This window comes from Mycoplasmopsis pulmonis (assembly GCF_900660575.1).
GTDB classification, from domain to species: domain Bacteria; phylum Bacillota_I; class Bacilli_A; order Mycoplasmatales; family Metamycoplasmataceae; genus Mycoplasmopsis_B; species Mycoplasmopsis_B pulmonis.
Map to the genome: position 1 here is coordinate 1 of NZ_LR215008.1, position 57,671 is coordinate 57,671.

A 57,671-nucleotide genomic window follows, 5' to 3' on the forward strand; every position below is an offset into this window, starting at 1 on the left:
ATGAGTAAAAAAAACCTTGACAAAATAGATTTACTAGCTTATAACAAGACATTGCAAGATATTTTTGAGTCAAAAATAAACGATTCAATGCTCTATCAAAATATTTTTAAGTTTCTAGAAATTACTAAAGTAACTTTTGACCAAGTCAAAATTGCAGCACCTAATCAAGATGTGATAAATCACTTAAATTCTGATTTCAAAGAAGATATAAAAGATTGTATTTTCCAACTTTTTGGAGAAAATAGAGAAATAACTTTTACAAGTGGAAAAAAAGACTCTTCTGAATCTCCTAAAAAAAGCGAAGAGAATATTCAATTGGTAGAAGAGAGCCAAAATAATGATGAACTTATCAAAAAATTTACTTTTGATAATTTTATTCAATCAAAATTTAATGAAAATGCCTTTTTAATTGGTAAGGAAATAATTGAAAATCCTGGTATTTATAATCCAGTTTTAATAAGTGGGGATTCTGGATTAGGAAAAACTCACCTTTTAAATGCAATTGGTAATGAATTTTTGAAAAAATATCCTAAAAGCATTGTCAAATTTTTGACTCCAAGTGATTTTTATAGAAAAATCATGCCTATTCTTTCATCAAATAACATTAATGAAAATGCTAAAAAATTCAAAGAATTAACTGAAGCTGACTTGGTTATGTTTGATGATTTTCAAATTTTTAGTATTGGAAACAAAAGAGCAACTCTAAATTTTATCTTTGAAATACTAGATAAAAGAATAATGAACAATAAAGTTACCATTTTAACTAGTGATAAAGACTTAAAATTCATGGCTTCTTTGTTTGAACAAAGACTTTATACCCGTCTTTCTTCAGGTTTGAGTGTTGAAATTGAACAACCAAACAAAGAAGACATGCTTAAAATTCTTAAATTCCAGCTAAAAATCAAGAATTTAAGTCCAGAAAAATGAGAAAAAGATGCTCTTGATTTTATGGTTAGAAACTTTTCTAAATCAATAAGGTTTTTAGAAGGAGCTCTTGATAAAGTGCACTTTTTCCAACTAAAAAAACAAATAAATGAATTTAATAAGCTAACTATTAGCAATATTTTTAAAAATGTTGAAATCACCAAGGAAAACACAACTCCTGAACGAATCATTGAACATGTGGCTAATTACTACAAACTTCCAAAGCATGAATTAATCAGTAAATCTAGAAAAAGTAACTTAGTTGTGGCTAGAGATATGGCTATTTATTTAATTCGAGAAGATTTAAATTACTCTTTTTCTAGGATTGGCCTAATTTTTTCGAACAGAGATCATTCAACAATCTTCAATTCTCATCGAAAAATATCACAAAGCATTAATAGCCATGATTCAACTAAGTACACAATTACTACCTTAAGGTCAAAAATCAACAAACTAAGTTAGATTAAAGAGAACTTATCCAAGGTTTACACAATAAAAAAGTCCTATAAAATCAAACTTTTAAATACTTATCCAAATATTAACAACAAATATTAATAATATTTATAATATAAATAAAAACAATAAAGGAATAAAAATGAAATTATTTTTAGAGAAAAGTAGATTCTTAAGGTTTTTGGAAAATACTACAAAAATTATTGAATCTAACAACTCAAATTATGAATTAAGAGGAGCTTATTTTCAAGTTAGGCAAGATAAAATAATTTTAATATCTTCAAATGAGGATATATCAATTAAAAATGAATATCTTTTAGATGGAATAAAAAATAAAACTGAAGGTGAAAGTGACTTTTTAGTACTTAATTCTTTGTTAAAAAACATAATAAAAAAATGTAGTGATTCAATAATTTTAGAAAAAGAAAAAAATACTTTAAAGATTTTTTCAGATCTACAAAGTTACGAAATTAATTTATTAGATCATGAAAGATTTCCTGACATAAAATTTGGTTTAAATAATAGCCAATTACAACTTAAAACAGAACAGTTTAAACAAGCTTTAAAAAATGTTGTTTTTGCAGCTGATTTAAGCAATGCTCAAGAATTGCTTTTAAATTCAGTAAATTTAAGTTTAAAAAATAATATTCTTACTCTTGTTGCAACAAATAGAGCAAGAATAGCAATGCAAAAAATTAAAACAGAGGATTCTCAAGAATTCAATTTAACAATTAATTCTAAAGTTGTAAAAGAGCTTATTTCTTTATCAATGTCAAATACTTTAATTCTTTCTCCTGGAACTTTTGAATTAAAAATTAAAAGCGGAAACTTAGAGATAAAAACTAAAGTTATTGAAATTCCTTATATGAATGTTGAAAATGTTTTTCCTAACAAATTTAATTTTGTAATTCATATTGATAAAAAAGAACTTTTAAGTTTAATTGATAAAGTCTCAATTGTCAATGATGAAAAAAACGGAAACAAAATTTTAATAGAATACAACCCATCAAAAAAAGAGAAGAAATTAAAATTATCTTCGTATTGACCTGATTTAGGTTTTTCTGAAGTTTTTTCTGATAACTTTGAGGTTGAAAGTGAAATATTATTAAAGTTTTTTATTAATGCAAATTATCTAAAAGAATCTATCAATGTTTTTGATGGAATGATTTCAATTTTTATAACCGAAAATAAAGATAGAATGGTTATAAGTTCAGAAACAAATTTAAATAACAAACAATTAATAGCAGCTCTAAGAGGACACTAAAATGACAATACTAATTAAAGGTGAGTTTTTAACAATTGGTCAACTAATTAAAAAAATAAAACTAATAGATTCTGGTGGACAAATTAAACAATTTATGCAAAGCCATCAAGTTAAAATAAATGGTAAATTAATAAACACCAGAAACACTAAAGTAAGAGTTGGAGACACCATTTGAATAGATGATCAACTTTATACAATCAAAGCACAAAATAATGAGGAATAAAATTGAAATATATTAAATCTAAAATACATAAAAAAGTTTTTAGAAAATTAAGTCATGTCAAGCTTTTTTACAAGGGTTTTCATAATAGAACTTATCTTGGTTTTTATAATGGTATAAAAGTTCAAATAAGATTAAAAATAAATGACATTGTAAACCATGAAGATGAATATAAATATTTAAAAAACAATGAAGATTATTTGTTTGTTAATAAATTTGTAGTTATTAAAAAATGATTTGATGGAGAACATTTTAAAGCAAACAAAGAAAGCTTAAAAAACCTATATGATATTTTAGAAAAGTTTTGAAGTCAAAATCTTGATTTGGCTAAGATGAACTGACTTTTTTATAAAACAAAAGATCCTAAATATTTATCTTTAGTCGAAAAATACAAAGATGATTTTAATGATGTAATTCATGGTGATTTAAACTTTAAAAACATTTTAGCAAATGATAAAAATGAAGTAAAGTTAATTGACTTTGAATGAATCAAAAAAGGATCAAAATATTTTGACATTATTTGTATTTACAAAAACTTCAATATAAATAAAAATGAGCTAATAAAAAGATTTGATTTAAATGAAGAAAAATTTGATGATTATTTATATATGTCAGTCAAATTTATTGAAGAGGCTGAAGAGAAAGTTTATTCAAAAATGAGTGATAGTTTTTGATATGAAAAAAAATAAAAAAAACTAAAAAATTATTTTGTTGTATCCATCTTTGTAGTTTCTTTTAAAATGAGATTCTATTTCTTCAATTACTCTAGTTTTTAGGTTTAAAAACTGAATTTCTTTTGTTTTAAAAGTTATGTTTAAAAATCAATTTTTTTCAGTGTTTTCATTAACATTACTTAAAACAAAAAAGCCTTGATGTTTGCTGCTATAAATGCTATAGATAGCTTTATTAATATTAATAGGAAAGAGATTGAATATTTTTTTAAATAGAGAGCTATTTTTTATTTCTTTATTTTTCTTATTAATTTGATAAATAAACAAATTTTTTAAACTTTTAAAACTTTTTATTTTTTTTAATGTTGAAGGAATTAAAATGTTGATTTCAACAAAAGAAACTTCATTGATTCAATTTGATTTATCTAAGACAAATCTAGGTTTTAAGAAATTATAATTTATGCTATTTGAATTATCAATTACATTATTGTAGAACTTCTTTTTTAAATTTCTATATGAGTCAATAGACATAAAAACTTGGAAAATATGTTTTTTTTGATCAATTTTTTCACCTTTGTTTCAAGATAAACTAGTCTCGAAAGCTAAGGAATAAAATAGATTATTTTTTTCACAAATTTGAACAAACTCACTAAAAACATTTCTTTCCATAAAACCCCATTAGTCTTGCAATTGTTAGCAATAATAAAACAATTATATTCTTATTTGCTATTATAATATGGATCGTTATTTATTTTTGATTACTATTTTTGAACAAAAATCTTATTTTTTAAAAAAAAGTATAATTTGTTTTATTATTTTGTTTAAATTCAATTTTTTTAGGAGATTATCATGAAAAAGCCAAGCTTTAAAAATTTTTTTAAATCTAGTAAAGTGGTTGATAAGAAAAAAACCAAAAGAAATTATATTCTTGGTGGATCTATTTTTACTTTAATAGTTTTGGGAGTTGTAGTTCCTATTTTTGCAGTAAATAACTCAACTGCTCAAAGACCAGCACTTCCAGGGGACGCACCCTTATTTAATTTTATAAATGGAAGAAATTCTGACCAAGTAACTAGTACTGTTGATTCTGTTTTGAATCAAGGTGTGTTAAAAGAAGTTAAAAAACAAGAGGAAGTTTTTACAAAATGATCAAATGCTTATAGTGAGTTTTTATACGAGCAAGAGAGAAAAGCTTCTGAAAATTTAGCTAATGTTTTTAAAGTTGAATCAGGTTTTTCTTCAAAACCTAGCGAATTTACAAATCCACTTAAAAAAATTGATGAAATAAGAGCAAGCGAAAGAAAAGAGCTTGATGATGCTAAAAGAAACATTCAACTTCAACAAGGACCTGCTAATTGAGAAGCTGAGTGACTAAAACAATTAAGAGAAAACGATAAATACGGAAAAAAAGGAAACGAAGAAGATGCTCTTGAGTTTTTAGTTCAAAAGAAAATTAAAAATGATGCTTACAGAAGATTTGATCCTCAAATTCTTTCTTCTTTAAATGTTGATGATTTAAAGAAGGTAGCTTCTAGAGATATTATGGACATCCATGACAACACTAAAGTTTTTATTAAAAAAGGACAGCCTCTTTTTCCTTTTGCTTTTGATGGCACAAACCTAAAACAAAATGTTGTTTTTCATAGTAATGACTCAACCAATAAAAGTGCAAGAGTTTATACAACCAGAAGTTTTATTAATGAACACAGAAATGTTGAAAATCTTGCTAAAAGATATTTAGAAAGATTTGGAAAATTATATTCAGTTTCAACTTTAACTCTACCTGGAAAATCAAATGATGCCAAGCCAGAAGAGCGCTATGTTTTATCTAAAGCTGATTTTACAAAATTAATTTCTTATTCAGCTTTTAATCCAGATAGACAATTAGGTGATGCAACAAACAATAACACTGGTGTTGATTTAATTTTAAATAAAGCAAAAAATTACAAAGGAGTTGAAACACTTTTTTCTAACATTAGTGCAGAAACAAGAAGACAAGCAGATATTGATCAACACATCATAAATGTAGCTTCAGTTAATTCATCAAAAAATGGAAGAGGATTTGTTGGTTTTGGATCATTATTAGACGTTTCTACAAAAACTTCAGATCTTTTATCTTTAACAATTCTTGGTGGTATTTTTAAAGTTGCTGAAATTGATGCAACAAACATAAAGAATCCTTTAGATACTTTCATTGAAAAAGTAAAAGAAAACTTTCCAGGTTTATTACCTGATGCAGCTCCAAATGTTAGTGATGTAGCAAAAACAAATAGAGAAATTTCACAAAAAATTCAAGACATGTCAAAAGAAGAATTTGATATAAAAATCAAGAAAATTTTTGAAGCTACCTTTACTACACCAAAAGATTTTAATGGAAGAGAAATTCTTCAAAAAAGAATGGCTTATTATAAAAAAGCAACAGATACTGATAAAAATGAATATTGAGTTGTTTTAGATGATAAAGGATTAAATATTGTTAAAAAACATGAAGTTTCAACAATGGATGAATTTTGAAATTATTTAAAAAATGATTTATATCACTCACTTCACTCTTCTTCATCTACACAAAGAGTTGGTTTTGACACACCTAAATTATTAAAATATTTTAGCAATGATACTTTTGCAGCACAAGGGACTTTTTCTAATGCAGAATTTGAAAAGTTTTATAGAGAAAAATATTCTAATTTAACTGTAGAAAATTTTAATAGTGAAAAAGAAAATGCAAGAGCTCATTTTTTAAGAAATATAACAAATCATGATTTTTCAAATCAATCTAAAGAAGTTGAAAAAATCAGGAAATTTATAGAATCTGAAAAAGATAAAAATACTTATGTTGAATTAAATGATGAAAACATATTTAAATTAAAATACCCAAATAATGATATTAATACAAAACAAAGTGAGCCAGAAAAAACAGTAGATTCTATGAAATCATTTTTCGAAAACATTTTATACCCTATGTTCTTTGATGTGTTTGGATCTAGAAGACTAAAAGGAGATAATTAATGATTAAAAACAAAATTAAGATTTTAAAAACTCTCTTTTTTACTTCGACGCCAATTATAACTTCTTCGCTTTTGATTTCTTGTGGTCAAGTTATTGACTCAACTGAAAAAATTAACCAAGAAACAGAGCTGAAAAAAACATCAACAAAAGAATCTGTGTTGAATTTATATTATGAATATATTGTTAGTCAAAAATATTCAAATGATTCAATAGACTTTTCTACTAAAAATGATCAGTCATTAGATGATAAAAATTCACAATTTTATAAAGATGCTTTTTTAGCATATAAATTTTATGTTTCAAATGAAAGACTTAAAAAATCAACTTGGTTTGTAGATCAAAGAGCAAATTGAGAAAAGGCAAACATAACTTCATTTGTAAATAAAACAACAAATCAAAGTATCACCATGAATTTTGGTCATCCTCTTGATGAAAACAATTTTAAAGTTTTATTTTTAAACAAAACCTCACCTGTAAGACATGAAATTATTAAAATGCTTATGGTTAAAAATTATTTACTAAATACAAGTGAAGAGCAAGTTAAAAAAAGCTTTCCTGATTATGAAAACAAAATCAAGCTTTTAGACAAAAATAACACAGATAAAAAAATCTATGAATCAATTGATTTATCAAAAAATAATTTCTTTTTAATGAAGTATTTATTAAAAGATAAAAGAATGATAATGAAATGAAATTATAAGAGTGAAACCGATTCATCTAAAGTTCTTGCTGGTATTGATGTTTATATTAATAACATTCAAGAATTTAATGAAAATGTTCAAACACAATCTAGAGTAGAATCTCTTTTAACCGAAGATATTTCTCTAAGATTAAATGATGAATATAGAAAAGCAAACGAAACCCAAAATTCAAGATTAAATCCTGAATTAATTAGAGCCTTTACTAATGTAGAAACAACTACAGAAAACGCTGGTGATTTAAACTACAACATTGATCAATTAAAAGAACAAAAAGAAGTTATTAATGGATTCTTAGTTGATAAAAATAAAATAATTTCTAATAAACAATTATTAATTAATCAAGCTTCTCAAAGTGGAACAGGTGATTTAACAAGATTTATTCAAATTACTAATTTTAAAGATGGTAAAAGTGAAATTGATATGTCTTATATTTTAAAACTAACTCCTCTATTTGAAGAAGACACTGCTAAAACAGCTGAGTACAATAAAGATAAAAAAGATTCAGATCCTACAATTAAAAGAGGCTTTTTTACATTTAAAAACACTCCTTGAGATCCAGATAAAGCTGAATCAGCTAATGAACTAACTAAGTTAGCTTATTGATTATATAGAACTGATAATTCATTATTTACTCAAGCAAAAAATCATTTTTCAAGTATTGGTTATAAAATAGAATCAAACAATCCTATAATTAGAGATCTTTTAAAAAATGAAGGAATTTTAAAGTAAATGTCAGATAATATCCATAGCATTTTTAAAAAAATAATTGATAGAAAAGAACCAGCTCAAATTATTTATGAAGATGATCAAGCAATTGCAATTATGGACAAGTTTCCATACAATCCAGGACACTTTTTGGTAATACCAAAAAAACATTCAACAAATCTAAAAGATATTGAAGAACAAAGTATTAATCACTTAATGAAAATAGCTATTAAATTAGCAAAAGAAAAAATTGAAAATAAGGAATTTGAAGACTTTAAACTTATTATCAATAATGGGGAAAAAGCTGGTCAAGTTGTTTATCATACTCACATTCATATAATTCCTTTTAGAAAAAAAGAAGGACATGAACATTAATAAAAAAACTTTCTGGATTTTCCAGAATTTTTTATTTCTTTTTTTGCTACAATTTTTTAGCAATAACAAATTTTTATAATTTTTATTGTCAATTTAATTTAAGTGGAAGTTGATCAATGATTAACGCAATTACCACACATACTCGAAAGGATTGTGCTTATTATGGCAAAAAAAGAAGTTGTAAAAATTGCTAAATTACAATTTATAGCTGGGCAAGCTAAACCAGGACCTTCATTGGCTGGTGTTGGAATTAACATGCCTGAGTTTACTAGACAATTTAATGAACAAACAAGAGATAGAGGTAATGAACCTGTTCCTGTTGAAATTACTGCTTATAAAGATAAATCATTTGATTTTAGACTTTTTACAGCACCTGCATCATTTAAAATTTTACAAGCTATTAAAGCTAAAAGTGGATCAGCAAATTCAAAAACAAACATCATTGGAACTTTAACTCTAGCTCAACTTGAAGAAATAGCTAAATATAAACTTCCAGATCTAAACACAGATGATTACAAAGTTGCTATGCATACAATTGCAGGAACAGCTAAAAACATGGGTGTTTTAGTTGAAGGTTGAGATGATGTTAAAAAAGCAAAAGAAGAGGCTAAAGCAGCAAAACTAGCTCAATTAAAAGCAGAAGCAAAAGAAGCTGCTCTTAAAGAAGCTGAAAAAGAATTAGTTGATTCAAAAGGTAAAGAAGTTGAAGTTAAACTTGTTGGAGAAGAAGAACAATCAGAAAGTGAGAATAACTAATGGCTAAAATTGGTAAAAAATTACAAGAAGCTAAAAAATTAGTTGACAAAAATCAATTTTATCCTCTAATTGAAGCTATTCAACTTGCAAAAAAAACTTCATATTCAAAATTTGATGCTTCAATCGACTTAGCTTTTAGATTAAATCTTGATACAAGAAAAGCTGATCAACAACTAAGAGGATCAATTTTACTTCCTCACGGAAACGGTAAAGTTACTAGAGTTTTAGTTGCAACTGACTCACCCGAATTACAAAAATCTTCAAAAGAAGCTGGAGCTGATTTTGTAGTTGATAAACTAGAATTAGAAGAGATCATCAAACAAAATAAATTTGACTTTGATGTAATTGTTGCAGATCCAAAAATGATGCCTATTTTAGGTAGATATGGTAAAGTGCTAGGTCCTAAAGGTTTAATGCCTAACCCAAAGACAGGAACTGTAACTCCTAACCCTGATAAAGCTGTTGTTGAAATCAAAAAGGGTAAAGCAAATTATAGAGCAGACAAATACGGAATTGTTCATTCATTAATTGGTAAAAAATCTATGAGTGATGATCAATTACTTGATAATGCAAAAGTGTTGATTGACACGATTAAAAGATTAAAACCTTCTGTTGTTAAAGGTACTTACATTAAGAATTTAACTATATCTTCTTCAATGGGTCCTTCAATTAAAATTAAGCTAGATTAATTAGTAAAATTTACAATAAAAAAATCGCTTAGATTTTCAAAGATCTTGGCGGTTTTTTTATGCTTTAAAATAACAAAAAAACTAGTGAAAGTCACCAGTTTTTTTGAGAGCGCTAACAACTCTTTTAATCACTACAAAGCTACTATATTTATTTATTTTTTGCTAATTTTATTTGAACCACAATGAACAGGAAAATACTTAAAAATGTAAAAAGATTACCAAGAAAACAAATTAAACATCAATAAAAACACTAAATTTATTATTAGTGTCAGAAAAGACAAAATACAAAATTAAGATAAGAATGAGAAGACTTAATTATTATAAATGAATAGAATGAAGGGAAGATACTAAGGGGAGAAGAAAAAACCACCTAAATGTAAAAAAATATTACACAATGCTAAAACTTAATTTTATGTCTATTCAAGAAAGTGGGGATAATATTAAACCAATAATTAATAAGGAGTCTTGAAAATGTATAAAAAAATACATCAAAAATTGATAACAAAATAAAAAGAGTTGATGCTTTTGGAACTTAACCCATAAACTACCTAACTAATAAAACAAAAGGCATCAACACTAAAAAAATAGAAACAATTTAATAAATTAGTAATAAAAAAATAAAAAAAATAAAGGAGGTAACAAAAAAACTAATTTAATAAATAAGAAGAATTTAAATTTGAAATTAAATTAAATAAAAAATAAAAAAATAATGTATTTTGTAGTAATTAAAAAAATGTACTTGTAATAAAAATATTTATGACTTGTACATATAAAATCTTAACACAAAACAGACTAAAAATATAAAAGCAATTTTTTTATTTAACAAAATAAAATTAAACTAAAATAACTTTTATCTTTTTAAAAAACAAGAATAAAAAAACACCACTAAGACATTTTTTTAGACATTGTTAGTGGTGTTTTTTATTATCTTTGTTTATTCAAAAAAAGAGTTTTTATATACTTTTATTTTCTTCTTTTGCCAGTCCATACAACCTAATATTTTTTTCTCCTTTAGTCGCTGAATTTGTTGAACTTTCAAGGATTAAATTGATCTTTAGTGATCCATCTTTGTCGTCAATTTCTGGTGATTCAACCATCTTATATTTAATTGAAAATTTAGGATCAATTTTATATTCTTGACCCTCTTCATCAATAGGTTGGAAATCACTAAATATATCTAAAATACTTTGAGTGATTTGACTTGGTTTTTTTGATTTTAAAGTTGAATTAATTTCAACAACTTTGCTAATTTTTAAAAGCTCTTCTTCTATTTCATTAGCAGGTAATTTAAAACCTGTTATTTCTAAAGAATTAATATTTGATACAAGCTTTCCATTTTTAGAATTTGGCTCTTGGTCACTTGCATTATCTTGGTTTTCTTTTGAGAAAGTGTATTTTAAAATACCAGTACTTTGTAAGCTACTTTTTGATTCTAAAGAAACAAAATTAAAAGTTAAATTTTCAGGAACTTCTAAATCAAAATACTCTTTAAAAGTTTCAAGTTTTTCTTGTGCACTAGATTTATCTTTATTTGCTTTTAAAATATTTTCTTTAACTTCTCTAACACTTAAAGAACCTGGATTTTTTAGTTGAACACTTGTTATTTGTTCTGTAATTTCTGGTTTTTTAAAACCTTCAACTAGAAAAGAAAAATCTCTTTTTATTTCTTTGTGTTTTAGAGTTAGTGTTAATTTGATTCTTGCTTTTTGCTGTTCATCATTTGCTCAAAGAACTGAATAAGTTGCAAGATATTTTGAAGAATCAAAATCACCTCTAGTTGTTGTTCAACTTAAGCCTTCACTTATGTCATTAGCGCTTTTATTTTTTAAATCACTTGCTAAAATTTGTTCTTTATTTTTAACTATTAAATTGACTTGAGTTTCTTCTAAACTTTCAAGCAATGTTTGAAAACCACTAAGTCTAATTTTTTGACTTGCACTTGGCTTACTAGAATTGTTTTCACTAACAAACATCATTAAATCAAGTGTTCCTTCAAGGTCATTTGCTTTTGCGTCTCCAGAAGCTGGTTTAAGTGAAATTTTATAGTTTTTTCTAAGATTATATTTGGTTCCTTGATCTTCTAAAATTAAATCACTTTCATTTATTGAAGTGCTGCTTGTAACTTTTGATGGCAACATTCTTTTAAGATAAGATGTTTCCTTAATTTTTAAAGATTTTATCTTAGTTATGTTTTCAAGCAAATCAAGAATTTTACCATCTTTATTTTTAAGTTTTCTTTGAATTAAAATATAAGAAAAACCACCAACAACTCCTAAGGTTGCTATTGCATTAAATGCTAAAAAGCTAATTAAAATTTTTTTTAGTTTCATCTGTGTCCTGTTATAATTTTTTGTTTTTTAAAATTGTTATAGAAACTTATTAATTTTTGTAATTTACAATAAGTTTTTAAAAATATATCAAAAAAACTATTGAATTAAAAAATATATTTTTATTAATGTTTTTCATTGCGTTTTTTCAACTCTTAAAATGAAAAATTTATTCATATTTGTCAATATATCTAAAGAAAAACTTTTAAGCAGTTTTGATCTTTTTTTGAGAATATTTTTCTTTGTTTTTTTGAAATAGCCAAAAATAAAATTGAATTCCATAAATTACTAAAGCAATGCATTGAAAAGCAAGGGGAATATAGAAATTGTTTGCTTGATTTTTGTAGACAACAATGGCCAATGAAAAATAAATTATTCACAAGATATTAAAGGCAAACATTATTATTACAAAAGATAAGGATAAATATTTAATAGTTTCTTTTTTAATACCAATTAAAATATTTGGAATAAAGCAAGTTGTAGTAATTAATGGAGCAATTATTGAATTAGTGAAGAATTTTTTGCTATAAAAACACCACTAATATTTAGAATAAAGAAAATAGAAACAAAGATTAAAACAAAACTTAAAGGTATGTATATTCAATTCCATTTTTTTGTTGGTTTATATGAGTATCTATAAAGGGCATAAATAGTTAGAGTTGAAATAAAAGTTGCAATTAAATTTGAAGTTGTGATTTGAATGTTGTTGATTAGATATCCATAGAAAAGTCAAATTGAAAAACTAAAGTGCAAAATCCAAAATGAAAAGGGATTAATTTTTTTTGTGTTTTTGCTTCGATAAATAGAAATTAATTGTGGAAGCATAATTAGTGTAGTAACAATAACAGCAACTCAACCAACAACTTCCGTAAATTCTTTCATATTAACGATTCATTATAAATGAAAATAAAACTTTTATTTTGATAAAAGGTAAAATTTAGTCTAAATAACAAAAATTTAAGGACTCATGTGTTTGATAATATAGTTGCAATTTCTTCAGGGGCCAAAGTTAATCAGGCCATTTCAATAATTAGGCTCTCAGGACCTGATGTTTTTGAAATTATGAAAAAAATTTTTACTGGTAAAGTTGGAAAAGACAAAAGCATAACTTATGGTTATATTAAAAATGACCAAGAAATAATTGATGAAGTTTTAGTGATGTGATTTAAAGGACCAAACAACTTTGTAGGAGAAGATACAGTAGAGATAAATGCTCATGGAGGAATAGTTGTTTCTACTTTAATTCTTGAAACAATAGTAGCCAATGGAGCTCGCTTAGCTGAGCCTGGTGAGTTTTCCAAAAGAGCTTTTTTAAATGGAAAATTAGATCTAGTCAAAGCAGAGGCGATCAATGATTTAATTCACTCAAAAACTGTTCAACAAGCAAAAATAAACATTAAAAAATTTGATAGAAAAACTTCTATGTTTATCAATGATTTAATTAACAAATTAGTTTTTATTATTGGTACATGTGAGGTAAATATTGACTATCCAGAATATGATGATATTGAAGAGTTAACTTTAGAGGTTCTTTTACCTAAACTCAAAGATTTAGAAAAAGAAATTTCAAAAGCAGTTGAACTCTCTGAAAGATCACGAATTTATTTTAACGAAATACCAATAGCAATTGTAGGAAGACCAAATGTTGGAAAATCATCTCTTTTAAATGCACTTCTTGAAGAAGATAAATCAATAGTTACAAATATTGAAGGAACAACAAGGGATGTTGTTGAGGCTCGTTTTGTTTTAAATGGTATTAACTTTTTATTAAAGGACACAGCTGGAATTAGACACTCAGAAAATGTCATTGAAAAAATAGGAATTGAAAAATCATTTAAACAAATTCAAGACTCTGAAATCATCATTCATCTTGTTTTAGAAAATCAAGATGAAGATGATTTTGAAAGAAAAATAAAAGAGCTTTCTGAAGGTAAAAAATATATTAGAGTTATTAATAAAAAAGATTTAATTTCAAAAGATAAAATTAAAAAAGATCAAATATATATTTCAGCTTTAAAAGGTGAAATATCAGAGCTTGAAAAAGCAATTTTATTCGAATATCAAAACATTGATTTAGATGATTTTAGAATGATTCAAAATACTCGTCAATTAGCCTTAATAAAATCATCTCTTTTTTCAATTCAAGAAGCCATAAAAGGACTTGAGCAAGGCTACACTCCTGATGTAGTAATTGTTGATATAACTAAAGCTTGAGAAGATTTGGTAAATATTGTAGGTAGAGCAGATAATGAAAAATTGCTTGATTCAATGTTTTCTAATTTTTGCCTTGGTAAATAAAATTTATTTGAATCTAAATTAAAACTAACTTATAATAAAAAAACTATGTCATATATAGATTTACACACTCACCCATTTAAAGAGTATTATGATGAACCTGAAAAGGAAATTGAAAGCTGATATTCTCAAGGAATTAAAAAACTTTTTTTTGTCTCTTGCGATTACAAAGAGATGGATCAAGTAATAAAAGCCTCTGAAAAATATGATTACATTTTTCCTGTTTTAGGAACTCATCCCTCTAGTGCCGCTGGTAAAAAAGATGGTGAGTATTTAGCTAAAAAAATTACAAAAAGAACTGTTGCAATTGGTGAAATAGGTCTTGATTATCATCATCCCAAAAACCCTCCTAGAAAGGTTCAAATTGAATCATTTATTTCGCAGCTCGATGTTGCATTAAAACACAACTTACCAGTGATTATTCATTGTCGAGAAACCTTCGATGATATCTATGAAATTTTGTCTAATCCAAAGTATGAAAATATGCAAATTATTTTTCATACTTTTAGTGGAAATAGAGACTGAGCTCAAAAGTTATTAAACAAAAATTTTTACTTATCTTTTAGCGGAGTTTTAACTTTTAAAAATGCTCAAGAAACAAGAGAAGTTTTAAAAATAACTCCACTAGAAAAAATCTTTTTTGAAACTGACTCTCCATATCTTGCGCCAGTGCCTTATAGAGGAAAGCAAAATAAATCTACATATGTAAAAGAAGTTTACAAACTAGCTAGTGAAATTTTAAACATTGATGAGCAAAAGTTAATTGCTCAAGTTGAGCAAAATGTTAAAAAGGTTTTTGGAGTTTAAGTGAGAGCAAAAAAACGCTTTGGTCAAAATTTTTTAATTGACCAAAATATCATTAATAAAATTGTTGATAGTAGTGAAGTTGAAAATCGAAATATTATTGAAATAGGTCCAGGTAAAGGAGCTTTAACCAAGATTTTGGTAAAAAAAGCTAATAAAGTTTTGGCCTATGAAATTGACCAAGATATGGTTAATATTTTGAATCAACAAATAAGCTCAAAAAATTTTGTTTTAATTAACAAAGATTTTTTAAAAGAAGAATTTGATAAATCACAAAACTACAACATAGTTGCAAATATTCCTTACTACATAACAAGTGACATTATTTTTAAAATTATTGAAAACCATCAGATTTTTGATCAAGCAACTTTAATGGTTCAAAAAGAAGTGGCTTTAAGAATTTTGGCTAAACAAAATGATAGTGAATTTTCCAAACTTTCTCTTTCTGTTCAATTTTTCTTTGATGTGTTTTTAATTTGCGATGTAAGCAAAAACTCTTTTAGACCTATTCCCAAAGTTGACTCAGCTGTCATAAAACTAGTAAAGAAAAAAAATAAAGACTTCTCGCTATGAAAAGAGTATTTTGAATTTTTAAAAATTGCTTTTTCATCTAGAAGAAAAACTCTTTTAAATAATTTAAAATATTTCTTTAATGAGCAAAAAATTTTGAAGTTTTTTGAATTGAAAAATTATGATCCAAAAGTTAGAGCTCAAAATATTAAAAATGAAGATTTCTATGCTTTATTTTTAGAACTGAGGTAAATAATGTGAAAAATACTAGCAAATGTTGATAATCCTTTTTATCAAAAAGGACTTAAAAAACTTTTTGATGTTATTCCTTTATGGGCAAACATAATTTTTATAATTATTTTTTTATCTCTATCAATTTTTTTATTTTTTTGATTCTTTAAAAAAACAAAAGATACTATGAAAAACTATAAAAAAGAACAGCTTGAGGAATATAGAAATAAATATCCAAAAAATAAAAACATCTCTTATGAACAAACAGGAATGTTTATTCCACCTTTGGTAAGAATAAAAACTTATTGACCTATTTTTGTTGCAATAGTTTTTGCCTTTATTGGAATTTCTTGAGCTGTTGGATCAACTATTTCTACTCTATAAACTCTTTTTTTAACTTGTTTTTAAGTAAAATTTTTTTTCTTTGTTATTCTTTTAAGTAGTACTTTTTAAAAAGTATGAAAAATAAAGTAAAAAATAAATTATTACTGAACGGGTGTTGTTTTCAATTTAGAGCCTGTTTGGTTATAGATTTGGAGAAACATACATGACGATTTTAAAAAAGCTTAATTTTAGAAAAGAGAAATCCGAAAAATCTAAAATTAACAATAATTCAGGAAAGTTAAAAAAACTTTTATCAAAAATTTCTGGTGCATTTATGCTTCCTATTGCGATTATGTCAATAGCCGGAATTTTTCTTGGTGTAGGAGCTGCCATTGCCACTGGATCAGGTGCCAATGAAGGACTAAAACTTTTTGGTCTTTTTATTCAAAATATGGGAGATCCTATTTTTAGCTCCTTACCACTTCTTTTTGCAGCCGCCTTTGTTATAGCCTTCACGGAGGAAGCTGGAGCAGCAGTTTTTGCTGCAATAATAGCTTATCTTGTTTTTTCTGCCCTTCAAGCAGCTTTGATTGAGCCTTTAAGAGATAGTGCTCAAAAAATTATAGGATATAAAGTTCTTTTTGAATCTGCAGGAAGAGATCCAGAAAGTCTAATAAGGCTAGTAGGAAGTTCTGTTGGATTTACAACACTTCAAACTTCTGTTTTTGGTGGTATATCTGTTGGATTAATCACCTCATATTTATATAATAAATTTCACAAAATTCAATTTCACCCAGCTTTTTCATTTTTTGCTGGTAAAAGATTTGTTCCACTAGTTGCTATTTTAGCTATGGTTCCTCTTTCACTTACATTCTTGTTATTCTGACCATGAGTTGGAAAAGGACTTTCAGTTTTTGGAACTGCACTAGGTAAAGTTCCATATGGAATTGAATCATTTATATTTGGATTTATTGAAAGATCACTAATTCCATTTGGACTTCACCACGTGTTTTATGCACCTCTATGATATTCAAATGCTGGAGGAGATGCTGCAACAGCACTAAGTCAATGACAACAAGCTGGAAATCAATTTGTTGAAAGTGCAGGATTTACAGCCGCAAATATTCAAGAGTTAATAGACTCTATTACAAAAAATGCTGATAAATGAGTAGGAGACTCAACTGGATGACAAGCAGTTAATTCTCTTAACTTTAATGTAGTTAGCTTCAGAAAACAAGGATCAAGCGAAGTTCAAACTTTAAGAGTTCTAGATTTTTTTGCTCAAGAATTTGGTATTAAACTAGGAAGATTCTTGCAAGGGAAATATGTATTTATGTCAATGGGGTTACCAGCTGCTGCTTTTGCAATGGTTATGGCAGCACCTAAAGAAAATAGAAAAGTTGCTTTTGCTTCTCTTGCACCAGCTGCCTTTACTTGTTTTCTAACAGGAATTACAGAACCTCTTGAATTTACATTCTTACTTCTTTCACCATTTTTATTCTGAGGATTCCATGCGTTTATGTGTGCTCTAGCATTTCTATTAATGAATGTTCTAGGAGCTCACATCGGAATGACATTTTCAGGTGGATTTATTGACTATGTAATTTACGGACTAATTCCAATTCAAAAAGGAACTCATGCTTATTGAGTATATGTTGTAGCACCATTTTATGCACCAATTTATTTCTTTGTTTTCTACTTCTGAATCAAGTTTAAAAATCTTGATACACCAGGAAGGGGGCAAAATATCAAATTATTTACAAAAAAAGATTTTAGAAATAAAAATAAAAACAAAAATTTAGTCGATCCTCAAGTAAGAGCTGTTGTTCTAGGGCTAGGGGGATGAGATAACATCACTAAATATGAAAACTGTGCTTCAAGGCTAAGATATGATGTTGTTGATTTTTCGAAAATTGATGAAAATAGAATTAAATCAGCAGGAGCAACTGCTATTAGAAGAGTTGGTTCAAACCATATTCAAATTATTGTAGGTTCTATAGCTGAGCCGCTAAATCAAAGAGTTAAAGCAAGCATTGGTCAAAGTTTAGAAAAAGATTCAAAACAAAGTGATTCAAATGATAAAAATTCAACATCAAAAGCTAATTTAGAAAATCCAAAAACTCAAAATAAAAATCTTTCAGTTTATTCTGTTTTTGAAGGTAATTCTCATTCAATAGTTGAACTTAATGATGGAGTTTTTTCAGAAAAAATGCTAGGAGACGGAGTTTTTGTTGAACCTAATGAATTTAAAGGTCTTCAAAAAGTTTATGCTCCTGTAAGTGGAAAATTAGTAACTCTTTTTGAAACCAAACATGCCTATGGAATTACAACTAATGAAGGAATTGAAATTCTAGTTCACATTGGTGTTGATACAGTTAATTTAAAAGGTCAAGGATTTAAAACTAATTTAGTTCAAGGCCAAGATGTAAAAATTGGAGATGTTTTAGCTGAAGTTGACTATGACTTTTTATCAAAACAAAACTTACCAAGTATGTCAACTATTGTTGTTATAACAAACATGGAACAAAGTAAAATAACTAATCTAAAACAAGGGCCAGTTGCCTTAAATCAAAAATTATTTGATCTTGAACAAAACTAATTTCTTAAAGTCAAAAAAGTGCTTAATCAACTATAAAAAGTTGAAAGCACTTTTTTATATCAAATAACTTATTTTATTCAAAGAAAAGCGTCTAAAAATTAATAGAATAAATTTACAAAAAAAGCTTTTTAAAAGATAGCTTTGAATTAAAAAAATTAGAGATGTTTTTTGAAAATTAAAGTTAAAAAACAATTTAAAAAATTGCATATATCAAAGTCAAAATTTTCAAAAATTTACTTGTAAAAAAACTACTAAAAAAAAGAGTGTTTTTTTATTTAGATGCTCCATAAAATTAAAGCCAATATTGATCAAATTATTGCTTGTTAAAAATAATTATTAAATATGATATTTTTAAATTAAATAGCAAAAGAGTATTTGTATAAATGATGAATAAAAAAGTAAATTTTGTGCAAAAAAATGTGCTTGAAAAACTTTTGAAGATTTAATAAAAAATGTAATTTTAAATATATTTTTTTAAGCTTAGAAAAATAGAAATCGTCTTTAAATATTAATGGCCTTTTAAAGATAAAATTTAAAAAAATTTTTAGTTTTTCAAAATGCAAAATTTTGTTAGATTTTAATTTGTTAATTAAATAAAAAAAGTTAGAACTTCTAAATTATAAAATAAGCATTTTTTAATATGAAAAAACAATTCATTAAATAGTCTTTGAATTCATTATTTGCTTTTTTTTTTTTTTTTTTTGAATAAGATAACCTTTATGACTCAAAAAGAAAAAAAGCAAAAAAATAAATTTAAAAAGTTAATTAAATTATTATCACTAGGCATAGCATTGCCATTGGTAGCTTCTTTTGGTGTTGTTGCTTGTTCAACACCAACACAAAAAGAAAATCAAACAAATTCTGATACAAGCCAAAGTACAAATCAACCAGATAAAAATGATAGTTCAACTTCTTTAATAAAAACTCATAAAGAACTAGCAATTGATCACAATAAATCAGCTTATCAATTAAATAAATTTTTAGAGTTAAAACTTGACAAACATATAAAAGTTGAAATTGAAAATAATCTAGATGTTTCTAATGTTTTGGCTGAGCATTTTAATTCAAATGGTCAATGAAAAAAATTAAAACTTAATACAAGTGCACTAGAGAGTGATGAAGTTAAAAATATACTAAAAGCAAATAAAATAGATCTAACTAAATTTAAATTTTACATAAATGAAAATTCAATTTTAGTTGATGAACAAGACTCTAGAAAAATCAATTTTAACATTCACATTAATGCAGTTGAAACAAAGGAAAATTTTAAACTTTTTTCATCTCATATAATTGAATCAACTTATTCAGGATTTAAGAAAAATCCAAGTGAATTAAGAAATATGAGTGCACTAGAAAAATTCATTGAAGACAACCCACAAAAAATTTCATTAAAAAGTGATAAAAATCAAAATGACATTTCATTTTTTGACATCCAAGAAGAGTTTAGAAAACTTGAAGATGATGATTTTGAAAAGCTATTGGTTAAAAGAAAAGATCTACTTAAAAAATATTTCGATTTACAAAATTTAGAAAATAAAAATGAAGCTATTAACTTTAAAGTAAATAAAGTTTATATAGATAATAACAAAGAAAATACATTAGCTATTAATCTTAGAATAATAAGAGCTAAGCTAAAAGAAGTTTTAATTCGACAACAAGATCAAAGTTTAGCTAAAAGAAAAGTAACAGTCTTTACTTCAAAAGAAATGATTTTTAAAGTTTCTAAAGACACTGGTGCTATGAGAGTTAAAAAAGATGATTTAGAATTTATAAAAGCAAATGCTAAATTAAGAGCTTTTGACTATAGCTCTGCTTACAACTTTGATTTTGAAAATATGGAAGATTCTCTTTCAAAAGTTATTGTTGATTCAACTCATAAAAAACTTAAATACAAAGTTTTAGATGTTACTAAAAATGATCAATATACAAGATCATGAAAAGTAAAAATTACTAGCATAAGTGAAGATCCAAACTTAGACAAAATTGAATTTGTAAAAAACTTTGAAGTTCCTGAAAGAGCTTACATTTTTAATCAAGAACTTCAAGATGTAAATAAAAACTATTCAATGGATCTAGGAGAGTTTCAAGCTAACCAATTAACTGAAGTAACTGATTCTCTAAGACAAAGACTTCAAAGCCCAATTGTCTCTGGAGGTTGACTTGATATTAGAAGCATTTATCATGCTAGAAAAGTTTTAGAAGTTACAAAACAACTTCATTTAGCAGAAGATGTTCTAGTTGAAAAAGGAACTAAAATTTTAGCTCCTTTTGATGGTGAAATTGTTGCAGCTTATTATTTAAAATCAGAACGCATTGGTTATGGTATTGGAACAGTTACAATTCTTAAAGTTAAGAAAAAAGATTTAATAGGACATGTAGATCAAAGTGTAATTGATAATGAATTAGCTGAAACAGATAGCATTTTCATAAGTTTTATCCACTTAGATGATTCATATCTAAAAGAGCTAGGCACTGTTAAAGAATACAAAAGTAATATAGTTGGAAGAAAGCAAGAAAGAATAACTGCTGCTGTTGAAGAAATAAGTGCCAAAAGTCCTAAAAAAGTTAAAAAAGGTGATGTCATTGGCATTGTAGGAACTATTCAAAATAATGGTGGATGAGTTCCACATGTCCATGTTGAAGTTTATTATGGTAGTTCTAACTGATACACTAAAGAAGGAATAAAACAAGGACTATGACAACGAGGAATTCATAGCAATACTCCTTTATACAATTCTTATGATTCAAGCAAGCCTGAATTTAATCCTTTGGCATTAAAACCTCAAGCTGTAACTTATGCTAGAAGTAAACTTTATCACAAAATAGATGATCCTAGTACTCTAGCTCCAGGTGAGATAATTGATGAAAAATATGATAGAAGAATTTTCTATAATGACTACATAGCTTATAGACAATATGGAGTTTTAAATCCTAATTTATTTTTTAGATTTAACGGAAGTTCATCTTTAAAATTCAATATTTTTGATATTTTTCCTAACTTAGAAGAAGAACAAGAATAAAACAAAGCTTTTTAATCTAAAAATTCTTATACATTACAAATGTTTATCCTAAAAAAAGCTTAGAAAAAAGATGTAAATTTTACAAAAAAAATAATAAAAATTAAGCTCAAACAAAGCTTATAAATTGAGTTTTTACCTCAACAAAAAGACTTTAAATTAATTATTTTATATGGAAAAAATTTTTGAATTTATGTCTTTTATATTAGCTTTTATAGGGCAAAAGTAGTCCAAAAATGAAAAAAAGCCAATAAAATTTGTATAATATACCCCTATGAGAAAAAAATTAATAATAGCATTATCGACTACATTGGCTATAGTTCCTATAGCTGCTATATCATGTAATTTAGACGCAAGTATAAGTTCTAAAAAAAGTCAAAATGGACAAAGCGCTAATGGCCAACAAGCTTATCCAAGTCCTTCTAAACCAGAAACTAATACTAATGCAAGTGCAAATGGAAGCACAAGCGGAAGTACAAGTGGAAATGCAAGCGGAAGTACAAGTGGAAGCGGTTCAAAACAAACTCCTCCACCTCCTGCTGCAAATCCAGAAACTCCAAAACCTATTGCTAAAAAAACAAGCTTAGCTAAAAATGAAGTTGCTTTATCATTTGATAAATCTACTAAATCTATTAATTTAGCTCTTGAATTTCAAAGTGAAATAGAAGCAAGTAAAGAAATTACATTAACTCTTAAAAAAGATGATAAAACTTTAACAAAAGTTATTCAATCAGCAAAGTCAAAAACTCAAAATTTTAATTTCAATAGATCAGAGCTTGATGAAGGAAATTACAAACTTGAAAAAGTTGAAATCAAAGACTATGAAGCAATTTCTCCTTCTAATTTAACTTTTGAACTTAAGTATTCATATGAAGACTTATATACTAATGAAGAAGTTATTAACTTATTTGGCCAAGTTTTTAAAGGTATAAATCTTACAGGTGGAAATATTTCAAATTTCCTTAAATCAGCAGACAAACATTCATCATTTTTTAGTTGAAATAGAGATATTTTAATTAAGGAATTATCTAAAGTTCAAGATAAGCAACAACTAGTAACAGATTTTGAAAATCTTAGTTCATTAATCAAAACAGATGAGCAATGACTTAAAGTTCGTGGAATGCTATTAAAGCACTTTACTTTAGAAAAATTTAGTGATGAAGAATTAAAGAAAATTCTAACAGAGGCATTTCAAATTATTAAATCAAAAAGCCCTAATACTAACTTTAAAGAACTAGCTAATAAAACTAAAGAGCAAGTTGGAGCTCAAAACAATTTAGATGAAAATACAAATAAAAATAACTTTCTTTATTCAGTAATAAAAGCATTTATTGATACAAGTGTTATTGCAAGCAACAAAGAAGTAGAGGAAAAAATAAAACAAATTTTTGATTTATCAAATACTTCTCAAAGTGACATGACAAGACTAAGAAATTTATGAGAAAATGTAAATAACACTCTTTATGGAGCTAAAAAATAATTTAGTAATTTAAATTGTAAAAAAACTAGTTTAATTTAAGGCTAGTTTTTTTATTTTTTTCAAAAAAGTGGAAAAAAATTAATAAAAGCATTCAAAAAAAGCACTTTTCAAATTTTTTAATTTTTAGCTTAATAATTGTTTTAAAATAATAAAAATTAAATCTTTAAGGAGTAAAAATGGAAAAATTTGATTTTGTGATTATCGGCTCAGGTCCAGGTGGCTATTCACTAGCTCTTATTCTTTCTAAATTAGGTAAAAAAGTAGCTATAGCTGAAAGAAAAAACTTTGGTGGATCATGTATAAATGAAGGTTGTGTACCAACTAAAGGACTAGTTAAAGTAGCTAGAACTTATGAGTTAATTAAAAATTCATCTAAATTCGGAATTAAAGTAAATGATTTTTCTTTTGATTGAAAGCAAATCATCAAAAGAAAAAATGAAATTAAAGATACTCTAAATAATTCAATAGAAAAAAACTTAGAACTTAACAATGTTAAAATTTTTAAAGCAGAGGCTAAAGTTTTAAAAGACAAAAGTATTGAAGTTAATAATACAAAAATTTATGCTGAGAAAATAATAATAGCAACAGGCTCAAGAGCTAGAAAAATTAGCTTTGATGGCTCAGACAAAGCCCTTGAAAAACAAGTTTTAGTTGATTCAAATTACTTATTAGATATGCAAGAAGTGCCTAAAAGCATTGCTTTTATAGGAGCTGGTCCAATATCTCTTGAACTAGGATATGTTCTTAGTGCTTTAGGCTCAGATGTAACTTTGCTTGAAGGAAGAGATCAAATTCTAGCTAATTTTGACCATGATGTTAGAGAAGAAGTTTTAAAATACTTAGAGCAAAAAAACATTAAATATTTTACAAGTACTAAAGTTTTAAAATATGACCAAGACGGACTTCATTTTTCTGTTGGTGAAAAAAACAAAGTTATTAACCCTGAAAAAATAGCCCTTTCAGTAGGAAGAGAGGCTAATTTAGAGGCTGTAGAGGATTTAGATCTTGAATTAAATCCTAACAAAACAATAAAAGTTGATGATAAATTAGAAACTTCTATAAAAGGAATTTATGCACTAGGAGATGTTACTGGAAAAATGATGCTCTCAACCATTGCCTATAAACATGGTGATGTTATAGTTAATAATCTTATAAATAATAAAGAAGTAAAACTTGATTATAAAAAAGTACCTCACACTATTTATTTATCTCCAGAAATTTCATCTATAGGCCTAAGTGAAGAAGAGGCTAAAAAAACTTATGGAGAAAATCTGCTAGCTATAAAAATTCCTTCAGAAAGACTTCCAAGAAATCACGCTGATGGTAATCTTGGATATGGATTTTTTAAGCTTATAATTAACAAAGATACAAAACAAGTTTTAGGAGCTTCAATTATTTTAGAAAATAGCTCACTAATAATCAATGAAATTTCTATTGCAATGAACAATGATTTAACTATTTATGATCTTGCAAAAAGCCCTCATGTTCACCCTACTTTAGCTGAGGCTCTTTATTATGCAATCAGAGATTTATCATTTCAATAAATTACAAACTAAGGAAATATATGGAAATAGGCTCTAAAGACGAAATTATAAGTGCAATTGAAAAACACGATAGCATCGTGGTTTTTCATCATATTAGACCAGATGGAGATTGTCTTGGATCTCAAGCTGGTTTATATGAATTAATTAAGGATAACTATCCTAATAAAAAAGTTTATAAAATTGGTAATTCTTACGATAACTTCAAATTTTTAGACTTTAGTTTTAACAAAGAAGAGGAAATTGATTTTACAAATTCACTAGCTCTTGTCCCTGATGTTAGTGCTTTTGATAGAATTGAAAATTCAGAGCTTTTTGCCTCATCAAAATTTAAATCTAGAGCTAGAATTGACCATCATGAAGTGGGTCAAAATCCTCTTTATGAATATTCATGGGTAATTCCAGAATATGTAGCAGCAGCTGAAATGGTAGCTGAGCTTGCTTTTTATGCAAACTGGAAAATTTCATTAAAAGCAGCTCAATATATTTATCTAGGAATAACAACTGATAGCTCTCGCTTTTTACACTCTCCAGAAAGGTCAAATCCTCTTAGGCTAGGGGCTAAATTAATGGATTTAGGCTTTGATCCAAGTGTTCTTTATTTTAATCTTTATAAAAAAACTATGGATGATCTTAAATTTCAAGGATATGTTTTAACCAACTTTAAAAAAGAAGGTAAAGTTTTATATTTGGATCTATATAACAATATTTGAGAAAAATTTAATCTTTCAAGATCACAAGCTGCCAATTTTGTTAACTCACTAGCAAATATTGATGAAAACTTAGTTTGAGTTTTTTTCATTGAAGAAGAAAATCAAATAAGAGCAAGAATTAGATCAAATGGCCCAGCAGTGAATTTAATTGCTTCAAAATACACAGGTGGAGGACATAAATTTGCAGCTGGAGCTTCAATATGCACTCAAGAACAAAAACAAAACTTGATTAGTGAATTAAACCAGGCCATTGAAGAGTATTTAAAAACTCAAGCAAATAAATAAAATAAAAAGCTTTAGTTTTTTAAAAAAAGAAATTGACTTGTATAAATTTTTGTCAATTTCTTTATTTATATAGCTCAAATTTTTATAAAAATAAAACAAGCTAAATTTGGATAAGTTTTATCTAATTATTAATTTAAATTTATTAAATAACTTAAAATTATCAAAATAATTTTGAGGCTTTTTTTCATATTTTTGCCACATTTTTTCGTATTTTCTTATGCTATTTTTTCTTTTTTGTTAAAATAAAATAAGATGCAAATCAATGCATTTTTATTATCTAAAAAAATAAATGAAAATTTATTTCAAGAAAGGAAAAAAATGAAAGTTGTGGTTGTAGGCGCTAATCATGCTGGAACAAGCTTTATTAGAACCTTTAAGCAATTAAACAAAACTGATGAACTAGTTGTTTATGATAGAAATACTAACACATCATTTTTAGGTTGTGGTATTGCTCTATGGGTAGGAGGAGAATTTAAATCTCCTGAAGGACTATTTTATTCATCACCAGAAAAATTAGCTAAATTAGGTGCTAAAGTTCACCTTGAAAAAGAATTAATAAATGTTGATTACAAAACAAAAACTTTAACATTTAAAGATTTACAAACAAACAAAGAATTTACAGATACATATGATAAGTTAGTATTTTCACTTGGAACTTCTCCAATTGTTCCTCCATTTAAAGGTATCGATTACAAAAACATCATTGTTTCAAAACTATTTCAACACGCTGAAGAAATCTTCAAAAAAGCTGAATCAAAAGAAGTTAAAAATGTAGTAGTTATTGGAGCTGGTTACATTGGAGTTGAATTAGCTGAAGCTTTTATCAAACATGGTAAAAACACTACATTAGTTGATCTGCAAGAAAGAGTTATTCCAAATTACTTTGATGAAGAATTTACCTCAAAAATGGAAGATTCTATGAGAAAACACGGACTTAAAGTTCAACTTGGAGAAAAAGTTCAAGAATTCCAAAGTAAAGACGGAACAAATGTTAGTGCAGTTGTTACTGACAAAGGAACATATGAAGCTGACCTTGTAATTTTAGCTATTGGATTTAGACCAAATGCTCAGTTTTTAAATTTTGATAAAACAGTAAACGGAGCTTTAAAAGTTTCACCTAGACAAAATGTTCTATTAGATGGTCAAGAAGTTAAAGAAATCTATGCAATTGGTGATTCAGCTGCTATGATTCATAACGTAACTAACCAACACCAACATGTAGCTCTTGCTACAAATGCTGTTAAAACTGGTGTTATAGCAGCTCTTGATATGGTAGGACAAGGCATTGATTTTCCTGGTGTAACTGGAACAAATGCCATTTCAGTTTTTGGCTGCCATTATTCATCAACTGGTATGACTGAAAAAAGTGCTAAAAACTTTGGTATTAATGCAGTTTCAACAGAATACTTTGAAGACTTTGACAGACCTGAATTTATGAACGATAAATCAAAAGTTGGATTTAAAGTAACTTATGAAAAAGGAACACTAAGACTTCTAGGTGCTCAAGTTGGTTCTTGAAGTGATCATATCCACACCGAAGTTATCTATGCCTTTTCACTGGCAATTCAACAAGGGCTAACGCTTCCTCAATTGGCATTAATGGATGTATATTTCTTGCCGCACTTCAATAAGCCATTTAACTTTATGTTAACGCCAATTTTAAAAGCCCTTGGTATCAATTACGAATAAACTACTTCTAAAGTAGTTTTTTCTATTTCGTTAGTCAAAAATGATAAAATTAATTCAAGTTTTAAAGCCATAGAGCTTTTTGATCATTTAAAATAAATAACTTAAAAGATTAAAATATATAAAAAAAGGATAAAATGCAAAAAAAATTTAAAAAAATGTTTTACAAAAGTGTTGTTGGATTGGCCTCAGTTGCAATTTTATCCACAGCAGTCATTTCTTGTTCAAAAAAGAAAGGTTTTGATCAACAATTTGATAACAAAATTCAAGTTTTACACACTTTTTCTGCAACAGGAAAACACACTGAAGCTCTTAATGCTTTAATTGAAAAATATAATCAAGTTATGGCAAATGACCCTAACTTTATCCCTGTACAAGCTTCTCAACTAGATGGAGGATATGCAAAATCTAGACAAGAAGTTGAAACTAAATTAATCTCAGGAGATAGCACTGGATTTTATAATTTAGTTATTAATTACCCGGACTTAGTTGCTACATTAAAAAACTATGATATGAATTTAAATTTTGCCGATGAGGATCCTAATTTAAATGTTGATGTTGTAGTTTTTGCTGATCAATTTAACAAAATAAACACAGGAAGTGAGCACTTAATCGGTAAAGGAATTTGGGCAATTCCTGCTAATAAATCAGGATTTGTTTTATCTGTAAACTCTCCAGTTTTTGCTTATGTTTATGAAAGCGCTATGGCTCAAGGAGCAAAAGTTGATCCTCAAGACAAAGAATACTTTGAAAATTTTGTTAAAAGAGGACAAAGTGACAAAGTTAACGCTAATAACGACAAAACATGAGAAGGCTCAGAAATTGAAAAAATTTGAGGAAAGCCTGTAGATAGTGGATCTTTTAAAGATTATGTCTTTAAAAAATCATTATTTGAAAGTTATCAAGATCTAATTGATTTTTCAAATAAAGTTGCTCTGACATTTCCTGAATCTACTTCAACTAAAGAAATAGATGGAAAAATTTATACAGCTGAAGGTGTTTTAGGAGTTGACACTGTAGCTAATGTTATTTACTCAATTGCCTATAGTTTAGTTGAAGGAGATGATAGTAAATTTATCTTTAACAATACTAAAACTAAGAGTGTAATTGACTTTGACAGTGCTTTTCAACAAGGTAGTCCAGAATATGAAAATTTAAAAAAATCTTATGAAATTCTTAGATCAGGATTGCCTACAAAAGCTGTAAAAATCTTAGATGATGGAGACTATGCATCTAATTATCAAAAATTCCACAAAATGCTTTTTGGTTTAGGTTCTACATCTGGTTATTCATTTAACTATGCAAAAGCAGGAGCTAATAAATCTCTAACATTAGAAAACAAAAGTGTAATTAATGGAAATTTCCTTAGCTTAATTAAAGGTCTAAAACCAAAAAAACCTGATGGCAAAGATCAAAAAGCAGGATTTTTAAGTTATATTCAAAATGGAAGACACACTAACACAATATTTAAATCAACAGCAGCTAAAGAGGATGTTAAAAATTTTGATATTCAACTTTCTAGCCCTGAAGTTGATGCCTTTCTTGAAGCAAAACTTAATGGTTCTCCTAAAACAAATCCTGATTTTTATGGATTTATATCTTCTGAATCTTCAATAAAAGACTTAATTGACAAAGATAAGTCATTACTAGCTTCTAATGGTGGTCAAATAACTATACTTGGTAAAGACTATAGAAACATAACCTTCTACTACATAGATGCAGAAAAGTCAAAATTTGCTACAGGTTCAGATAGTGCAACTATGCAAGAAAATGAACTTGTTACAAGAATTGCTCCTTATAAAGCAGATAGCTCAAGGCAAAAGAATGTAATTCTTGCTCAAGGTCCTTCTTTAATTGGAATTCATGCCAATGAAAAAGAAGATAAAGGAACTAAAGCTTTTGTTAAATGACTATTAACAGGAACAATTGATGAAATTTCTATTGGAAAACAAGGTGAAGAAATTAAATATACAAATCAAAGTCCAATTTCAATTTTTGGAACTCACTCATCATATTTAATTCCTACAAAAGAATTCTTTAAAAATCCTGTAAGTGTTGACAAAGGTAAAACTCCAGAAAACAAAAAAGAACTTCCACAAGCTCTAGATGAGGCTAAAAGAACTTCTAAAAGCGAACTTGAAAGAATATTTAGACTAGCTTCAAATAGAAACAACAATAAAGTAAGTGCAGTAGATACAATTCAAAGATCAGAGGCCTTTTCAACAACCTTGCCTTCTCAAGTTAAAACAGATGAAGATTTACAAAAATTAATCTCAAGCCTTCCTCTTTCTGAAGGTTATAGTGCTAAATTTACTTTAGATAAATCAAAAGCTCATCTAAATAGCGATGCTGAAGGAAAAATTTACATAAGTCTAAGTGTAACATCAACTAAAGAAGGTCAAAAAGAAGAATTCTATCTTTTAGGAATGGGAAAAACAAGATTAAATGCAGCAGTGCAAGTTTTAGCAAATGCTTTTAGAAAAACTAATGACGAGCCTGAACAAAACGTTATATACCAAGATCCAATTGATTTATTTTCACCAAAATACAGAGATTCAATAAATAATATTTTCTTAACTCAAGCAAAAGCAATTAGACAAAATCCTAATGTTGCAAATCAAGATTTTGAAGCTTTTGTAGAAAATGTTAAACAAAAAGCTAAATCTACTACACAAGCATAATTATGAAAAAAAGAACATTATTTTTAATTTTATCTTTGACTTCAATTGCACTTTTACCTAGTGTCTTTATTTCTTGTAGCCATTCAACAGAGGCTAAATTAAGAGAGCCTAAATTAAACTTCAACGTTGATGTTGAAGAATTTAAGAATAACCATCCTGGTTTTGAAGTCTATGATGGAGAAATGGCTAGTTATGGAGATGGAGATACCTTTGTTGTTAATCTTTATAGAAATCCTAAAAATCCAACAAGAGCTTTTGCAACAAAAATTAGAATACAACTAATAGACACTCCTGAATCAAGTGATATAAATAAAGATGGTAAATATTCAGAAGCTGAAAAAAAATGAGGAAAAAAAGCCTCTGACAAAGTTAAAGAACTTATTCCATTAAATTCAAAAGTTAGAGTTTTTCTTTCAGGGGCTAAAACTTATGATAGAGAAGTAGGAACTGTATTTTTTGGTGAAAACTTTTCAAGAAATTTTTCAGTTGAAATGATAAACGCGGGCTTGGCTCGACCAAATGGTATAGATTTTTTAAAAACTCAATATGAAAATCCAAAACATATGGCAAATTTTTTAGCAATCGAGCTAGCTTATGCTTTTAACTCAGCTATCAATAATAAAAGGGGTATGTTTTCTGACTATCCAACATGGCAAGAAACTATGAAAAAGGTTTTTGTAGAAAGAGGAACTGGTACAGCAGTCTATGATAATCTTTTTGTAGGAAAAGCCAATAGTATTTTCAAATATGAAAATAAAAATAAGGAAAAATAATAAATGAAGGAAGAAAAAATGTCAGGCTACACCCAAATTATTGATCAACTTAAAGAAGCCTCAGATAAAAGATTTGAAGAAAAAGATGATCTCCATGCTCTTGAAATTAAAAATCTAGTAATTGACTTTGGAGAGACTTTAGCAGTTGATAATATTTCATTTAAACTAAAAAAAGGTGATTTAGTAACTCTGCTAGGTCCTTCAGGATGTGGTAAAACCACAACTTTAAATGCCATTGCTGGACTTTTAGCTCCAACTAGTGGACAAATCATTTTTTCTGGAAATGATGTTACAAAAGTTAATCCACAAAAAAGAAAATTGGGCTTAGTTTTTCAAAACTATGCCCTTTATCCACATATGTCAGTTTATGCAAATATAGCTTTTCCTTTGCAAAACGACATAGATTGAAAAATTAAAATTAAAGAAAAATCTCTTAATTCTCAACACAAAATTAATACAATTATTTTAAAAACCAATGGAGCTAGTGAAAAAGAACTTGAACAATACACTCATCAACTTCACAAAGTTTTGGATATCAAAAAAGAACTTGAACATCGCTATAACAATGTAAAGTCACAAATAAACTTAATAGATGATGAAGCAAGATCTCAATTTGCACTTGTAAAATTGCATAGAGTAGCTGAAATTTCTCAGTTAAGTAAAAAAGTTCTTGAAGATGTTAAAAAAATTGATGATGAGCTTATTGAACAAATCAAAGATGAAAAAGAAAAAGAAAAAATTACTCATTTAAAAAATGAGGCTAAAGAACAAAAAAACAAACTAAAAGCTGAATATAAAGCTAATTTATTATCAATAAAAGAGCACTATAAAAAAGTTCATTTAGAGAAAAAAGAATTTTTAAATCAAAAAATTTTAGAAAAAAAACAATCTCCTCTAAACATTCAAATGAAGGAAATTACAATTGATTTAAAAACTATTCCTAAAGAAGTAACTAAAAAATATTCTTTAATGTCTAAAGAATTAATTAAAAAATATAGCCTTGAAAGATCTAAGCTTTCTCAACAAGAAATTAGCAAAATTGAAGAGTTAAAAACTCATGTTATTTCCATAAGAAAAGCAATTCACAATGAAGTTATGAATGTCTCTGAAAGAGTTGACATTATTAAAAACTTACAAAAAAAACCAACTAAGCTCTCAGGAGGACAACAACAAAGAGTGGCCATTGCTAGAGGTATTGTTAAAAAACCTAAGATTCTTTTAATGGATGAGCCTCTTTCTAACTTAGATGCTAAGTTAAGAAACCAAACTCGACAGTGGATTAGAAAAATTCAAAAAGAACTTGGAATTACCACAATTTTTGTTACCCATGACCAAGAAGAGGCTATGTCTATTTCAGATACCATTGTTTGTATGTCAACAGGAAAAATTCAACAAATAGGCTCACCTATAGATCTTTACAACAAACCAAAAAATGAGTTTGTAGCTAAGTTTTTAGGTGTTCCTGAAATGAACATTTTTGAAGTTGATGTAAAAGAGAATGTTTTATATTTACACAATATTAAATTATTTGAAAGTCCTGTCAAAATTGCTAGCAACAAAGTTGATTTTGGAATAAGAGCTGAAGATTTTGTTGAAGCTGAAGGTTCACACATTATTGGAAAAATTCTTTCAGTTGAATATTTAGGTAAGGAAATTCAAGCTGTAGTTGATGTCGCTAATTTAGGAAGTCTAAATGTAATTTTAAGAAAAAAACTTAAATATGAAATTGGTGAAGAGATAAGACTTTGATTCAACAAAAACAAAGCTCATCTTTTTGATGTTCTAACCAAGGAAAGATTAAACTAATGTTTTTTAAATATTTTACAAATTTAAAAACTAAAACTAAAAAAAATGAATTAGCTTTTCTTCAAAGAAGAACACCTTTTTACAAGCCTTTTTTGGCACTCTTGCCTTCTTTAACTTTATTAATTCTTTTTACAGTTATACCTTTTTTTATAGCTTTAAAATTTGCTTTTACCTCGCCTGTAGATATAAGAATTCAAAATAGTGATTCCTTTAACTTTAGAGCATTTGAAAATGTTTGAAGTGATCCTGTTTTTTTACTAGGAGTAAGAAACTCGATGCTCTCATCAGTAATTACTCTTCCTATAACATTTGTAATTGCTTTAATTATTTCAAGTGCTATTGTGCATGTTTATCGAAAATGAGCTAGAGGATTTTGACAAACTGTCTTTTTCCTTCCTTATGTAACTAACTCAATTGCTATTTCCATAGCATTTTTCTATCTATTCTATTCTAATGGTGGAATTGTTAATAAAATACTTGGATCACAAATTCAATGACTTGACAATATTGAAGTAGGAAATTATAATGCAATAGCCGTTATTATCATCCACAGAGTTTGAAGTGGACTTGCTTTTAATATCTTGATCTTGACAGTTGCTATGCTTGGAGTTGATCCTACTTTATACAAAGTAGCTGCAGTTGATGGAGCAAGTAAATGAAAACAATTTTTTAGAATTACTCTTCCTTCAATTAGTAGAACTTCTAATTTTTTAATAACTGTTGGAATTATTAATGGAATAAAAGTCTTTCCACTAGGGCTATTTCAAAATAGAACAGATGATGCCATTAGATACCAAGGAACAACTATTATGATCTATATCTTTGATGCTGTTAAAGCAGGAAGATTTGGACAAGCAGGAGCTGCTTCACTTTCACTTTTTGGACTAGGAATTGCCCTTTCAGTAGTCATGAAACAAGGACTTGCTTTACTAATCAAAGCATTTGGAAAGTGAGGTGAGCACCGTGTTTACAACAAAGTTAAAAATTCAACAGTTTTTAAGTAATAAAGTTAAAAACTTTAGAAGAGAAAAACTATTAAAGCCAGTTGAAAATGAATCTGCTTTAAAGATGATTATTGGCTTTGTTATTAAATCTTTAGTTTTACTTTTCTTTGCCACAATTATTGTTTTTCCATTTTACTTTCTAATAGTTATAGCTTTTAAACCAGACATTCCTGAGCGTACTAATGAAATAAGAACTATTTCATTGCTCTTAGACAATCTAAAGTGAGAAAACTTTTCAAAAGCCTTCCAAGCTGGTTATTTTAAAGCTGTGTTTTTATCAACTTTAACTACTGTTTTTTCAATATTTGCTAAGATATTTTTCTCAATGACACTTGGCTATGCTTTTTCATTTCATAAATGAAGAGGTAAAAAAATAGTTTGAGCTATCTTTTTATCTATTTTAATTCTCCCTGAAGTTGCTCTTCTTGTTGGACAATACCAAGTTTTTGTAATTTTAAACTGAAGAAGAAATCCAACTATTTTGCTTTCTCTAACCCTTCCTTTTGTAGCTTCAATATTTAGTGGATTTATGTTTCGAATTGCCTTTAGTTCAATTCCTGATAGAATCAAAGAAGCTGCAATGATTGATGGAGCTAGTGAAATAAAATACTTTTTAAAAGTTGCAATTCCAATGGTCAAACCTACAATTTGAACAGTTTCAATTTTAACTGGATTTGCAACATGAAATTCATATGTCTGACCTGCACTTATTTTCAGTGCAAAAGTTCCAAATCCTGAGAGCTTTTGAAGAAACTTAGATGTTATAAGTACATGACTTTTCAACATCGGAAGAGAAGAAATTGACGATACATTTGATTTATTAATCAATGTTAAATTGGCAGGAACAATTATTGCCATTATGCCTATGTTTATAATATACTTTTTATTAAGAAAAAGAATTATGAGGGCAATAGGGCGTCAAGGTTCAGGGGTAAAAGGATAAAGCTATGTTGTGACTTAGAATATTACGAGAAAAAAAATGATTCCAAAACTTAATTCCATTTTGATCTTGAGTTAAAAAAAACTTAATAGCAATTGGAATATCAAGTGCAATTATTGTTGTTGGTCTTGCATTTTTTATAGCTGGAATCTATGGAGTAATAGTAACTTTTTCCGATAGTAGAATTTACTAACACAACAAATAAAATAATTTAGGAGGCAATCATACATCAACAAATGATTTCAAAAATCGAATCTCAAAATAAGAAACTATTTTTAATTAGTATTTTTTCACTTATTATTTTTGTTATTGCACAAATATTGCTTTTTACAACTCTTACTTCAAGTAGCTTGAGACAATTTGAAAAAATAACTGAAATAGGAGCAAATCTTGAAAAAACTACAAGTTTTCCCTTAAATATTGGCCTTATTGCGACTGTAGCTGTTTTTTGATTAGTTGTATTGATACTATGAATTACCATGTTAGTTCTAAAAATAAGTTTGATTCTGAAATTGTCTAATTTAGATTCACAACTAATTTTAGAAGAAGATAAAACAAAATATTGAATGGTAACAAATAATGTTGGTTTAACTAAAGTTCTTTTGATTCTTTCAATTTTTATCTTGCCAAGTATCTTAGTGTTTATATCTTATTTTAAGATAAAAGATATTATTAAAAAACTAAAACTTTTTGGTTTTCAAGAACAAATAAAGCATCAAAATTAAATTCAGATTAAAAAAATCTTGATATTTAATTTTTCCCTTAGTTAAAAATAAGTTAAACATATTAAAAAATTTAGCTTATCAAATTAGAAAAAATATTTAATTTTAAAAGTACCTATTGATTAGGTACTTTTTATTTTTAAAACTTAAATAGTGAAATTTTTATTCATAAAACATTACAAAAAATGGTTTTTATCTAAAGATTTGCCTTTTTTTATAAAAAAAAATAGAATTTTGTTATATGCATTTTTTCAAAATGCACATAGTTTATTTATAATTAAAAATTTAGTATTGGAGTTTATACCTTATGGAAATAGAAAAAAGAATAAAATTTAGTGCAAAAGATTTAGGTATTGCCTTTGATTTTGAGTTTCTAAAATACGAAAATCGTATAATTGAACTTGAAATTAGAAAACCACTTATCAAATTGGAATATAATTTTGATTATTTTGGAGTCTTTATGGAAGAACTTTTATATTGACTTTCAAGAAATGGTTTTCAAACAAGATGAGACTTTCTTGAAATTTGACTAAATGATTTAGAAAAATTAGAACTTTCCAAAGAAGATTTAGAAAAATTGAAAAAAGATCTAAAAAGTGTTTCAAATTGAGACATTAAATGGAAGGAATAATATGAAAATTTTTGTAAGTAAAACATACGATCCTTATAAAACTCTTCCTTTAGAAGAGCTTTTATTAAAGGATGCTAGCATTGATGATGAAATTGTCTATATTTACCAACATGAAAATGCAATCATTTTAGGAAGAAATCAAAACACCTATGAAGAAGTTAATGCAGATTATGTTAAAGAAAAAAACATTGACATAGTTAGAAGAATTTCAGGTGGAGGAGCTGTCTATCAAGATTTAGGAAACATCTGCTTTTCTTTTATTACTCATAACAACAAAAATAGCTACATGAACTTTTTAAATCCTATTATTCAATTTTTAAAATCACTAGGATTAAACGCTGATTTTAAAGGAAGAAATGACCTTGTGGTAAATGGTTTTAAAGTATCTGGAAATGCCCAATATATTTATAAAGATAAAATGATCCATCATGGTACTTTGCTTTTTAAAACTGACTTTAGTGTAATGGCTAGTGCACTTAATCCTTCAAAGTTAAAAATTGCATCAAAAGGTATTAAATCAATTAAACAAAGAGTTGCAAATATTTATGATCTTTTACCTAATAAAATTGAAGAAGATGTTTTTATTCAAAAGATGATTAAATTTTTTGTTGAAGAATTTGGAGCGGAGCTTTGAGAAATTGATCAATCTCGCTATGAAACTAAGTTAAAAGAGCTAAGTTCTTTTAGAAAAAGCCAAGAATGACTTTATGGAAAAAATCCAAAATTTGATGTAGTAAATCAAGCTAAATTTGATGGTGGAATTTTAACAGTTAAATACTCTATTAAAGATGGAAATTTTGAATCTTTAAAATTTGAAGGAGACTTTTTAAGTTCAAACAACACAGAAGAAATAGCTGAAAAATTAATTGGTAAAAAATATGACAAAAATACAGTTATGGATCTTTTAAATTCAGTAAGCTTTGAAGAGTATTTTGGACTACTTCAAAAAGAAGAAATTATCGCTTTATTGTTTGGTGATAAAAATGAAAATTTTGAATTTTAATCTCAAATATTTTTTAGAACAAAATGAAAAACCACTTGTTCTATTTATTCATGGCTTTAAATCTTCACATAAAGCTTTTGCCCCAATTGTAAATATGCCAAATAGAGACTTTGACATTGTCTCTATTGATCTTCCTTTTCATGGAGAAACTACTTTAGATGGCCCATTACAACAAAAGGTTGATTTAAAATTTTTGTGTGAATTTACAGCTGAGTTTTTAAAGCAAAAAAATTTAAAACCCGCTTTAGTAGTAGGGCACTCTTTAGGAGGGCTTATTGCTCTTAGTTTGGTTGAAAAAGAGCTTGTTGATTACGGGCTTTTATTAGCTCCTTTAAATTATCTTTATTGAAGCTCTCCTGAAATGGATAAATTAAAAAGATGGTTTATTCCCCAAAATTTAGATGACATTAATGAAATGCTTTTGGCTCTTGTAAGTCAAAGACATCCCTATTTCAAAACATATTCTCAATCAATATCTCGCATAGCAAAAGCAATGCTTTTAGAAAAGGATAAAAAAGAAAAAGAATACAAAAATATCCTTGATGATATTTTTTCGGAGAATTTTGCTTTTGATTTTGTCAAAAAAACTTATAATGGAGCAAAAAGGAATTTTGAATTTCTCTCAGGAGAAGATGATTTATTCATTCTAAAAGAACACATTGAAGAGTTAGCTAAAATCCATGAAGTTGATTATGAGATTTTACCAAAAACAGGACATGCCATCATCTTTGAAAGACCAAATGAAGTTTTTAACAAAATTTCAAAAACACTTACAAAATTAAAACTTTAAACAAGAAACAAAGAATAGGAAAATCATGCTAGATTTAAAAAAAATTTTAAATAATCCAGATTATTATAGAAATATTTTGCTAAATAAAAAAGCTAATATTTCCTTGTTTGATGAACTTGTTAAAATCGGAAAAAAACGTGGAGAGCTTATGCAAAAATCTCAGTCATTAAAGGCTAAGATAAATGAGCTTTCTAAGTCTTTTATAAAACTAAAAACTAATGAAGAAAAAAACGAGCTTAAAGCTAAAATTTCAAAAATAAAAAAAGAGCAAGAACAAAAAGAAAAAAAATCAGAATTAATTGATGATAGAGTCTTTTTTTTACTGGCAAATTTACCTAATATCATTCTTGATGATGTTCCTTTTGGTGAAGATGAAAATTCAAATATTGTCATTGAAAAAAAAGAAAACCTTGGTAATGGACTTATAGTTCATGATTTTTCACACTATGACATAGCTGAAAAATTTGGCTTAGTTGATTTTAAAAGAGCTTCTAAATTATCAGGACCTCGCTTTGTTATTTTTAAAAACCAAGGAGCCAAATTAGCTAGAGCTTTAATGGATTTTATGCTTGATACAAACATTCAAAAAGGCTACAAAGAAATTTTGCCTCCTTTTATTGTTAAAGGACACAATCTTTTTGGTACAGGACAGCTTCCTAAATTTGAAGAGGACCTTTTTAAACTTGAAAATGGAATGTATTTAATTCCAACAGCAGAGGTCCCTGTTACAAATTACTATAATGATGAAATCATTAATTTAGACAAACCAAAAATGTTTGTCTCTTTTACTGAATGTTTTCGTTCAGAAGCTGGTTCTGGAGGAAAAGATAATAGAGGACTAATAAGATCACATCAATTTAAAAAAGTCGAAATTGTTAAAATCACAAATGAACAAGATGGAATTAAAGAGTTTGAAAAAACAATAGAAGATGCCTCACATCTTCTAGAGCTTTTAGAAATACCTTATCAAAAAGTGCTTCTTTGTTCAGGGGATACCTCTTTTAGTTCAATGAAAACCATTGACCTAGAACTTTGGCTTCCTTCAGAAAAAAGATTTAGAGAAACCTCTTCTATTTCATACTTTGGTGATTTCCAAGGAAGAAGAGCAAAAATTAGATATAAACAAAATGATAAAACTTATTTTGCTCATACCATCAATGGATCGGCTCTTGCCATTGATAGAGTTTTTGCTGCTTTAATTGAATTAAATTATGATTCAAAAAACGAACTAATTAAAATTCCAGAAAAATTAGTTCCCTATTTTGGTAGCTCACAAATCGCGAGGAAATAATGAACAACAAAACAAAAATAAGTCAGTGTAAACAACTAAGAGTTTATGTGCCTAACCCTAAAGGAAACATCTTATTTTTACATGGCTTTACTGGACGTTTTGAAGATCATCTTCAAATGAGAGATTATCTTCAGGACTACAACCTTTTTGCAATCAATGTTCCAGGACATGCAAAAAGTCCTTTTGTAGATAGCTCTGAGTTAAACATGGCCTCATATGCTCAATTTTACAAAGAATTTATTGAAGAGTTAAAACTTGACAAAGTTATTCTTTTTGGAAGAAGTATGGGTGGAGGAATTGCAACAATTTTACAAAGTCTTTTAGACAAAGAAAAAGTTGAAAAAATTATTTTAGTAAACCCAGCTAATCCAGGAATTGTCTCAACTAATGAATCAATTGAACACATCAAAAAAATGATGCCAGAAAGCATTGAAGATACAAGAGATGTTTTGGCAAGTTTTTACTATGATCCAATTGCATTTTTTGGCTCACAAGAAAAATTTGAACAAGCTTGTTTAAACTATTTTAACAACCTTCAAGAACTAACTCACTTGAAGGTAATGGTTGATCCAGAACTTATGAATAAATCAGCTATAAAAATGCAAGAAGCAATTGAAAAAATTCAAGTGCCTACTTTAGCTATAGTTTGTGAAGATGATAGACTAGTTCCAACTAAAGGATCTCTTAAATCATATGAAAATCAAAAGTTTGTAAAAATTGTGGTAATTCCAAAATCTGGACATATGCCACAAGTTGAAAATCCAAAAGAATACTGAGATCAAATTTACAAATTTTTAGAAAGGTAAAAAATGCACAAAACAAAAATAAGTCAATGTAAACAACTAAGAATTTATGTGCCTAATCCAAAAGGAAACATTCTTTATTTACATGGTTTTACATCTAGATTTGAAAATCATTTTGATAATGTTGAAAATTTAAAAGATTATAACTTTTTTGCCATTAATGTTCCTGGACATGGTGAAAGTCCTTTTGAAGATAGCTCTGAGTTAAATATGGAATCATATGCTCATTTTTATAAGGAATTTATTGAGGAGCTAAAATTAGATAAAGTTATTTTATATGGCTTATCTATGGGTGGAGGAATCGCCATAATTTTACAAAGTCTTTTACCCAAAGACATGGTTGAAAAAATAATCTTAGTTAATCCTTCAAATAGGAAAAAAACTGATGGCCAAGCTGAGCCTATTGCTGATAAAAATATTAAAGAACTTTTAAAGATGATTCCAACTAGTGTTGATGATACAAGAGATATCATGAACAAACTTTACTATGATGCAAAAAGCTTTTTTCAAACAGAAGAAAACTTTGAAGCCAATGTTAAAAGATACTATGAAAATCTTTTAAATTACAAACACTTAAGAGTAATGGTTGAACCTGAATTAAGATTAAGAATTGGAAAAATAATTGCTCAGTCAATTGAAAAAATTCAAGCACCAACTTTATTAGTTGTAGGTGAAAATGATAAGTTGATTCCAACAGCACAAACTGTTGAAAATTTCAAAGATCACAAAAGCGTAAAAATTGTTTACATTTCAAAATCTGGACACATGCCACAAGTTGAAAATCCAAAAGAATATTGAACTAAAGTTCATCAATTTTTAGAAAGCTAAAATATGCACAAAACAAAAATAAGTGAGTGTAAACAACTAAGAATTTATGTTCCTGAACCAAAAGGAAATGTTGTCTATTTACATGGCTTTACATCTAGATTTGAAAACCATTTAAAAAACTTAAAAAATCTAAAAGACTACAATGTTTTTGCAATCAACATTCCAGGTCATGGTGAAAGTCCTTTTAAAGATGAAAGTGAATTAAACTCTGAAGCTTTTGCACATTTTTATAAAGAATTTATTGAAGAGTTAAAACTAGACAAAGTTATACTTTATGGAATTTCAATGGGTGGAGGAATTGCCATAATTTTACAAAGCCTCTTACCAAAAGACATGGTTGAAAAAATCATTTTAGTAAATCCATGTAGTAGAAAAAAAGACTTTGATCCACAAGAGTATTTAACTAATCAAAATGCAAATGATATTTCAAAAATGATTCCTGAAAGCATTGAAGATTCTAAAGAAATAGTTAACAGACTTTTCTATGATGCAAAGAGCTTTTTTAAAACACAAGAAAACTATGATCTTTATTTAAATGATTACTATAAATCACTTGCAAATCTAAAGCATTTAAAATCAATGCTTGATTTAAAACTAAGAGCTAGAATCGGAAAACTAAATAGTCAGTCAATTCAAAAAATTCAAGCACCAACTTTATTAATTGTTGGTGAAAATGACAAACTAGTTCCAAGTGAAAAAACTATTGAAAATTTTAAAGATCATCCACATGTAAAAACAATTATTATTCCTAAAACAGGACATATGCCACATTTAGAAAATCCATTTGTCTATTGAAGCCAAATTTTTGATTTTCTAAATAAATAAATTTTAAAAACTAGGAGAAAAAAATGAATCAAACAAAAATCAGTGAGTGTAAACAACTAAGAATTTATGTACCAGAACCAAAAGGAAATATTCTTTTTTTACATGGTTTTACATCTAGATTTGAAAATCATCTAGACATAGTAAAACACTTTCCAGATTACAATGTCTTTGCAATCAATGTTCCTGGACATGGAGATAGTCCATTTAAAGACCCAGTAGAATTAGCAGGCGAATACTACGCTCATTTTTACAAAGAATTTATCGAAGAGCTAAAACTTGATAGTGTAATTTTAATGGGTCATTCAATGGGAGGGGGAATTACAACCATTCTTCAAGGAATTTTACCTAAATCACTTGTTAAAAAAATAATATTGGTTAACCCTGCCAATCGTGAAGTTATTTCAACTGATCAAAAAGTAGAACACATAATTAAAATGATGCCAAATACTATTGAAGATACTAAAGTAGTTATTGATAGTCTTTACTATAATGCAAAAGATTTTTTTCAAACAGAGCAAGCATATGAATTTGCAATTAAAAGCTACTATGATGAACTTCAAAAAATGAAACATCTTAGAATAATGGTTGATCCAAATCGTATGAAAAGATTTGGACAATTAATTCAAGAAGGAATTGATAAAATTCAAGCCCCAACTTTATTAATTGTTGGTGAAGATGATAGACTAGTTCCAACTCAAGGAACGGTAGAGTGTTTTAAAAATCAAAAAAATGTAAAAATAGTTTACATAGCCAAATCAGGACATATGCCAATGGTTGAAAATCCAAAAGATTATTGAAAAGAAATTCACACATTTTTAGAAAACTAAAAATCAAAAACAAAAAACTATCTATTTATCTAGATAGTTTTTTTGTACAAAATTTTCTTGGTTATAAAACTTTATTTACCTATTTTTATATCAATTGTGATTCTTATTCTAAAAGCAAGCAATGCTTCATTTATTAAATCATAGTTGTTCTCATTAACATAGTTACTTAGCATTTAATCTTCCTTACATTTATTAAAATCAATTGTACTTAAAAAAATAATGTAAACTTAAGAATACTATAAAAAAGGAGATAAAATACAATTTTTTAAATATTTAAAAAAATATCCTTTTTTGTCTTTTATTAGCTATTTCTTATACATTTTATTAGCTCTTGATGCAGTAGTAGTTATTTACCTAAGTTCACAATTAATTTATGCTGCAGGTATTACAAAAAACATAAATGATTTGTACTTGGTTTTAATAGTAAATATTGTACTTTTTTGTTTGGGTGTAATTATTTTCCTTTTATCTAGATTTACAAAAAATAAATTTTTAAACAAGATAAATAGTGACTTGATTTTTGATTTAGTTGAAAATATATCTAAAGAAAAAAACAGTGATTTTAAAATAAATGGAAAATCTCATTATATTTCTGAAATCAAAAATTTTAATGATTTTGGATTTGAAAATACTTTTTCCAAATCTCATAATTTAATCTACTCACTTTCTTTTTTAACAATTTCTATTATTTTCTTTTTTGTTATAAATCCTATTATTGGAGCAATTGCTATTTCTATAATTATATTTTTGAATATAATTCCATATTTTTTATTTTCAAGAATTTCAAGAAAACAATATGAAAATATCTATAAGATTTTTGGTCAAAATCATGAAAATATCAATAGATCATTTTCAAAATACAAAGCTTATTATTTATTTGGAAAAAACAAGTTTTTCTTCTTTAAATTAGAAAAACAAACTAGAGATTTTTTAGATAGTGCATTAAAAAAATATAAAATTTTAATTTTTGTAGAACTTTTTCAGAGTTTTGCACAAATTTTAGCATTTATAGTTTTTATATTTATATCTATTGTGTTAATAATTGAACAAAAAATAGTTCAATTAGATTATTCAACTTTTTTAATTATTAATTTATTTTTTATTACAGGTGATAGAGCTAGAGACTTTGGAGGAGAAGTCATTATGTTTTTTAGCCATCTACCATATTTAAAATTTTCAAATAAAGATAAAAAGATTGTTAATTTAAATGAAAACATTTCAGAAATTAATTTTAAAAAGATAGAAATTAAAAATTTAACTTTTGGATATGAAAATGAAGAAAAGAAAATTTTTGATAATTTTAATTTTGTTTTTGAAATTGGTAAAAAATATGCAATAGTTGGTCCTTCAGGAAGTGGAAAATCAACACTGATTGACATATTAACAAAAAATATCGAAAATTATGAAGGAAAAATTCTAGTTGATGGCAAAGATTTAAAATCCATTGACAAAACCCCTTATTACAACTCTTTTACTTTTCTTGATTCAACTGAATTTATCTTTAAAGATAGCATTTACAATAATGTAACTTTATGAGAGACTAACAACGAAACAAGTGCCTATGAAGCATTAAAAAAAGCTCAATTAAGCAAAAAAATTCTTGATAAATTTAGTCAAAAAGACTCTTTTGAAAATTTATCTACAGGGGAAAAGCAAAGAATTAATTTTGCTATCCATTTTTATAGAAATAAAAACTTTTTAATTTTAGATGAAGCTCTTTCAAATTTAGACAAAAATAATGTCGAAGCACTTTCAAAGCAACTTTTTTCCAACAAAGATTTGTTGTTAATAAATGTAACACACCATCTAGATGAAAACAACAATGATTATGATGAAATTATAAGAATGAATGAGATAGGAGATTTAAGTGAAAAAACTATGACAACAATCTAAATTTCTATTTCTATTTTTTTTAATTGTATCTGCTTCAGCAAGTTTATTATCACTTGCTTTAGAAGTGCCTTTTGCATATTTAGTAGAATACTTTGACAAAGCTTTAATTAGTGGTGATTCTAGTTTAAAAAATCTTTACTATCAAATAATTTATTATGTTAGTTTTTATTTATTAGCTCTTATTTTTTCTTGATTTATGCAAACATGAAAATGAAAATTAACGCACAAAATTATATCCCTAACAATTAGAAAAATCGAAGAGCAATTCATAAAATCAAACTATGAATATATCAATGATTTTAATGGATCAAAATACTTTTTGATAATAGCTAGAAATTCAAGAATGGTTGCTAATAGATTTGTTCTTATTGTCAACATAATTTCAACTTTTTTAACTTTAATTGTCTTTGCTTTGTTATCTTTTGCCTTGTTTAGTTATTGAACTTTAACTTTTATGCTTTGTATAATTTTAGTCTCTGGATTACCATTAATTTTTTTAACAAAAAGGAAAAAAGAATATCTAGAAAAAAGAAACAATTCCGAAGAGCATTTTTATACAAAACTAGAAGATTTATTAAATGGTTTTTCTCGCTTTTATTTTTCAAACAAACAAAAACTAATAGCAAAGCAAGTTGAAAATGAAAATATAAAATGATTTAAAAAAACAACAAATATCAAAACATTGAATCAATAATTGAATTTGTTTCTAAATACTCTATTTTATTTGTCAACATAGCTGCACAAATAATAATGGCGTTTTTAGTTTATAAAGAAATTATAACTATTGGTAGTTTTATTTTCTTTGTTGGATCAATTCCTACTTTTTCAAATTTTATTCCTAATTTATTTTCAAATATTTCTGAATACAAAAGTACTCAACCTGCATTAGATGAGATGAACTTAAATTTAAAAGAAGATAAAAATCCTGTATTTAATGAAAATATTAAAGAAATTCAATTACAAAATTTAAAAATTCAATTTGACAAAAATCAAGTTTTTGATAATTTTAATTACACTTTTTCATTAGGAAAAAAATATGCAATAGTTGGCCCTTCAGGAAGTGGTAAAAGTACACTATTAAAAATTCTTTTAGGTTTGAATTTAAATTATGAAGGATCTGTAAAAATTAACAATAAAGAAATAAAAGATGTTAATGATGATTTTTTAAGAAATAAAATTACATACTTGTCAAATGATTTTTTCCTTTTTAAAGATAGCATTGTAAATAATATTGCAATGGATCAACAAAATCAAAAAGAAAAATTGGACCATTCATTAACACTAACAAATTTAAAAGATGAATTAGCTAATAAAGATTTAAATGATCAAAATTTCGATATAGAAAATTCACTTTCTTTAGGTCAAAAACAAAGAGTTAATTTAGCTAGAATGTTTTTTCACAACAAAGACTTTATTCTCTTGGATGAGGCCCTTGCAAACCTTGATAAAAATAACATTGATGTAATTTTAAATAACTTATTAAATGATAAAACTAAAACTTTAATTTATGTAAGTCATCATTTAAATGATGAACAAAAAAATAAATTTGATGAAGTTTTAGATTTGAAAAAAATTCATCTTAAAAATTAAAAACATCTTTAAATTTTTTAATCATTAAATATTCAATATTTCATCTATATATTTTTGCCTTAACTCTAAAAATTTTTTTCTTTCAGGAGACAAATATTCTTTAGGAATTGTTGAAAAATACTCTCTTAAATTCTCATATTTTTTGAAGAAATTTTCAATGTTATTTTCATCTAATTCATCAATTATTATTTTTTTAATTTTTCCTGAATTAGCACTATATGTAAAAGATAATTTATCAAAAAGAAAATGCATTGTTTTGTGTAAAAATAAAAAGTTGTATTTATCACTAATAAAACCTAAAAATTTTTGATATTCATCACTTTCAAAAACACTATCATGATATTTATGTTTAAAAGAAGAACTAAAGACTATTTCCATTAATTTTTTCTTAGAATAACTCACTGGTAAAATATGAGCTTTTTCTAAATCAGGAGTATATTTTCAACTAAAAGTATTTTCATTATTTGTTCTAAATTTTCTTCTTTGTTTGTGAATATCTTGATCAATTTTTTGAAATGAATGAAAAGTTTTTTTCATTTGTAATTCAATATTTTTTTCAATAATTTTAAATTCATCAACTGTTAAATTTTGGTTAAAATCAAAAAATATTTTTTTGGTTATTTCACTTACACTTTCAAGATAATCATCTTTTAAATTTTCACTTTCATAAATCATATTTGCTTGCTTTTTATTTACATTTGTATTCTTATTTTTGAATAGCTTAAAAAATGTAACAAAATTATATTTTTTATTTTTATATACTAAAAGCATTTGACCTGATTTGTGATTTTGAATTTCCCCTGAAGGATTGTTTCCTCTAATTAAAGCTATTATTGACTTTAGTGTTTCTAAATTTAAATTTTGAGTTTTATAATTGATAAAGTTATTGAATATTTTTAGATTATTTTCTGATAATTCAACAACTTTATTTCTAAGACCTTTTTCAGGTCTTATTTCTTGTTTAAAAAGAGGCTCTAATTTTTCAAATAATGCCTTTCTTCGCAAGTAATTTTTGTTCTTATTTTCAAATCATGATTTAGTTGTGTAAATATCAATACTTAAGCTTTTAAATTCAATTATGTAATCATAAATTATTCCATTTTTATCATGTATAAATTTTATTTGTCCCAAAAATTTTGATCTATTGTCTTCTAGATCAAAATTGCTTGATACAAACTCAAAAGATGATCATCTATAACCATATTCCAAAAGCTCTAATTTACTATTATTTTTTAATTTTTTATTAAGCATTTAACAACTTCTTCAAAAAGCGATTCTAAAACTTCAACAGAAATTGAATTTCCACATGTGTAAATTATTTTTGTTTGAGAAATTAAATTTTCTTCTTGTACTTGTTTTGCTTTATCTAAATCAAAACCCATGTATTGATAAGCCTCTAGTGCATTCATTGCTCTAATTTTTTGATTACCATCTTCATCAAAGAAAAATTTAATTCTTGAATTAGCTCCTGATGCAGTTAAAGTAGGGCCTACTTCTTTTGGCAAATACAAAAAAGCCTCTGAATTAAAATTTGTATAATTTTTTATATGTGATTTTCAAATGTTATTTTTTGTAATAGAAAATTCACTTCTTTGATGCTTTAAAAGAAATTCAAATTTTTCATAGTCTTGTGTTTTTGTATATTTGTTATTAAGTAATGTTGATAAATCTTTTTTTCTTGATCTTTTTTCTGGTCATTTAAATTTTGAAAGATCAAAGCTAGAGACCATAAAAAATCTTTGACGATTTTGGCAAGAATTATAATCAGCTGAATTCAAAATTTTCCACTCTGATTTATAACCTAATTTCTCAAGTTTGTCAATTCATAATTTCAAATCATTTTCAAATTTTTTATGTGACAAAGCTTTGACATTTTCTAAAATCAAAAACTTAGGTAAATGATTTTTGGAATTAATTAAAAGCCTTTCAATTTCAAAAAGAAGTGAGCTTCTGCTTCCTTGTTGTAAACCTTTTTGTTTACCTTGCTGTGAGATGTCTTGACAAGGAAATGAATATGTAAAAATATCGATGTCTTTTGGAATTGAATTTAACTTTGTGATATCACTGAAGTTAGTGTGTGTGTGTGTGTGTGTGTGAATTAATCTTAGGAACAACATTGTTTAAAAATGAATTTAAATATGGAAAAATTTTTCTCAATTTTTCCTCATTCATTTTTAAAAAATAATTTGCTTTTACTGGCGCTTTGCTATCAGCTGAAAGAATAAAATTTTTTAGCCTTTCATTCATTTGATTTTTGGTTAAATTTTTTTCAATTTCCATTTTGCCATAATGAATTATTTGATAAGAAATTATTGCATCAATATATCACTCAACTGCACCTAAAGATACTGCTTTAAAGTTGAGTTTTTTTGAAATGTTTTTTAGCGCTTGATATTGAGAACCAATTCCTGCAAAGGTTTCGAATAATTTTATTTCTTTTCTCATAAAATTATTTGAATTATAGCGCGTTTAATTTATGCTTTTGCTAAGCAAAGGCTTTTTAAAACAAAAATATCTATAGAAAAAATTTTAAGTATAATTTCAAAACTATGAAATTACTACTTGCAGGAACACCAGAATTTTCAGTTCCAATCTTTGAAGAACTAATTAAAAAATTTGAAATTGTAGCAATTATTACTCAACCTGATAAACCAAAAAACAGGGGATATTCTCTTGAGGCTTCACCTGTTAAAAAATTAGCACAAAAATATGATATTAAAGTTTATGATCCTGAAAAAATTTCAACTATTTATGATCAAATAAAAGACTTAGAATTTGACTTTTTTTTAACAGCTGCCTATGGACAATACATTCCTGAAAAAATTTTAAATTTACCAAAAATAGCATCTTTAAATGTCCATGGATCTTTACTTCCAAAATATAGAGGAGCAGCTCCTATTCAACATGCTCTTTTAAATGGAGATGATGAAACTGGAATATCACTAATTTATATGACTAAAAAAATGGATGCTGGTAATATTTTAAAAATTGCAAAAATAAAATTAAACGGAAATGAAAATGCAGATGATCTATTTTTGCAAATGTCAAAAATAGCCTCTAAAAACATTGTCCTTTGACTTGAGCAGATTTATCAAAAAGACTTTAGTGAAATAGTCCAAGATGAAGAAAAAGTAAGTTTAAGTCCAAAACTGCTAAAAGAAGATGCTCTTCTTGAAGTTGATAAATTAAGTGTAAAAGATTTTATAAATAAAGTTAGAGCTTTTAGTTTAAATCCAGGAGCTTATTTAATAAAAGATGGAAAAAGAGTCAAAATTTTTAGAGCAACAACTTCTTTGGTTAAAAATGCTTTTGTAGTTGAAGTTCAAGGTCAAAAAATTTATTGTTATGAATATCAATTTGAAGGAAAAAAAAGAGTTAAATTAAATTTTAATCTACTATTTTTCAATAGTGTTATATAATAAAAACTAATTATTATTAAGATGTAAATTGATGATATGTAAAACAAATAATTATTATTTTTTTAAGGAGATATTAGTGATCAGAATAGCTATTAATGGATTCGGAAGAATCGGAAGACTAACTTTTAAAAGATTAGTTGAAAAACACAAAAATGAAGTGGAAATTGTTGCAGTAAATGACTTAACTCAATCTTCAACTTTAATGCACTTATTAAAATTTGACACAGCATATGGAAGATTTAACTCAAAAGTTGAATTAACAGAAAAAGGATTTTCAGTAGATTCAAAAGAAGTTCTAGTTTTTGCAGAAAGAGACCCAAGAAACTTACCTTGAGGAAAATTGGAAATTGACCTTGTTCTAGAGTGTACAGGAATGTTTGCTTCAAAAGAAAAATCTCAAGTTCACCTTGATGCAGGGGCTAAAAGAGTTCTTATTTCAGCTCCAAGTGGCTCAGATGTTAAAACTATTGTTTATGGAGTTAATGACTCTTCTCTTTCTTCAGAGGATAAAATTGTCTCAGCTGCTTCATGTACAACAAACTGCTTGGCTCCACTTGTAAATGCGCTTGAAAAAGAATATGGAATTCTAACAGGTTCTATGACAACAACTCATGCCTACACAGCAGATCAAAGATTACAAGATGCACCACACAATGATCTAAGAAGAGCAAGAGCAGCTGCTCAAAACATGGTGCCTACTTCAACAGGAGCTGCAAAGGCAATTGGTTTAGTTGTTCCTTCAGCTGTTGGTAAATTAGATGGAGTTGCTATAAGAGTTCCTGTTATTACAGGTTCACTTGTTGACTTAGCTGTTCAATTAGAAAAAGATCCTAAATCAGTTGAAGAACTTAATGCAGCAATTAAAAAATATGCTTCAGAATCATTTGAATACTCTGAAGATCCACTTGTTTCTTCAGATATTATTGGATCAAGCTATGGATCAATTTTTGATTCTAAGTTAACCAAAATTATTGGAAGCGGTGAAAATAAACTATACAAACTTTATGCATGATATGACAATGAAGCTTCATTTGTTAGCCAATTTGTTAGAACAGCACTAGCTTTTGGTAAAAAATAACTAACAAGACTTTTTTTGAAAATATTTTTCTAAAATTTGACCTTTAGGAAAATATTTTTTTATTTTTTTCTTTAAAAAAGGTAAAATTGTATCTTAAATGTGCGAAAACTAGGAGGTTATAGATGAGAGGATTTTTTAAATGGCAGGGTAATCAATTATCTTTTGAAGGGGCTTCTTTTATATTTTTTAATATTTTTTGAGTTAGCTTTTTAGTTATTGCTTTTGGACTATGGCTTTTTAAAGATAAAGTTTTTCAATATTTTAATTCCATAGACGGAAGAAAAACACTCTCTCCAAGAAACATCTTCATTTACTCAAGTGCATCTTTAATTCTAGTTTTAAATGTAGTAAGGCTTTATGTTTTAATTGGCTCAAATTATCCAAACAAATGAGAATATTTACCACTTCATTTATGTAGAATCTTAGTTTTTAGTTTAATGTTTTGTTTATATACAAAAAAAATAAGATGAATTAACTACATTGGATACACCTCAATTATCTCTGCTTTTGTTGGTCTAGTTTTACCTGATTTAAGTAATAATGAATATTGACAAGCAAGAGGAGGAGTTTCAATAGGTATTGATTCATATATATATTGAGATTTTCTATTAATTCATACAATTGGTTTTTTTGTTCCAATTTTTGTTTTTATTGCTTTTGGGCAAAAAATAACTTTTTCAAATTATCTAGCAATGTTTTTTGTAGGATTTTCAATTGCACTAAGTATTTTTGTTTTAAATTACATCCTTTCATCTAATAGTGATCCTTCATGACAAAGTAATTGATTTTATCTATCAATTGATTCAATCAATACAACTTATTCATCAATTCTTGGAAAAGCTTCTTCTTGACCATTTCATGTCTTTACTTTTAGCTTTATTGGCTTTGCTGCAACTACAGTTATTTTGATTATTTATTTTTTACAAGACAAAGTCAGAATTATTTATGTTAACAAAAAACTGACAATTAAAATTATCCCTTCATTTAACTGAATGTTTTTTGTAGATAGCTATAAAGAATTTTCAAATAAATTCAAAAAAGTACAAAACAAAAATGCATAAAAAAAGCCAACTTCAATAAGTTGGTTTTTAATTATTTTATGCAAAATAAACAAGATAAATTATGCAAAGTTATAAAATAGCAAATACTTTTTGCTATTATTGAGTTTAAAATTCTATATTATTATTAATGATATAACTTCTGGAGTATTAAAAATGAATTATAAGGCATTATATAGAGTGTATCGTCCAACAACTTTTGATGAAGTTAATGGACAAGATCATATTGTTGCAACTCTAAAAAATATTATTTTAACAAACAAGATTTCTCATGGTTATTTATTCAACGGACCAAGAGGAACTGGTAAAACTTCTGTTGCAAAAATTTTTGCAACAGCTCTTAATTGTATTCACAAAAATGATGATTTTAATCCATGTCAAATTTGTATTGAAAATAGCAATAAAAATATTGACATAATTGAAATGGATGCCGCTTCAAATAATAGTGTCGATGATGTAAGAAGATTAAATGAAGAGTTAAAATCTCTGCCTTTAAAAGGAGAATATCGAATCTACATCATCGATGAAGTTCATATGTTTACTAAATCTGCTTTTAATGCTCTTTTAAAATCTTTGGAAGAACCCCCTAAACATGTAATTTTTATTTTTGCTACAACTGAGTCTCACAAAATACCCAATACAATTCTTTCAAGAGTTCAACGCTTTAACTTTAGAAGAATTTCCAACGATGTCATCATTGGTCATTTAGCCAATATTCTTGAAAAAGAAAAAATTAACTATGAACCTAAGTCGTTAGTTTACATAGCATCTCTAGCTTCAGGAAGCTTTAGAGATGCCCTTTCCATTGCAGATCAAGCTTCCATTTATGGTCAAGGAAAAATTACTCTTAAAAATTTAATAACTTCATTTGGCATAAGTTCAAATGAATCAGTTATTAACTTAATTAATAACACTGTTTTTAATCTTTATGAGGCCATTAATAATTTAGATGAGTTTAAAAAAAATGGAGCAGATCCTGAATATTTATTAATATCTTTAATCAACATAATTAAAGACTTTATTGTTTTTAAAAAAACTAATAACCTTTCTTTTTTAGCTCTTTTAAGCTTTGATGAAATTGATCTTATTAAAATAGATTTACAAAAAAGTTATTTCATCATTGAAGAGGCCATGAAGACTCTTGAGTTTTTAAGAATTTCTGAAATGCCTTTTGATGCAATTGAAATATTGATTATTAAAGTTCATAAAAAAATTGGTCAAGAAGAAGAAAAAGAAAATGAAAATGAAAAACTAAAAATAATTCAAAACTCAATAGATAATGAAAAAATTAAAGATGAACTTTTAAACTATGCAAGTGCTTCAAAAGGATCCATTGGAACAAACACCATAGAAACATCTATTTTAGAAACTTCAGAAGATGAAGAGGCTCAAAGTCTTACCCAAATTTTAAATAGTGGAGAAATGGATTTAAAATTGAAAGAAAAAACTAATAATAGCTGAGATAAAACCCAAAATCATAAACAACAAAGCAACACTGATTTGATTTCAAAAACAAATGAAATAATTACAAATTTAAATGAAAATGAAGCTAGCATATCTGAGTTAGATCAAAACATCATTACCTCAGAAATTGATAACAATTTTGAAGATGATAATTTAATATCAACTGGAGAATTTTCACTTGAGAATTATTTAAAAAATCAAGATAGTAGCGCTCAATCAAATCAACGTAAAATTGAAGATTTTTTATTTAGTGCTAAAAATGAAATTCCTCATGAAACTAACCTTACAAAAACCATAAATGCCACTTTAAAAAATCAAGAAAAAGCAAATGAAAATTTTACAAAAGAGCAAGATAGTTCTGTTAAAGAAATTCTTGAAACTTTAAAAATAGAATTAAGTAAAAAAAGCCAAGAAATTGAAGTGGATCAAGGAGATTTTTACACTGATAATTCAAGCAAAGAAAATGAAATAATTGATACAAATCAATTTGATTATACAACTAAAGAAAAACTAAAAACATCTGATTTATTTTTTACAGAAGAAAAGCCAATTTTAGAGAGAGTAAAAGTTGATAATCTTTATAAAAAAACAACTGAAGAAATTAAAGTAGATAAAACAAAAACAACTACTACAACTACAGAGAGTCAAGATGTTGTAATTGAAAAAGTTAATGAAGATAAATATAGCGTTGATGAAGTTATAAATATGTTTTTACAACATGACAATGCTAACTATAGAGAAGAGTCAAAAATGGCAATTCAAAATGCAAATAACTTTTTGGCAAATCCAAGATTTAGAAAGTATGCTCATTTTTTTTCAGCAGTTCATTGCGTTGCTGCAAACAAAAATTTTGTGGTTGTCTCTTCTGAAATCAACTTAGATATTTTTAACTTACTTGAATCAATAGAAAAAGTTGAATTTAAAAATTTTATTAATGATTTATATGGCTATCCAAAATATGTTTTTCCAATTACAGAGAGTCTTTGAAAATTAGCTAAAATTAAATGACAAGATATTAAAAACAAAAAAATTCCTGTTCCAGAGATAAAAAAAATTGAAATTGAAAATGTAGATAAAAAAGCAACCCAATTTTTTTCAAAAATTTTTGGTAACATAACAACAAAAAAAAGAGGTGAATAATATGAATATAAATGAAATGTTAAAACAAGCTAAAAAAATGCAAAGTGAAATTGAGCTTAAGGAAAAAGAGCTTTATAAAAAAGAGTTTACAATTGAAAAACAAGGGCTAACTCTTGTATTAAATGGTAAAAGAGAAGTTTTAAAAATTGATATTAATGAAGCATTAGTTGATCCAGAGGATAAAGACATCCTAGAGGATTTATTGCTTTTAGCTTTTAATGAAGCTATGGAAAAAATTGATGAGGCTCACAAGGAAATTGAAAAGCAAATTCCAAGTGGTAAATTGCCATTTTAAAAGTTTTTAAAAATGAAAAACCAGTATATTGATAATTTAATATTAAATCTTAAAAAGCTTCCTGGAGTTGGAACAAAACAAGCTGAGAAAATTAGCTTTTTTTTATTAAAACAAAATGAAAATGAAGTTGAACAAATTATCAATTCCATTGTTGATTTAAAGAAAAACATTAAAGAATGTCAAAATTGTAATTTTCTACAATCAAATAACATTTGCCATTTTTGTATGGATAAATCCAGAAACAAACAACTTATGATTTTTGAAACTACAAGTGATGCATTGAAATTTGAAAAACTTGGGATTTATCGAGGAAAATACTTTATCATTAAAAACCTCATTGAAAATGTTAAAAATGCCAATGAACCAAAGTGAAAAGATAAACTCCTTCATTATGCAAGTAATTTTGAAGAAATTATAATTGCACTCAATCCAACTATTGAAGGACAAATAACTAGTAATTACATTAAAGTTATTTTAGAAGAGGTTGCTTTAAAAGTTACTAAATTAGCTCAAGGTCTTCCAATTAATTCACAAATTGAATATATAGACCCAATAACGCTTAATTTGTCTTTTGAAAATAGAAAATAAAAGCGACAAAGAGGAGGATCAAATGTTTATAACTTTTGAGGGAATAGACGCTTCAGGTAAAACAAGTTTACTTGCAAAATTAAAAGCACATGTAGTGCAAAAAAATTTGCAAGGAAAGTGCACTTTTACATGAGAGCCAGGTGGAAGAAAAAGTCCTGAAATTCAAACTATTAGACATTTGATTCTAAACAAAGAAAGTAACTTAAGCCCAATAGCTGAAGCTTTTTTATATTCTTCGGCTAGAAGAATTCATCTTGATAAAGTAATTCTTCCCAACTTAGCAAAAAACAAAGTGGTTTTTTGTGATCGCTTTGTAGATTCATCTTTTGCCTATCAAGCCTTTGGTAGAGATTTAGGTTTTGAAAAAATTAAACTCTTAAATGAACTTGCAACTGATAAAAAATATCCTGATATTACTTTTATTTTAAAAATCAGTTATGAAGAATCAATGGAGCGAAGAAAAGCAAGACAAGAAGATGAAGATCGTCTTGAAAAAGAAGAAAATTCTTTTTATCAAAAGGTAATAAAAGGCTATGATTTTTTAGCTTCTTATCCAGAATTTCAAAAGAGAATTTTTGTCATAGATGCAAGCAAAAATCAAGAAGAAATTTTTGAAAGTGTTTTAAAAATTTTAAAAGATCACAAGACTTTTCAAACTCATCCAATATACAAAGATTTTTTTAGTTAGGATTTAAAATAAAACTATGAATAGTGCAATTAAATACATTGATAATTTAGAAAAAACAAATAAGATTTCTCACTCTTATATTATTAAATCAAGCGCTAATGTTGATCTTAATTATTATGTTTTATATTTTGTAAATAAATTTTTAAAATTACAATTAGAAAATCTAAATAAAGAGACTTTACCAATCAATGTTTTACTCTTAGATGAAGGTGATGTTTCAAAAGAAAATTTAATTGTTTCTTTGAAAAAAATATCTCTTTCTCCAATTGTTGGAGGACAAAAAAAGATCTTAATAATTAAGGACATTGAAAAATCTTCTAAACAAATGATTAATGCACTTTTAAAAACTTTAGAAGAGCCCTCACCTAACGTGGTGATTTTGCTAGTTACAAACAATTTTCATAGCATCATCTCAACTATTCGCTCACGCTGTCAAATCATTGGAGTAAACCAACCTGACATTCAAGAATTAAAGGCTTTTGTTAAAAGTCTAAATTACCAAAGTGAATTTGAAAAAATCTATTTAGAAATTTACAAAAACAAAGAAGATCTTGCAAAAATGATTAACTTAGAAAATGATAATTTGATTAAAGATTTTATTAAAGCCATTGGTCAAAGTAGAAAAAGTAAATATAGCTTAGTTTTATTTTTAGAGAAAAATTTAAACAAAAAAAATTGCCAGTTTATCTCAAAGTTAGCTCATATTTTATTTAAGTTAATTTGAAGTGAGGATAAAAATTTTAAGATTCCAAAAATTAAAAATACTTTTGAAAAATTAAAATTAATGAACATCAACTTTTCAGAGGTTTCTTTGATATTTGACTCATTTTTTAAAAAGACTCAAACATCACTTAATTTCTTTATTTTAAAGGAAAAGTTGATGATTTCAATTATGGATATTTATGGCTAAAATTTATATTGTAGGCACTCCCATAGGTAATTTATCAGATATTACTCTAAGGGCTCTAGAAACACTTAAAAAAGTTGATTATATAGCTTGCGAAGATACGCGAGTAAGTAAGATTTTATTAAACCATTATCAAATTAATAAACCACTTTTTTCTTATCACAAATTTAATGAAAAATCAAAACTTAATTACATTTTTGAACTTGTTGAATCAGGCAGTGATGTAGCTTTAATAAGTGACTCTGGAATGCCTGTTATTTCTGATCCTGGATTTTTGTTAATTAGAGAAGCTAAGAAAAAAAATATCGACCTTGAAGTAATTCCTGGAGTTTCAGCCTTTAGCATGGCTTTTGTAAAATCATCATTTCCACTTCCTTTTAGTTTTTTAGGATTTTTAAATGATAAAACTGGCAAAAGAAAAAATGAACTTAAAAAACTTAGTGCTGGAATCAGTTATATTAGCTATGTTTCAAAGTATAAATTGATTCAAACCTTAAAGGATTTAAAAGAAGTTTTTGGTTTGAATGTAGAGGTATTTTTGACAAGAGAGTTAACTAAAAAATTTGAAAACGACTACACTGGAACAATTGATGAAATTATTGACCAGCTAGGTGAGAGTATTAAGGGTGAATTTACACTTATTTTTTTTATAAAACAAGCTTAGCATTTTTGATATTTAATGTATAATTCTTTTTGTTTGTGGTGAATATGGCGAAGGGGTCAACGCATCGGGTTGTGGTTCCGACATTCGCGGGTTCGAATCCCGTTATTCACCCCATTTTTTTATGCTTTTTTCTAAAACAAAAAACAAAGTTCATCATTTAAAAATGAACTTTGTTTAAAATTATTTTTTTAAGTTTCTAGCATTATTGAGCTGGAAAAATTATTTTTTGTTTTGCTAAAAATTCTGGTTTATTAACCTCATTTACTTGATATCCAAACAATTCTTTTTTAGCCTCATCATTAGGATTTTGATATTTTTCAAAGTAGCTTGTAAAGATTTCAACTTGAGAATTTAATTCTAAGACTTTAACAATTTTATTTTTATTTC

At 26.6% G+C, this 57,671-nt stretch carries 53 protein-coding genes and 1 tRNA gene (1 of these 54 running past the window's edge); 47 read left to right on the plus strand and 7 right to left on the minus strand.

Features of this window, described 5'->3' with window-relative positions; all coding sequences use genetic code 4:
• The 4 genes from dnaA to EXC36_RS00020 form a co-directional block, all read left to right on the plus strand.
• Positions 1–1,386, plus strand: a 1,386-nt coding sequence (gene dnaA / locus EXC36_RS00005; RefSeq protein WP_129689938.1) for a chromosomal replication initiator protein DnaA, incomplete at its 5' end; no start/stop codon positions are given.
• Positions 1,387–1,519: 133 nt separating this feature from the next.
• A complete protein-coding gene (locus EXC36_RS00010; protein WP_010924806.1) occupies positions 1,520–2,641 on the plus strand; it encodes a DNA polymerase III subunit beta family protein in 1,122 nt (373 codons plus the stop codon).
• 1 nt (position 2,642) lies between these two features.
• Positions 2,643–2,864: a S4 domain-containing protein YaaA gene (gene yaaA, locus EXC36_RS00015; protein WP_010924807.1), complete on the plus strand. Its 222-nt coding sequence runs from the start codon at positions 2,643–2,645 to the stop codon at positions 2,862–2,864.
• Positions 2,865–2,866: 2 nt separating this feature from the next.
• The gene (locus tag EXC36_RS00020; RefSeq protein WP_010924808.1) at positions 2,867–3,550 is read left to right on the plus strand and encodes a phosphotransferase family protein; all 684 of its coding nucleotides are present in this window, start codon (positions 2,867–2,869) and stop codon (positions 3,548–3,550) included.
• A gap of 6 nt (positions 3,551–3,556) precedes the next feature.
• Here the strand turns inward: EXC36_RS00020 and EXC36_RS00025 are convergent, their stop codons facing one another.
• Positions 3,557–4,201 carry a hypothetical protein gene (locus EXC36_RS00025; RefSeq protein WP_010924809.1) on the minus strand — a complete coding sequence of 215 codons (645 nt, stop codon included), beginning with the start codon at positions 4,199–4,201 and terminating at the stop codon, positions 3,557–3,559.
• Between the two features lie 180 nt (positions 4,202–4,381).
• Here EXC36_RS00025 and EXC36_RS00030 point away from each other — a divergent pair, with 180 nt between their 5' ends.
• The 5 genes from EXC36_RS00030 to rplA all read left to right on the plus strand — a co-directional run bounded on the left by EXC36_RS00030 (position 4,382) and on the right by rplA (position 9,764).
• Entirely contained in the window at positions 4,382–6,538 is a 2,157-nt protein-coding gene (locus EXC36_RS00030; RefSeq protein WP_010924810.1) for a HinT-interacting membrane complex protein P80, read from the plus strand.
• Entirely contained in the window at positions 6,538–7,968 is a 1,431-nt protein-coding gene (locus EXC36_RS00035) for a HinT-interacting membrane complex lipoprotein P60 (protein ID WP_010924811.1), read from the plus strand. The genes EXC36_RS00030 and EXC36_RS00035 overlap by 1 nt, the downstream gene beginning before the upstream one ends.
• Positions 7,969–8,319 carry a histidine triad protein HinT gene (hinT, locus tag EXC36_RS00040; RefSeq protein WP_010924812.1) on the plus strand — a complete coding sequence of 117 codons (351 nt, stop codon included), beginning with the start codon at positions 7,969–7,971 and terminating at the stop codon, positions 8,317–8,319.
• Positions 8,320–8,481: 162 nt separating this feature from the next.
• The gene (gene rplK, locus EXC36_RS00045; protein ID WP_010924813.1) at positions 8,482–9,075 is read left to right on the plus strand and encodes a 50S ribosomal protein L11; all 594 of its coding nucleotides are present in this window, start codon (positions 8,482–8,484) and stop codon (positions 9,073–9,075) included.
• Entirely contained in the window at positions 9,075–9,764 is a 690-nt protein-coding gene (gene rplA / locus EXC36_RS00050; RefSeq protein ID WP_010924814.1) for a 50S ribosomal protein L1, read from the plus strand. Before rplK ends, rplA begins: the two co-directional genes overlap by 1 nt.
• 953 nt (positions 9,765–10,717) lie before the next feature.
• On the opposite strand, the gene EXC36_RS00055 is transcribed toward rplA, so the two are convergent.
• A complete protein-coding gene (locus tag EXC36_RS00055) occupies positions 10,718–12,094 on the minus strand; it encodes a lipoprotein 17-related variable surface protein (RefSeq protein ID WP_129689940.1) in 1,377 nt (458 codons plus the stop codon).
• Between the two features lie 495 nt (positions 12,095–12,589).
• The gene (locus EXC36_RS00060) at positions 12,590–12,973 is read right to left on the minus strand and encodes a SemiSWEET family sugar transporter (RefSeq protein WP_129689942.1); all 384 of its coding nucleotides are present in this window, start codon (positions 12,971–12,973) and stop codon (positions 12,590–12,592) included.
• Between the two features lie 87 nt (positions 12,974–13,060).
• On the opposite strand from EXC36_RS00060, the gene mnmE reads away from it, so the two are divergent.
• From mnmE to EXC36_RS00200, 28 genes are all read left to right on the plus strand, one after another.
• Positions 13,061–14,389, plus strand: a complete 1,329-nt coding sequence (gene mnmE, locus EXC36_RS00065) for a tRNA uridine-5-carboxymethylaminomethyl(34) synthesis GTPase MnmE (RefSeq protein ID WP_010924817.1) — start codon at positions 13,061–13,063, stop codon at positions 14,387–14,389.
• Between the two features lie 45 nt (positions 14,390–14,434).
• Positions 14,435–15,193 carry a TatD family hydrolase gene (locus tag EXC36_RS00070; protein WP_010924818.1) on the plus strand — a complete coding sequence of 253 codons (759 nt, stop codon included), beginning with the start codon at positions 14,435–14,437 and terminating at the stop codon, positions 15,191–15,193.
• On the plus strand, positions 15,194–15,952 hold the full coding sequence (rsmA, locus tag EXC36_RS00075; RefSeq protein WP_010924819.1) for a 16S rRNA (adenine(1518)-N(6)/adenine(1519)-N(6))-dimethyltransferase RsmA: 759 nt from the start codon (positions 15,194–15,196) through the stop codon (positions 15,950–15,952).
• A gap of 3 nt (positions 15,953–15,955) precedes the next feature.
• Positions 15,956–16,315: a hypothetical protein gene (locus EXC36_RS00080; RefSeq protein WP_010924820.1), complete on the plus strand. Its 360-nt coding sequence runs from the start codon at positions 15,956–15,958 to the stop codon at positions 16,313–16,315.
• A gap of 163 nt (positions 16,316–16,478) precedes the next feature.
• On the plus strand, positions 16,479–18,854 hold the full coding sequence (locus EXC36_RS00085) for a PTS transporter subunit IIABC (protein WP_129689944.1): 2,376 nt from the start codon (positions 16,479–16,481) through the stop codon (positions 18,852–18,854).
• Positions 18,855–19,573: 719 nt separating this feature from the next.
• A complete protein-coding gene (locus tag EXC36_RS00090; RefSeq protein ID WP_010924823.1) occupies positions 19,574–21,874 on the plus strand; it encodes an MSC_0775 family lipoprotein in 2,301 nt (766 codons plus the stop codon).
• 271 nt (positions 21,875–22,145) lie between these two features.
• On the plus strand, positions 22,146–23,351 hold the full coding sequence (locus EXC36_RS00095; RefSeq protein WP_129689946.1) for a hypothetical protein: 1,206 nt from the start codon (positions 22,146–22,148) through the stop codon (positions 23,349–23,351).
• 176 nt (positions 23,352–23,527) lie between these two features.
• Complete coding sequence (locus EXC36_RS00100; protein ID WP_010924825.1) at positions 23,528–24,895, plus strand: dihydrolipoyl dehydrogenase; 1,368 nt, start codon at positions 23,528–23,530, stop codon at positions 24,893–24,895.
• 20 nt (positions 24,896–24,915) lie between these two features.
• Entirely contained in the window at positions 24,916–25,890 is a 975-nt protein-coding gene (locus EXC36_RS00105) for a DHH family phosphoesterase (RefSeq protein ID WP_129689948.1), read from the plus strand.
• A 318-nt stretch (positions 25,891–26,208) separates the two neighbouring features.
• Positions 26,209–27,579: an FAD-dependent oxidoreductase gene (locus tag EXC36_RS00110; protein WP_129689950.1), complete on the plus strand. Its 1,371-nt coding sequence runs from the start codon at positions 26,209–26,211 to the stop codon at positions 27,577–27,579.
• 134 nt (positions 27,580–27,713) lie between these two features.
• Entirely contained in the window at positions 27,714–30,257 is a 2,544-nt protein-coding gene (locus EXC36_RS00115) for a P68 family surface lipoprotein (RefSeq protein WP_129689952.1), read from the plus strand.
• 2 nt (positions 30,258–30,259) lie between these two features.
• Complete coding sequence (locus tag EXC36_RS00120; protein WP_010924829.1) at positions 30,260–31,030, plus strand: thermonuclease family protein; 771 nt, start codon at positions 30,260–30,262, stop codon at positions 31,028–31,030.
• Positions 31,031–31,033: 3 nt separating this feature from the next.
• The gene (locus EXC36_RS00125; RefSeq protein ID WP_129689954.1) at positions 31,034–32,836 is read left to right on the plus strand and encodes an ABC transporter ATP-binding protein; all 1,803 of its coding nucleotides are present in this window, start codon (positions 31,034–31,036) and stop codon (positions 32,834–32,836) included.
• A complete protein-coding gene (locus tag EXC36_RS00130; protein ID WP_041363874.1) occupies positions 32,836–33,840 on the plus strand; it encodes a carbohydrate ABC transporter permease in 1,005 nt (334 codons plus the stop codon). Before EXC36_RS00125 ends, EXC36_RS00130 begins: the two co-directional genes overlap by 1 nt.
• On the plus strand, positions 33,800–34,783 hold the full coding sequence (locus EXC36_RS00135) for a carbohydrate ABC transporter permease (RefSeq protein WP_010924832.1): 984 nt from the start codon (positions 33,800–33,802) through the stop codon (positions 34,781–34,783). Before EXC36_RS00130 ends, EXC36_RS00135 begins: the two co-directional genes overlap by 41 nt.
• A 4-nt stretch (positions 34,784–34,787) precedes the next feature.
• Positions 34,788–34,973: a hypothetical protein gene (locus EXC36_RS00140; protein WP_010924833.1), complete on the plus strand. Its 186-nt coding sequence runs from the start codon at positions 34,788–34,790 to the stop codon at positions 34,971–34,973.
• A 43-nt stretch (positions 34,974–35,016) separates the two neighbouring features.
• Entirely contained in the window at positions 35,017–35,505 is a 489-nt protein-coding gene (locus EXC36_RS00145; protein WP_010924834.1) for a hypothetical protein, read from the plus strand.
• 304 nt (positions 35,506–35,809) lie between these two features.
• Positions 35,810–36,133: a hypothetical protein gene (locus tag EXC36_RS00150; protein WP_010924835.1), complete on the plus strand. Its 324-nt coding sequence runs from the start codon at positions 35,810–35,812 to the stop codon at positions 36,131–36,133.
• Position 36,134: 1 nt separating this feature from the next.
• Positions 36,135–37,136 (plus strand): lipoate--protein ligase, encoded by a 1,002-nt coding sequence (locus EXC36_RS00155; RefSeq protein WP_041363879.1) that lies wholly within the window; start codon positions 36,135–36,137, stop codon positions 37,134–37,136.
• Positions 37,117–37,926 (plus strand): alpha/beta fold hydrolase, encoded by an 810-nt coding sequence (locus EXC36_RS00160; protein ID WP_041363882.1) that lies wholly within the window; start codon positions 37,117–37,119, stop codon positions 37,924–37,926. Before EXC36_RS00155 ends, EXC36_RS00160 begins: the two co-directional genes overlap by 20 nt.
• A gap of 25 nt (positions 37,927–37,951) precedes the next feature.
• On the plus strand, positions 37,952–39,217 hold the full coding sequence (serS, locus tag EXC36_RS00165) for a serine--tRNA ligase (protein ID WP_010924838.1): 1,266 nt from the start codon (positions 37,952–37,954) through the stop codon (positions 39,215–39,217).
• Positions 39,217–40,023, plus strand: a complete 807-nt coding sequence (locus EXC36_RS00170) for an alpha/beta fold hydrolase (RefSeq protein ID WP_129689956.1) — start codon at positions 39,217–39,219, stop codon at positions 40,021–40,023. Before serS ends, EXC36_RS00170 begins: the two co-directional genes overlap by 1 nt.
• A gap of 3 nt (positions 40,024–40,026) precedes the next feature.
• On the plus strand, positions 40,027–40,848 hold the full coding sequence (locus EXC36_RS00175; protein ID WP_010924840.1) for an alpha/beta fold hydrolase: 822 nt from the start codon (positions 40,027–40,029) through the stop codon (positions 40,846–40,848).
• A gap of 3 nt (positions 40,849–40,851) precedes the next feature.
• Entirely contained in the window at positions 40,852–41,673 is an 822-nt protein-coding gene (locus tag EXC36_RS00180) for an alpha/beta fold hydrolase (RefSeq protein WP_010924841.1), read from the plus strand.
• 23 nt (positions 41,674–41,696) lie between these two features.
• Positions 41,697–42,500 carry an alpha/beta fold hydrolase gene (locus tag EXC36_RS00185; protein ID WP_010924842.1) on the plus strand — a complete coding sequence of 268 codons (804 nt, stop codon included), beginning with the start codon at positions 41,697–41,699 and terminating at the stop codon, positions 42,498–42,500.
• A 291-nt stretch (positions 42,501–42,791) separates the two neighbouring features.
• Complete coding sequence (locus EXC36_RS00190) at positions 42,792–44,393, plus strand: ATP-binding cassette domain-containing protein (RefSeq protein WP_129689958.1); 1,602 nt, start codon at positions 42,792–42,794, stop codon at positions 44,391–44,393.
• Positions 44,368–45,087, plus strand: a complete 720-nt coding sequence (locus EXC36_RS00195; protein ID WP_010924844.1) for a hypothetical protein — start codon at positions 44,368–44,370, stop codon at positions 45,085–45,087. Before EXC36_RS00190 ends, EXC36_RS00195 begins: the two co-directional genes overlap by 26 nt.
• A gap of 56 nt (positions 45,088–45,143) precedes the next feature.
• Positions 45,144–45,983 (plus strand): ATP-binding cassette domain-containing protein, encoded by an 840-nt coding sequence (locus tag EXC36_RS00200; RefSeq protein WP_010924845.1) that lies wholly within the window; start codon positions 45,144–45,146, stop codon positions 45,981–45,983.
• A 24-nt stretch (positions 45,984–46,007) separates the two neighbouring features.
• Here EXC36_RS00200 and EXC36_RS00205 read toward each other — a convergent pair whose 3' ends face one another.
• From EXC36_RS00205 to dcm_N, 3 genes are read right to left on the minus strand one after another with little or no spacing between them, the layout of a single operon-like run.
• Positions 46,008–47,234 carry an MAG4270 family putative restriction endonuclease gene (locus EXC36_RS00205; protein ID WP_010924846.1) on the minus strand — a complete coding sequence of 409 codons (1,227 nt, stop codon included), beginning with the start codon at positions 47,232–47,234 and terminating at the stop codon, positions 46,008–46,010.
• Positions 47,216–48,100 (minus strand): DNA (cytosine-5-)-methyltransferase, encoded by an 885-nt coding sequence (dcm, locus tag EXC36_RS00210; protein ID WP_223212134.1) that lies wholly within the window; start codon positions 48,098–48,100, stop codon positions 47,216–47,218. The genes EXC36_RS00205 and dcm overlap by 19 nt, the downstream gene beginning before the upstream one ends.
• On the minus strand, positions 48,054–48,428 hold the full coding sequence (gene dcm_N, locus EXC36_RS04015; protein WP_223212135.1) for a DNA (cytosine-5-)-methyltransferase N-terminal subunit: 375 nt from the start codon (positions 48,426–48,428) through the stop codon (positions 48,054–48,056). The genes dcm and dcm_N overlap by 47 nt, the downstream gene beginning before the upstream one ends.
• 104 nt (positions 48,429–48,532) lie before the next feature.
• On the opposite strand from dcm_N, the gene fmt reads away from it, so the two are divergent.
• The 10 genes from fmt (at position 48,533) to EXC36_RS00260 (ending at position 57,398) form a co-directional block, all read left to right on the plus strand.
• Entirely contained in the window at positions 48,533–49,402 is an 870-nt protein-coding gene (fmt, locus tag EXC36_RS00215; RefSeq protein ID WP_010924849.1) for a methionyl-tRNA formyltransferase, read from the plus strand.
• A gap of 31 nt (positions 49,403–49,433) precedes the next feature.
• A complete protein-coding gene (gene gap / locus EXC36_RS00220; protein WP_083801822.1) occupies positions 49,434–50,480 on the plus strand; it encodes a type I glyceraldehyde-3-phosphate dehydrogenase in 1,047 nt (348 codons plus the stop codon).
• A gap of 122 nt (positions 50,481–50,602) precedes the next feature.
• Positions 50,603–51,541, plus strand: a complete 939-nt coding sequence (locus EXC36_RS00225) for a YwaF family protein (protein ID WP_129689960.1) — start codon at positions 50,603–50,605, stop codon at positions 51,539–51,541.
• A 153-nt stretch (positions 51,542–51,694) separates the two neighbouring features.
• Complete coding sequence (gene dnaX / locus EXC36_RS00230; RefSeq protein WP_083801823.1) at positions 51,695–54,142, plus strand: DNA polymerase III subunit gamma/tau; 2,448 nt, start codon at positions 51,695–51,697, stop codon at positions 54,140–54,142.
• 1 nt (position 54,143) lies between these two features.
• Positions 54,144–54,437 carry a YbaB/EbfC family nucleoid-associated protein gene (locus EXC36_RS00235; protein ID WP_041363888.1) on the plus strand — a complete coding sequence of 98 codons (294 nt, stop codon included), beginning with the start codon at positions 54,144–54,146 and terminating at the stop codon, positions 54,435–54,437.
• A 12-nt stretch (positions 54,438–54,449) separates the two neighbouring features.
• The gene (recR, locus tag EXC36_RS00240) at positions 54,450–55,025 is read left to right on the plus strand and encodes a recombination mediator RecR (protein ID WP_129689962.1); all 576 of its coding nucleotides are present in this window, start codon (positions 54,450–54,452) and stop codon (positions 55,023–55,025) included.
• A 22-nt stretch (positions 55,026–55,047) separates the two neighbouring features.
• The gene (gene tmk / locus EXC36_RS00245; protein ID WP_041364280.1) at positions 55,048–55,713 is read left to right on the plus strand and encodes a dTMP kinase; all 666 of its coding nucleotides are present in this window, start codon (positions 55,048–55,050) and stop codon (positions 55,711–55,713) included.
• Between the two features lie 16 nt (positions 55,714–55,729).
• Positions 55,730–56,623, plus strand: a complete 894-nt coding sequence (locus EXC36_RS00250; protein ID WP_010924857.1) for an AAA family ATPase — start codon at positions 55,730–55,732, stop codon at positions 56,621–56,623.
• Entirely contained in the window at positions 56,616–57,284 is a 669-nt protein-coding gene (gene rsmI / locus EXC36_RS00255) for a 16S rRNA (cytidine(1402)-2'-O)-methyltransferase (RefSeq protein ID WP_010924858.1), read from the plus strand. Before EXC36_RS00250 ends, rsmI begins: the two co-directional genes overlap by 8 nt.
• A gap of 38 nt (positions 57,285–57,322) precedes the next feature.
• A tRNA-His gene (locus EXC36_RS00260) sits at positions 57,323–57,398 on the plus strand.
• A gap of 88 nt (positions 57,399–57,486) precedes the next feature.
• On the opposite strand, the gene EXC36_RS00265 is transcribed toward EXC36_RS00260, so the two are convergent.
• A protein-coding gene (locus EXC36_RS00265) for a bifunctional metallophosphatase/5'-nucleotidase (protein ID WP_129689964.1) crosses the window boundary here: on the minus strand, positions 57,487–57,671 show its 3' end. Its footprint extends 1,942 nt past the window's final position; only the last 185 of its 2,127 coding nucleotides appear in the window; its start codon lies off the right edge, out of view; its stop codon occupies positions 57,487–57,489.